Annotated in this window: 53 protein-coding genes and 2 tRNA genes (2 of these 55 running past the window's edge); 11 read left to right on the top strand and 44 right to left on the bottom strand. The window is 45.4% G+C overall.

Annotated features, from left to right (window positions below; all coding sequences use genetic code 11):
* The 13 genes from pheS to leuB form a co-directional block, all read right to left on the bottom strand.
* Nucleotides 1-181 carry the start of a phenylalanine--tRNA ligase subunit alpha gene (gene pheS / locus BLQ13_RS17095; protein WP_090922237.1) on the bottom strand. 854 nt of this gene lie to the left of the window's left edge, so the window shows 181 of its 1,035 coding nt (coding positions 1-181); the start codon lies at nt 179-181; its stop codon lies beyond the left edge, outside the window.
* Nucleotides 182-601: 420 nt separating this feature from the next.
* Complete coding sequence (abc-f, locus tag BLQ13_RS17090; RefSeq protein ID WP_090922235.1) at nt 602-2,503, bottom strand: ribosomal protection-like ABC-F family protein; 1,902 nt, start codon at nt 2,501-2,503, stop codon at nt 602-604.
* Nucleotides 2,504-3,142: 639 nt separating this feature from the next.
* A tRNA-Gly gene (locus BLQ13_RS17085) sits at nt 3,143-3,213 on the bottom strand.
* Nucleotides 3,214-3,224: 11 nt separating this feature from the next.
* Nucleotides 3,225-3,298 (bottom strand) — tRNA-Pro (locus BLQ13_RS17080).
* A 141-nt stretch (nt 3,299-3,439) separates the two neighbouring features.
* The gene (locus BLQ13_RS17075; protein WP_090922233.1) at nt 3,440-5,566 is read right to left on the bottom strand and encodes a bifunctional diguanylate cyclase/phosphodiesterase; all 2,127 of its coding nucleotides are present in this window, start codon (nt 5,564-5,566) and stop codon (nt 3,440-3,442) included.
* Nucleotides 5,567-5,875: 309 nt separating this feature from the next.
* Nucleotides 5,876-6,832, bottom strand: coding sequence for an aldolase catalytic domain-containing protein (locus BLQ13_RS17070; RefSeq protein WP_090922231.1), 957 nt, complete (start codon nt 6,830-6,832; stop codon nt 5,876-5,878).
* 84 nt (nt 6,833-6,916) lie between these two features.
* Nucleotides 6,917-8,236 carry a hypothetical protein gene (locus BLQ13_RS17065; RefSeq protein ID WP_090922229.1) on the bottom strand — a complete coding sequence of 440 codons (1,320 nt, stop codon included), beginning with the start codon at nt 8,234-8,236 and terminating at the stop codon, nt 6,917-6,919.
* Entirely contained in the window at nt 8,233-9,348 is a 1,116-nt protein-coding gene (locus BLQ13_RS17060; protein WP_090922227.1) for a DUF58 domain-containing protein, read from the bottom strand. Before BLQ13_RS17060 ends, BLQ13_RS17065 begins: the two co-directional genes overlap by 4 nt.
* 4 nt (nt 9,349-9,352) lie before the next feature.
* Nucleotides 9,353-10,318: an AAA family ATPase gene (locus BLQ13_RS17055; RefSeq protein ID WP_090922225.1), complete on the bottom strand. Its 966-nt coding sequence runs from the start codon at nt 10,316-10,318 to the stop codon at nt 9,353-9,355.
* Nucleotides 10,319-10,438: 120 nt separating this feature from the next.
* Nucleotides 10,439-11,545, bottom strand: coding sequence for an ATP-binding protein (locus BLQ13_RS17050; protein WP_090922223.1), 1,107 nt, complete (start codon nt 11,543-11,545; stop codon nt 10,439-10,441).
* A gap of 470 nt (nt 11,546-12,015) precedes the next feature.
* A complete protein-coding gene (locus tag BLQ13_RS17045; RefSeq protein ID WP_090922221.1) occupies nt 12,016-12,432 on the bottom strand; it encodes a hypothetical protein in 417 nt (138 codons plus the stop codon).
* Nucleotides 12,433-12,788: 356 nt separating this feature from the next.
* On the bottom strand, nt 12,789-13,328 hold the full coding sequence (locus BLQ13_RS17040) for a peroxiredoxin (protein WP_090922219.1): 540 nt from the start codon (nt 13,326-13,328) through the stop codon (nt 12,789-12,791).
* Between the two features lie 367 nt (nt 13,329-13,695).
* Complete coding sequence (leuB, locus tag BLQ13_RS17035; protein WP_090922217.1) at nt 13,696-14,781, bottom strand: 3-isopropylmalate dehydrogenase; 1,086 nt, start codon at nt 14,779-14,781, stop codon at nt 13,696-13,698.
* Nucleotides 14,782-15,034: 253 nt separating this feature from the next.
* Between leuB and BLQ13_RS17030 the strand changes: the two genes are divergently transcribed.
* On the top strand, nt 15,035-16,015 hold the full coding sequence (locus BLQ13_RS17030; protein ID WP_090922215.1) for an aldo/keto reductase: 981 nt from the start codon (nt 15,035-15,037) through the stop codon (nt 16,013-16,015).
* A gap of 208 nt (nt 16,016-16,223) precedes the next feature.
* On the opposite strand, the gene BLQ13_RS17025 is transcribed toward BLQ13_RS17030, so the two are convergent.
* From BLQ13_RS17025 to ilvB, 4 genes are all read right to left on the bottom strand, one after another.
* Nucleotides 16,224-17,765 carry a 2-isopropylmalate synthase gene (locus tag BLQ13_RS17025; RefSeq protein WP_090922213.1) on the bottom strand — a complete coding sequence of 514 codons (1,542 nt, stop codon included), beginning with the start codon at nt 17,763-17,765 and terminating at the stop codon, nt 16,224-16,226.
* Nucleotides 17,766-17,905: 140 nt separating this feature from the next.
* On the bottom strand, nt 17,906-18,898 hold the full coding sequence (gene ilvC / locus BLQ13_RS17020) for a ketol-acid reductoisomerase (RefSeq protein ID WP_090922211.1): 993 nt from the start codon (nt 18,896-18,898) through the stop codon (nt 17,906-17,908).
* Nucleotides 18,899-19,222: 324 nt separating this feature from the next.
* Nucleotides 19,223-19,705 (bottom strand): acetolactate synthase small subunit, encoded by a 483-nt coding sequence (ilvN, locus tag BLQ13_RS17015; RefSeq protein ID WP_090922209.1) that lies wholly within the window; start codon nt 19,703-19,705, stop codon nt 19,223-19,225.
* Nucleotides 19,702-21,453, bottom strand: a complete 1,752-nt coding sequence (gene ilvB / locus BLQ13_RS17010) for a biosynthetic-type acetolactate synthase large subunit (RefSeq protein ID WP_090922207.1) — start codon at nt 21,451-21,453, stop codon at nt 19,702-19,704. The genes ilvN and ilvB overlap by 4 nt, the downstream gene beginning before the upstream one ends.
* A gap of 598 nt (nt 21,454-22,051) precedes the next feature.
* On the opposite strand from ilvB, the gene BLQ13_RS17005 reads away from it, so the two are divergent.
* Nucleotides 22,052-22,495 (top strand): GNAT family N-acetyltransferase, encoded by a 444-nt coding sequence (locus BLQ13_RS17005; protein ID WP_373323213.1) that lies wholly within the window; start codon nt 22,052-22,054, stop codon nt 22,493-22,495.
* A 6-nt stretch (nt 22,496-22,501) separates the two neighbouring features.
* Here BLQ13_RS17005 and BLQ13_RS17000 read toward each other — a convergent pair whose 3' ends face one another.
* The 9 genes from BLQ13_RS17000 to BLQ13_RS16960 form a co-directional block, all read right to left on the bottom strand.
* Nucleotides 22,502-22,876: a hypothetical protein gene (locus BLQ13_RS17000; RefSeq protein WP_090922203.1), complete on the bottom strand. Its 375-nt coding sequence runs from the start codon at nt 22,874-22,876 to the stop codon at nt 22,502-22,504.
* Nucleotides 22,877-23,062: 186 nt separating this feature from the next.
* Nucleotides 23,063-24,025, bottom strand: a complete 963-nt coding sequence (locus tag BLQ13_RS16995; protein ID WP_090922200.1) for an ABC transporter permease — start codon at nt 24,023-24,025, stop codon at nt 23,063-23,065.
* Nucleotides 24,026-25,105 carry an ABC transporter permease gene (locus BLQ13_RS16990; protein WP_090922198.1) on the bottom strand — a complete coding sequence of 360 codons (1,080 nt, stop codon included), beginning with the start codon at nt 25,103-25,105 and terminating at the stop codon, nt 24,026-24,028.
* Complete coding sequence (locus BLQ13_RS16985) at nt 25,098-26,636, bottom strand: ABC transporter ATP-binding protein (protein WP_090922196.1); 1,539 nt, start codon at nt 26,634-26,636, stop codon at nt 25,098-25,100. Before BLQ13_RS16985 ends, BLQ13_RS16990 begins: the two co-directional genes overlap by 8 nt.
* 199 nt (nt 26,637-26,835) lie before the next feature.
* Entirely contained in the window at nt 26,836-27,876 is a 1,041-nt protein-coding gene (locus BLQ13_RS16980; protein WP_090922194.1) for a BMP family lipoprotein, read from the bottom strand.
* Nucleotides 27,877-28,451: 575 nt separating this feature from the next.
* On the bottom strand, nt 28,452-28,811 hold the full coding sequence (rplT, locus tag BLQ13_RS16975; protein ID WP_017689664.1) for a 50S ribosomal protein L20: 360 nt from the start codon (nt 28,809-28,811) through the stop codon (nt 28,452-28,454).
* 88 nt (nt 28,812-28,899) lie between these two features.
* Nucleotides 28,900-29,103 carry a 50S ribosomal protein L35 gene (gene rpmI / locus BLQ13_RS16970; protein ID WP_017689665.1) on the bottom strand — a complete coding sequence of 68 codons (204 nt, stop codon included), beginning with the start codon at nt 29,101-29,103 and terminating at the stop codon, nt 28,900-28,902.
* Nucleotides 29,104-29,127: 24 nt separating this feature from the next.
* A complete protein-coding gene (infC, locus tag BLQ13_RS16965; RefSeq protein WP_139168915.1) occupies nt 29,128-29,622 on the bottom strand; it encodes a translation initiation factor IF-3 in 495 nt (164 codons plus the stop codon).
* A 340-nt stretch (nt 29,623-29,962) separates the two neighbouring features.
* A complete protein-coding gene (locus BLQ13_RS16960) occupies nt 29,963-31,201 on the bottom strand; it encodes a glycosyltransferase family 2 protein (RefSeq protein ID WP_090922190.1) in 1,239 nt (412 codons plus the stop codon).
* Nucleotides 31,202-31,912: 711 nt separating this feature from the next.
* On the opposite strand from BLQ13_RS16960, the gene BLQ13_RS16955 reads away from it, so the two are divergent.
* Complete coding sequence (locus BLQ13_RS16955) at nt 31,913-32,440, top strand: phosphatase PAP2 family protein (protein WP_090922188.1); 528 nt, start codon at nt 31,913-31,915, stop codon at nt 32,438-32,440.
* A gap of 50 nt (nt 32,441-32,490) precedes the next feature.
* Nucleotides 32,491-33,642, top strand: coding sequence for an MGDG synthase family glycosyltransferase (locus BLQ13_RS16950; RefSeq protein ID WP_090922186.1), 1,152 nt, complete (start codon nt 32,491-32,493; stop codon nt 33,640-33,642).
* A gap of 111 nt (nt 33,643-33,753) precedes the next feature.
* Here the strand turns inward: BLQ13_RS16950 and BLQ13_RS16945 are convergent, their stop codons facing one another.
* The 3 genes from BLQ13_RS16945 to BLQ13_RS16935 all read right to left on the bottom strand — a co-directional run bounded on the left by BLQ13_RS16945 (nt 33,754) and on the right by BLQ13_RS16935 (nt 37,283).
* Nucleotides 33,754-35,307 (bottom strand): ABC transporter substrate-binding protein, encoded by a 1,554-nt coding sequence (locus BLQ13_RS16945; RefSeq protein WP_090922184.1) that lies wholly within the window; start codon nt 35,305-35,307, stop codon nt 33,754-33,756.
* 98 nt (nt 35,308-35,405) lie between these two features.
* The gene (locus BLQ13_RS16940) at nt 35,406-36,341 is read right to left on the bottom strand and encodes a carbohydrate ABC transporter permease (protein WP_244159348.1); all 936 of its coding nucleotides are present in this window, start codon (nt 36,339-36,341) and stop codon (nt 35,406-35,408) included.
* Between the two features lie 36 nt (nt 36,342-36,377).
* On the bottom strand, nt 36,378-37,283 hold the full coding sequence (locus BLQ13_RS16935; protein ID WP_090922181.1) for an ABC transporter permease: 906 nt from the start codon (nt 37,281-37,283) through the stop codon (nt 36,378-36,380).
* Between the two features lie 386 nt (nt 37,284-37,669).
* Here BLQ13_RS16935 and BLQ13_RS16930 point away from each other — a divergent pair, with 386 nt between their 5' ends.
* Nucleotides 37,670-39,934 (top strand): AraC family transcriptional regulator, encoded by a 2,265-nt coding sequence (locus BLQ13_RS16930; protein WP_090922179.1) that lies wholly within the window; start codon nt 37,670-37,672, stop codon nt 39,932-39,934.
* 67 nt (nt 39,935-40,001) lie between these two features.
* Here BLQ13_RS16930 and trmB read toward each other — a convergent pair whose 3' ends face one another.
* Entirely contained in the window at nt 40,002-40,757 is a 756-nt protein-coding gene (gene trmB / locus BLQ13_RS16925) for a tRNA (guanosine(46)-N7)-methyltransferase TrmB (RefSeq protein ID WP_090922177.1), read from the bottom strand.
* Between the two features lie 151 nt (nt 40,758-40,908).
* Nucleotides 40,909-41,109 (bottom strand): hypothetical protein, encoded by a 201-nt coding sequence (locus BLQ13_RS16920; protein ID WP_090922175.1) that lies wholly within the window; start codon nt 41,107-41,109, stop codon nt 40,909-40,911.
* A 314-nt stretch (nt 41,110-41,423) separates the two neighbouring features.
* Between BLQ13_RS16920 and mnmL the strand changes: the two genes are divergently transcribed.
* The 4 genes from mnmL to BLQ13_RS16900 all read left to right on the top strand — a co-directional run bounded on the left by mnmL (nt 41,424) and on the right by BLQ13_RS16900 (nt 45,210).
* Complete coding sequence (gene mnmL / locus BLQ13_RS16915; protein WP_090922173.1) at nt 41,424-42,377, top strand: tRNA modification radical SAM protein MnmL/YtqA; 954 nt, start codon at nt 41,424-41,426, stop codon at nt 42,375-42,377.
* Complete coding sequence (gene mnmM / locus BLQ13_RS16910) at nt 42,378-42,962, top strand: tRNA 5-(aminomethyl)-2-thiouridylate-methyltransferase MnmM (protein ID WP_090922171.1); 585 nt, start codon at nt 42,378-42,380, stop codon at nt 42,960-42,962. It begins immediately after the preceding gene.
* A 206-nt stretch (nt 42,963-43,168) separates the two neighbouring features.
* Nucleotides 43,169-44,149: a type I phosphomannose isomerase catalytic subunit gene (locus BLQ13_RS16905; RefSeq protein ID WP_090922169.1), complete on the top strand. Its 981-nt coding sequence runs from the start codon at nt 43,169-43,171 to the stop codon at nt 44,147-44,149.
* 41 nt (nt 44,150-44,190) lie between these two features.
* Complete coding sequence (locus BLQ13_RS16900; protein ID WP_090922167.1) at nt 44,191-45,210, top strand: alpha/beta fold hydrolase; 1,020 nt, start codon at nt 44,191-44,193, stop codon at nt 45,208-45,210.
* A 156-nt stretch (nt 45,211-45,366) separates the two neighbouring features.
* Here BLQ13_RS16900 and odhB read toward each other — a convergent pair whose 3' ends face one another.
* The 7 genes from odhB to BLQ13_RS16865 form a co-directional block, all read right to left on the bottom strand.
* Complete coding sequence (gene odhB, locus BLQ13_RS16895; RefSeq protein ID WP_090922165.1) at nt 45,367-46,641, bottom strand: 2-oxoglutarate dehydrogenase complex dihydrolipoyllysine-residue succinyltransferase; 1,275 nt, start codon at nt 46,639-46,641, stop codon at nt 45,367-45,369.
* Nucleotides 46,642-46,646: 5 nt separating this feature from the next.
* Nucleotides 46,647-49,520 carry a 2-oxoglutarate dehydrogenase E1 component gene (locus BLQ13_RS16890; protein WP_090922163.1) on the bottom strand — a complete coding sequence of 958 codons (2,874 nt, stop codon included), beginning with the start codon at nt 49,518-49,520 and terminating at the stop codon, nt 46,647-46,649.
* Between the two features lie 610 nt (nt 49,521-50,130).
* Entirely contained in the window at nt 50,131-50,574 is a 444-nt protein-coding gene (locus BLQ13_RS16885; protein ID WP_090922161.1) for an NUDIX domain-containing protein, read from the bottom strand.
* A 53-nt stretch (nt 50,575-50,627) separates the two neighbouring features.
* Nucleotides 50,628-51,113, bottom strand: a complete 486-nt coding sequence (locus tag BLQ13_RS16880) for a GNAT family N-acetyltransferase (protein WP_090922159.1) — start codon at nt 51,111-51,113, stop codon at nt 50,628-50,630.
* Nucleotides 51,114-51,264: 151 nt separating this feature from the next.
* Nucleotides 51,265-51,699, bottom strand: coding sequence for a GNAT family N-acetyltransferase (locus tag BLQ13_RS16875; protein ID WP_308722142.1), 435 nt, complete (start codon nt 51,697-51,699; stop codon nt 51,265-51,267).
* 210 nt (nt 51,700-51,909) lie between these two features.
* Entirely contained in the window at nt 51,910-52,392 is a 483-nt protein-coding gene (locus BLQ13_RS16870) for an 8-oxo-dGTP diphosphatase (RefSeq protein WP_090922157.1), read from the bottom strand.
* A gap of 172 nt (nt 52,393-52,564) precedes the next feature.
* On the bottom strand, nt 52,565-53,353 hold the full coding sequence (locus tag BLQ13_RS16865; protein ID WP_090922156.1) for a DUF3891 family protein: 789 nt from the start codon (nt 53,351-53,353) through the stop codon (nt 52,565-52,567).
* Between the two features lie 228 nt (nt 53,354-53,581).
* Between BLQ13_RS16865 and coaA the strand changes: the two genes are divergently transcribed.
* Together coaA and BLQ13_RS16855 are read left to right on the top strand one after the other, a co-directional pair.
* A complete protein-coding gene (gene coaA / locus BLQ13_RS16860; protein ID WP_090922153.1) occupies nt 53,582-54,511 on the top strand; it encodes a type I pantothenate kinase in 930 nt (309 codons plus the stop codon).
* Between the two features lie 25 nt (nt 54,512-54,536).
* Entirely contained in the window at nt 54,537-54,899 is a 363-nt protein-coding gene (locus BLQ13_RS16855) for a DUF423 domain-containing protein (protein WP_090922151.1), read from the top strand.
* A gap of 75 nt (nt 54,900-54,974) precedes the next feature.
* Here BLQ13_RS16855 and BLQ13_RS16850 read toward each other — a convergent pair whose 3' ends face one another.
* The 6 genes from BLQ13_RS16850 to BLQ13_RS16830 form a co-directional block, all read right to left on the bottom strand.
* Nucleotides 54,975-55,550, bottom strand: coding sequence for a histidine phosphatase family protein (locus BLQ13_RS16850; protein WP_090922149.1), 576 nt, complete (start codon nt 55,548-55,550; stop codon nt 54,975-54,977).
* A 24-nt stretch (nt 55,551-55,574) separates the two neighbouring features.
* Nucleotides 55,575-56,372 (bottom strand): glutamate racemase, encoded by a 798-nt coding sequence (murI, locus tag BLQ13_RS16845; RefSeq protein WP_090922147.1) that lies wholly within the window; start codon nt 56,370-56,372, stop codon nt 55,575-55,577.
* Nucleotides 56,373-56,457: 85 nt separating this feature from the next.
* Nucleotides 56,458-56,856, bottom strand: coding sequence for a hypothetical protein (locus BLQ13_RS16840; protein WP_090922145.1), 399 nt, complete (start codon nt 56,854-56,856; stop codon nt 56,458-56,460).
* Between the two features lie 12 nt (nt 56,857-56,868).
* Nucleotides 56,869-57,321, bottom strand: coding sequence for a hypothetical protein (locus tag BLQ13_RS16835; RefSeq protein WP_090922143.1), 453 nt, complete (start codon nt 57,319-57,321; stop codon nt 56,869-56,871).
* Nucleotides 57,318-57,473: a hypothetical protein gene (locus BLQ13_RS28575; protein ID WP_167375769.1), complete on the bottom strand. Its 156-nt coding sequence runs from the start codon at nt 57,471-57,473 to the stop codon at nt 57,318-57,320. The genes BLQ13_RS16835 and BLQ13_RS28575 overlap by 4 nt, the downstream gene beginning before the upstream one ends.
* A gap of 13 nt (nt 57,474-57,486) precedes the next feature.
* Nucleotides 57,487-57,671, bottom strand: the 3' portion of a protein-coding gene (locus tag BLQ13_RS16830; RefSeq protein WP_090922141.1) for a hypothetical protein. Its footprint extends 184 nt past the window's final position; 185 of the gene's 369 nt are visible here — the last part of the coding sequence; the start codon falls outside the window, past its right edge; it ends in the stop codon at nt 57,487-57,489.

Below are 57,671 nucleotides of genomic sequence, written 5' to 3'. Positions count from 1 at the left end.
CCACTTGCCCAATGACTGGGCGTTCTTCGGCACTTAGTGAACCCATGCCGCGCAGAATCTCAGTCAGTGCCCCTTTTTTGCCCAAATACTTTACACGCAGATCAGCCAGCGTCTGCGGATCGTTAACGCCCGATAGCTGTTCCAGCGCTTCGATCTTTAATGCTTCCAAACGTTCTTTCATGTGTAATTGCCTCCTTTAAATGCTGTTATTGCAACAAAAAAAGGCCTTTTCTCCCCAAAAGGGACGAAAAGACCGTGGTACCACCCTTGTTAGACTCCCGTTGTCACATTGCAAAAAAGCTCTGCAACACGTTCTGTCTCACTTTGTACGGAATAACGACCGTTAACCGTTTGCCCCTACTGTCGTCTCTGTGTCTGCACACATCATCAGGTTCAGGGAACCGCTCCGGAGTGAATTTCGGCAGCCTGGTTCTACAGAAACGCTCTCAATCTACGGCGCTTCCTCCCTGTCCAGAGGCACTGCTTACTTGTCTCCATCAATACGTTTATTCAAATGAACATAACCTATATCGATACCAATGATCGACGATCGTTCATTATTATATGCAAAATACGGTGAAATAGCAAGCATGCCCAATTGCTAATTTGCAGATGCACCTTGATTTCTCAGCTCTTTCAATCGTTGCTGAATGACACGAATCTCGGCTGATTCCGCCCCCATCTCTGCCGCAGACTCCGTGAGCGAAAAGCGTTCTCGTTCCGTTCCTGCAGGACTTGCGGGAGAAAGCAACTCAGACAGTCTCATCTCCAGCCGCAGACGCTCATCATCCGAATCACGTGTGTCCAGTGCAGACTCCCGTAGTTGCACCGTTTGTTCCCAATCGGCTACACCGCCTTCGAAGAGCGATGCTGTTCCATCCGGCTTTAAGTCGCACAGACGATTCGCCAAAGATCGGGTCAACATCCGGTCGTGGGATACGATAACCAGTGCGCCGGAGGCTTCTTTTAACACATTCTCCATCACTTCCTGGGTGTCGATGTCGAGATAATTCGTTGGCTCATCCAGTACAAGCAGATTAGCACCGCCGAAATACAACCGTAGAAAGGCTACACGGCATTTCTCCCCCATACTTAAATCTCCAATACGTTTAAACACATCTTCTCGTGAAAATAAAAAACATCCCAGGATGGTTCGCGCGGCACTTTGCGTCATGGAAGGAAGAACCAGCAAACTGTCCAGCAGCGTTGCATCCTCAGGCAATCCCTCCAGTTCTTGTGAAAAGTAACCGATGCTAAGCTGGGGATGACGGCTGATCTTTCCCTGTAAAGGCTGAAGCTCTCCAATTATTAATTTCAGCAACGTGCTCTTGCCCGATCCGTTTGCCCCACGCACGGCAAGCCGATCCCCACGCTCGACCGCAAGCCGCAATTCATGAAGAAATGACTGCTTTGGATCGTATGAAAAACTCACTTCTTCCAGCGCAAGAAGTTGACGTGCACCGAGTGAAGTCATTTGTAGCTCCATATTCAGTTTCGTAGCTTCCCGTGGTTTATCCACTCGCTCATTTTCGAGCCGCTCCAGTTGCTTCTGTTTGGCATGATAACGCGAAATATTTTTGTTGGCTCTGGCCTTGTAGAAGCTCTGGGTAATCTTCACCTCTTGGCCTCCTGCCGAGTCATGAGCTTTATGGAACCACTGCTGATAATTACGAATGGTCTCCTCCAGTGCTTTACGTTCCAGCTGTTGCTTGCGATAAATCGTCTCCTGTTCCTTCAGTTCCCGCTCTTTATGGCCTTTGTAATCGGTGTAACCGCCCTTATATTTGGTTAGTTTCTCTGCATTAAATTCAATTACACTGGTCGCTACCCGGTCAATAAATGTCCGGTCATGGGATACAAACAGCACCGTTCCCTCGTATGCGGATAACCAAGTCTCCAGCCAACGCATACTCTCTTCATCCAGATGGTTCGTTGGTTCATCCAAAATCAGAAATTTGGGATTGCTGACCAGCAGTCCTGCAAGTCGTGCTTTCGTTTTCTGACCACCGCTGAGTGAGTGATAAGGCCTGCTCCAGTGTTCTGTAGTAAGCCCGAGGCGGGTTAATACCTTCTCCACCTCTGTTTCCCACATGTAACCGTTCAATTGCTCATATTCCTCCAAAAATCGGGCATACTCGTTCAGCAAAGCGTTATCTTCGGTACCATCAGCATCGCTCAATCGGCGCTCGAGTTCTTCCAGCTTCCGCTTGATTTCATCAATACGTCCACTCTCCCGCCTTACTGCATCCAATACATTTATTCCACTCGGCACCTCTGAACGCTGACGCATGAAACCCCATTCTGACAATGGAAGTTGACGATCAATCCGTCCACCTCCATCCTCCTCGCCGAGTATAATCCGTAAAAGTGTCGTTTTACCGCATCCATTGCGGCCTAGTATGGCAAGTCGTTCGCCCTCGTTAATTTCAAGGTTCAATCCGGCAAACAATTCATTACCGTTCCATTCTTTTGATACTTCATGTAAGCGCACCAATGTCGTCATGAGTCCTCATCCTTCCTGAACAAAAAATCCAAAAAAAACCGCTGGCATCAGCCGGCGGTTTAGCAATTTTGAATGGATTAACGCGTTCAAAATACAGATATGAGGCTACCATAGCATGAACAAAGAAACCCTGACGAGGGCCTACGCAAGCCGAAAAACTTGCTTCTTCCATACTATTCCCTATAGCTGAATTTGGACACACGAATCCCCTCATTGCTCAGCCGCTCGGCTGACTGCGTCATATAACAATCTGCAGTTAACTGGGGTTCACTTCATGTGTCTTACTTCATGGGACGTATGGTTACCTCTCATTCATGTGTAGTATCAATTCTCCGTTATTGTACCAGATCATTGAAAAAAAGCAAAGGTCAAGATGTCATTGTCTATATCTATATAAGTTGAACTAAAGAATTTACACGGCCCACTCCGATGACAGAATAACCTTCCAATCGCTGTTATCCCCAGAATTTTTGGATTCCCTTTTCCAAAGGGGAAAATCCGGTGATAAAGGCGAACGCTCCGCTTTTTCAGGTTTTTTCTGTCCTCTCCGTTATTGTGTAAAAGAATAGTTAAACTTATCTAAATTCAAAAAAAAAGAAAAACCCTTGAACTTCAAGGGTTTTCCAGGTAATGCTGTTAAGCGGGTGATGGGAATCGAACCCACGCTATTAGCTTGGAAGGCTAAAGTTCTACCATTGAACTACACCCGCATAATGAACAATCGGGATGACACGATTTGAACATGCGACCCCCTGGTCCCAAACCAGGTGCTCTACCAAGCTGAGCTACGTCCCGTTAAATTCCAAATGGAAGTTAACAGTGATTTTACAAAACCTAATATACCACGATCCGCACTAACGTGCAAGGCATATCAACAGTTTTTTCCTAGAATTGGATACCAGAAAGGCAGGAACGCTCTCGCGACCCTGCTACTCCTTATCCCGCAGGCTTGTCAATATCTCTAAGGAACCTTTGCTCAAAGTCCGCCGCTTCAATCGGTTTACCGAAAAAATAACCTTGTGCCTCATGACAATGCTGATTGCGAAGAAACATCATCTGTTCCTCGTTCTCAACACCTTCTGCTGTAACCTTGAGTTGTAAATGGTGTGCCATCGAAGTAATCGTGGATACAATAGCAGCGTTATTGCTGTCTTCCATTATTTCATTCACAAATGATCGGTCAATCTTGAGCCGGTCAATCGGCAGATCCTTGAGATAATGTAGTGAGCTGTATCCCGTGCCAAAGTCATCAATACTGATATGTACACCTATCTCTTTAATTTTATGAAGCTGTTCAAAGGCCCGGTCTTTGTCAAACGTCATGCTCTCCGTGATCTCCAGTTCAAGCCATGCCGGTTCAAGTCCCGTTTCTCTGAGAATACTGTTGATGCTGTCGAGCAGGTGGGAATGTCTGAACTGTCTCATCGACAGGTTAACGGACACACATAACTTGCGATATCCCGCTTCCTGCCATAGCTTGTTCTGTGCACATGCCTCTCGCAGCACCCATTCTCCGAGCGGAACAATCAGTCCACTCTCCTCAGCCAGCGGAATAAACTCTGCCGGTGACACTGAACCGCGTTGCGGATGATGCCATCGCACAAGTGCTTCCATGCCTACGATCAGTCCGCTTTGCAGATTCACCTGAGGCTGGTATACCAGATAAAACTGCCCCCGAGCCAGTGCTTTGCGCAGATCATTTTCAAGTTGCAATCGTTCCTGAGCTTTCATCTGCATGGCATGTGCGTAGCGGTTGAGTTCAATTCCCTGCTCCTTCGCACTATGCAGAGCCGTATCGGCATTCTGAATAATCTCTTGGGGAGATTCTCCATCATAAGGAAAGATCGCCATGCCTATGCCCAGCGTAAGATGATATTCGCTCCCATCCACCATAACGGGTTTCTCAAAAAGTTGCAGAATGGACCGTGTCCGGCGTAATGCCGTATCTGTACTATAAAAGTCCGTCATGGTCAGCGCAAATTCATCTCTACCTAGACCAAACACCTCTTCTCCCGGAAGAGATGAATGATTCAATCGCTGTCCAACCTGACGCAGAACCCGATTAGCCGCTTGTTGTCCCAGGGAGTCATTTATGGTTTTGAAACGATTAATGTTGAGTACAAGTACACCGACGAGCTTTTCCTCCACAACAGCATCATCCAGCATGAGTTGCAGGCGTTGACTTAGGCGACGGCGATTTGGAAGGCCGGTGACGTCATCATGGTGTGCGATATAATTCATTTTGGCCTCAGCGGCCTGTTGTTGCAGGAAGGGGGTATCAACTACAGATGCATAGAGTCCTTTTTGAATGAAAAAGTAGCCCAAACAATTGCTTAGCATACCAAGCAGCAGATTGAGATCGTCCACTACACTTGCAGTCACGAAATACCCCTGACCTAGCAGAAAACAGAGTATACCGCTCAGGATAGGTGGTAGATCGGCGTTTTTTGTCTTTTTCCACTGCACATACAGAACGACAGCCCCAGTAACATACAGCAGACCTGCAACCCAATGCAGGCGAGTGAATACTTTACCAAGCAGATGACCATCAAGCATCTCAGGTAGAAAACTCCACTCTTGGATAGAACAGATGTACAAAATCAGAAAGGTACCAAGGGTAGCGCTGAACAGAAGAAATTTGCGCGGTAATGCAACTTGCTTCTCGTGTACGCTATATATAAATAACAGTCCCGCAGAACAAACGAGTGATCCCATTGTTGACATCATTAATGAAAAATCGGATTCCATCATCGCTCTGTTAGGAACTTCTTCTGCAAACGAAACGATGTGCACCAGTTCAAATAGACCTAACATTAAAAAGAGTGTTGTCATTAACACTCTGCGTAGCGTCAATTTTTGAGTTTGAAATAGCCAACTTTGATTATAAATACCGATACAGGCGGCCGTTGCAGCAAATCCACCTAAAAGTGTTATCACCGGGTAACCCGAATAATTCAGATCATAGCCTGAAGAAGAACGAAACCATTGACTTACGAGGAAAAACAATAAGCCGCCGATGGCGACCCAACCTATTTGACTCTGACCTTGCGTTTTAAACTTCATGCCATGTTTTCCTTCCCGGGATCACTATCCTGTAATACGTGTACAACTGAATTCTATTGATCTGATTCACCAAGTATATTACACATTTCGACAAAAACATATATTGACCACTGTTTAATTTAATTATCCATATATTCTATCTGGTACATAATAACATTTAAATCCCTATTCGTGAACTAAAAAATAGTTATAAGTAGGAATATCTATTCATGGAAATGAGTAAAAACAAGGCACAAAGAACTAAAAAAACATGGACCTCGAGTAAGAGGCCATGTTTTTTTAAATTTACAACTGTATTTAAGACTATTTTTATTTATCGAAGTTTACTTCAGGCGTTGTCAACTTGTCATAGAAGTCAACGACTTTGTCTTTGTTCTCCGATGAACGAAGTGCCATAGCCGACCGTGGATGCTCATCCAGCGTCCCTGTAATCATGTAAGGCAGGATATAACCCCATTCTTCTTTTTCTCTCAGTGGAACCATAAGCTGTTCCAATACTTCAAGCACTGGGCGTAAATTATACTTGGTTCCTTTCAAATGTGCTACCAGCAGTTCTGTTGGGCAGTTTCCTGCCGCGCGTCCCATACCGTATACAGAAGCATCCAACAATTCAACTCCAAGTTCAGCGGCTACGAGCGTGTTAGAGAACGCAAGTTGCATGTTGTTATGCGTGTGAACGCCAAGACGTTTGTTCGGAAGATGCGTTTTGAACTTCTCCACCAGATATTTCACATCGTTATGATCCAGACTACCGTATGAGTCTACGATATAGACAACATCAACGGAGCTCTCCTTGATCATTTCGAAAGCTTCCAGCAATTCATTCTCCATCACATTCGAAAGTGCCATAATATTCAGTGTTGTTTCATAACCGCGATCATGGAACGTTTGCACCAGTTCAAGCGCCTTGTCCACATCTTTACTGTAACAAGCGACACGAATCAGATCCAGCATACTCTCACTGCGCGGCAAAATATCGTTCTCATCTACACGTCCTACATCCACAAGTGCAGACAGTTTGGTGTTGCCTTTTTGCGGAATGACTTTACGAAGAAAATCATCATTCAGGAAGCGCCAAGGTCCGGCATCTTCGGAGCCTTTAAGCAACTTCGGCGAATTTTTGTAGCCAATTTCCATATAATCAACGCCAGCTTCATTCAGCCCTGCATACAGCTTTTGAACAAAGTCGACGCTAAAGTCCCAATTATTCACCAATCCACCATCACGAATGGTACAATCTACAATTTTACTATGATTTGTCTTCATTAAATGTCTGCTCCTTTTCTGACCAACTTGTGTATTCCTCTCATGATACTTGAACGTGACAAGAAAAGTAAAGGGATTCCGGGCTTATTTACTGTAAGATTTCCAGATTCGGTCCATCTCAATCATATCCGGGTTATGTTCATCTTTCTTCCCGTAGCGCACAGCATTATAGACTTCAGGAAGCCTCGTTGCCAACTCTTGCTCTGTGCCCTCTTTACTCTTAAGATAACTCTCTTTAATGCTTTCCGCTGTCTCTAGTGGCGTATAAGACTTCTCAACCTTTACTCCCCGATCCATCGCATTGCTTACCCATACCCGATAATAGTATCGAATACGCTCTCCAGCCTGAGTGGGGACAGGTTCCTTTTTGCGGAACCATCGTTTACGAACCTTTGTGGGCACCTCCAGCGTTTCGCTGATATCGACATACTCCGTTCTCGGTTCTTGTCTTTTTTGCCCAGGCTGTAACAATCCTTTGAAACGCTCCGCCAGTTTGTCCATGATGGTTCTGCCCAGTTTGACCAAAAGCCATAAAATCACAGCTGCCGCTGCCCCAAAAACGATCCAGCCGAGGATTTCCCAGAATAAAGAAGGATCTGAAGGTGGCTCTCTGAACTCATCCGGCAGGTTCATCGGCTCATTCGGCATCTCAGGTGTAAGTGGCGGTTCCTGAGGTGAAGAAGCTCCGAACAGACCTCTGATCCACGCAAGCAGACGATCCCGCAACGGTGCGAGCCATGCAGCAAGACTCGGAAAAGCACCGATACCTGCAATAATAATTAACATCCATAGGATCCGAAGGTGGTTTGCTCGTGTGAATTCCCGCAGTACCAATCTGCGCTTGCCATCATTAAGTACCGCACGATCCAGTTGTGCCCTGTATTGTCCCACAATCCAACATCCAAAACTGATGACTCCAGCAGCATAGATGTATCCCGTGTACATCTGCATCGGTAGCATGAACTCAATTTGCATTGCCGCGATCGTGGATACAATGGCACTGATTACACCCACGAGTTGCAGGCGCCACAGCCTGCTCGAATAAAAAGCAGAATCAAAATTCAAACCTGTGAGTGCAGCAATAAATAAACCTGCTCCAAGTGTAATGATTGCTGGGAGTGAAAGCGTCAGTAACATGCCAGAAACCCATACGAACAAAATACAGATAGCAAATGCCATTACACCTCGAACGAATGAGCTTTTCTCAATAACGCTCGTAAAACGATGCTGAATCCATAGACCGAACAGGCCTGCCATAACATATAAGCCGAACAACAGATATGGAAAATAAGCACGGGTATACAATGATGTGATCGTAAAGATTGGAAACAAATATATGCCTATTGAAAGAACAGCCAAGATGGATATGATATGCACTCGCTTTATTGCATCCTTTTCACTCATGCGCCCACCGCCCCTGTATCACGCTTTAACTGCTCTACAGGCAAAACCGTTACCCGATGCCCCTGCTCATGCAAACGTTCGATTTCATGTTCCATGGCAACCGAGACATATGATGTAATCAACAAATAACTGCGAATCTGCTTCTCTTCTTCATTCAATCGTACTTCATCTTGCAAAAACTGCTCCATCGGTACCAGACACTTTAATTCAGTTTCAGCCATAGCTTCCAGTAACATCTCCAGATGAGGTGTGCCGTAATCCGGTTCAATACGAAGTACATCGCGTCCCCCGCCTACATGGTAGCCGTTATGTGCAAATCCAGCAGGCAAGCCTCTTCCAATAGCCTCTACCGCTGCAGTGGCTGCGTAGCGGAGTGCCTGCTCAATCAGTTCAGGCCGAGTAACCACACTCCACATCTCAGCAGAGTCCTGTATATTTACAATAATCCATGACTGGGGATCTGCCGTCCAGCCTTGCTTGTACACCTGAAGTTCTCCTGTCCGCGCACTTGCTTTCCAGTGAATACGATTCATTGGATCACCAGCCCCATAAGGCCGCACCCCCAGGATTAGAAACGGGTCTTCCACAATCCAGCGAGAAACTTCCACCTCTCCTTGCCACACTTGATAGATGGCTGGCATATCTTCCGTGTTAACCAATGAAGGATATACAATCATCGTCATCTGCACAGGAATCGGCTTTGAGGAACGCCATACTCCAAATAGATCTCCACCGGTCATGGTAGTTGTATCCATCGTGTACACACCCCGCTTGGAGCAGACAAACGGATGAGTGCGTGTAATCCGATTATACGGTTTTAATGTGAAAACACTTTTATGGTTCTGATAAATATTACCTTGACTAATATCCATACCTGAACCTGAACGAAACACAAATGAAGCAGGCATCATTGCTTCAAGTCTAAGCCAAGGTACAGAAATTCGTTTTTCATTGGATATCGTTTCGATCATCTCCAGTTCATCACCAGCGTAACACCTTGTTTTGCTGAACTGTCTACTATACTTGAGATTTCGCAACACAGGCCGTCCAAACCATATGCCATGCAACACAATCACTAAACTCCCGACAACGACAAGCCATAGAAGTGCCATAAGCTTAACGTCCGCCTGTAGTAAGTGTCTCGGTTGGCACCTCGGTTTCGGTCAGAATCTGTTGAATGATGAGTTCCGCAAGTCCTTCTTGCTGTCTGATTCGATTACGAAACACCAGGCGGTGAGCCAGAACAGGCTCTGCCAGTAATTTAATGTCATCAGGTACAACATAATCTCTACCGTGAAGTGCCGCCCATGCCTGACTTGCTTTTAGAAGCGCCTGAGCCCCCCGTGGACTCACCCCAAGTGACAGTTCAGAATGTTTTCTCGTTGCTTCAGTGAGTTGTACAATATAAAGCAGGAGGTCCTCGTTTATGTTAACCGTCTTATACGTTTCCTGTGCTCTCAGAAGTTGCTCGCGCGAGATAATAGAAGACAGATCATTTACTGAGCGGCTAGCCACCGTCCTTCTTAGGATCTCTACACTTTCTTCATCAGTTGGGTACCCCATACGAATCTTCATCATAAACCGGTCCATCTGAGCTTCGGGTAACGGAAATGTTCCTTGATTATCAATAGGATTCTGAGTCGCGATAACGATAAACGGCCGCTCAAGCTGTCTTGTTGAACCATCAATGCTGATCTGGCGTTCTTCCATACATTCGAGCAAGCTGGACTGTGTACGTGGTGTTGCCCGATTGATCTCATCTGCCAGTACAAGATTCGCAAACAGCGGTCCGGGCCTGAATTCGAAATCCCCTGATTTTTGATTATAGAAATGAATACCCGTCAGATCGGATGGTAACAAGTCGGGTGTAAACTGTATCCGCTGAAATGTGCAGTCCAGTGAAGACGCCATCGATTTGGCTAGCATTGTTTTCCCTGTACCAGGCACATCTTCCAGAAGTACATGACCTGATGCAATGATCGCTGTCAACATCAGTTCCATCGTATGCTCTTTACCCACAATCACTTTGCCTACATGTTCCATGAATTGTCCGTTCATTTGCTCCATATCTTGAATATTCAAACAAATCCCTTCCTTCCGCGATGCTTATGTATTCGCATTCATTTCTAACTATAACCCTTATCCTGCCAACAAAAAACAAAGGAATCGGCAAAATACCGATCCCTTCAGAAAACGTTTGTGTCAATTCACCAGTGGAAGCTTGATCATAAAGCTGGTGCCTTCACCCTTTTTACTATCCACAGAGATGGTACCCCCATGATTTTTAATAATACGGTAACTCACGGAAAGTCCCAAACCCGTGCCGCTTTCTTTTGTGGTGAAGAAAGGATCGAATAAGCGTACCAGCGTGTTATGATCCATACCTCTTCCATTATCCGCAATCGTAATTTGCACAAAATTATTTTCCGTAGCTGTTGTGATTCGGATCAAGCCTGTATATTCTTCACCGACTTCTTCAATGGCGTCCATTGCATTTTTGACCATATTCAGAATGACCTGTTTGATCTGTTTCACATCAATGGATACATTAAGCGGGGTGTCATCCACCTCAAGCAGAATTTCGCATCCTTTCATCAACCCTTCACTCTCGGTCAATAGAACGACCTCTTTAAGCAAAGATTCTACGGTCATGACCGTTTTCTGCGGAGCCGAAGGTTTCGAGGAGTTCAGAAATTCATAGATAATGTCATTTGCCCTGTCGATCTCGGTGAGTATGATTCTGGCATACTCGTCTTTACCCAGCTGTAGCAGGTGGGGCCGAAGCAACTGGATGAATCCGCGAATGGCAGTTAACGGGTTACGGATCTCATGAGCAATTGATGCGGAGATGCGGCCAAGCATAGCCAGTTTATCGTTTTGATAGGCCGTCTGCTCGATCTGCTTATAATCCGAAACGTCCTTGACACTAAAAAGAAAATCGCCATCCATCTGATCACCATACGTCACGGTCACAAGCCAGTGCCTTCCATACTCATCCGTCAGTTCATGATAACGCTTACGATGAAAGATCGTTTCCCGATAAATCCGTAAAATTTTCTTTTTCTTAAATCGGCTCATCTGGGGCAGACGCAACATCTGCATTAACGTGCAACCGCTTAACAGATCTCTCGGCAGCTCCAGCAGCTTAGCCATCTGAACGTTAATAAACGTCAAGACCCCATGATTATCAAATAACATAATACCGCTATCCATGTGTTCTAGTACATTTTCATACTTATTGTTATCCAGATGTACTTGAGGAATCACATCCGTTGGTTGAGGCGCTATATCCTGAAATTCACGAATCACTTCAGGTTCCTCCTTTTCACGTAAATGATAAACTTTGCCGTTCGGACATCATATCATCACAGAAACAGGAAGGGCCGATTTTTTATTGATTACCGGGTCCCTTTCATTAGGGGGCTGAGCCGAAAATAGGATGGCATGTCCGGAACTTAAGCTGGTCTAATCCGGCTCATTCAAGAATGTCCGGAAAAATCATTTACGTTTTGTTCCTTACTAACCTTTTCCAATTCCCAAACGAAAACCCTTTATTTTGCTCCGCCTCTTTTGCAAGTCTGCTTTTATCATAGACAAGTTTAGGGAATAGAGTCAATCGGAGAAAGTGTCGAATGGAAATTATTTTGCAAAAAAAAAGAAAAGATCACTCTAAAACACAAAAAACGAAGCCTCCTCTCCATAAAGGGAGATCAGCTTCGTTTCATATTGCTTATTACAGATATAGACATTGGTCTATCCATGTCACATCTCACTGCAATCTATAGCCCAGTCTTGTTATGCTGAATTTTAAGTTTTCGTTGACTCATGACGGCAAGGCGGCGTTTCAATTCGCTCTCCCATTTCTCATCCTTCATTTCCTTGGCGAGCCGTAGCAGATCAAGTGACATATCAATCTGACGCTGAACAATCACCATTGCATCTTCACTTTCACGGTTTACGCAATTTTCGAAGATGGCATCCTCGTCTTCTGTCACATAGTCTTGAAAATCAATCTCAGAAGCCCCATCGCCATGCGCATATTCAGCAAGAATTTCATATTCATTCTCAACCTTGTAATGCACCTCAACCCGGTGACACACCGGACAAAACAGCAGGGGAACATTATGAACCTGGGTGCGGTAATGCTTCAGCGTGCCCTTCGTTCCCACCATACTTGCCCCACAACAGTAACTCATTTTTGTTCACCCTCCTTATTAGGTGCCGGGAATTTAGTCAATATACACCCGTGCACTTGAAAGACCTCCGAAAGGGAATCGTTCAAACAGTGTATCACATTCATATGCAAATTATAAATGCGGATTACCGGAATGACTTAAATTACCGGGTTTCCATACCCTATTCGCCTTACAAGCCTTCAATTCCTCTTTCTTTTATAAAAAAGAAGATCTTCTTCTATTACATTATTAACACGTCTGACAGCTTGTTCAAACACCTTTATTAAGTTAACGGTATATCTTTGAAAAAGGTTGCAAAAAGCCCTCAATCCCGAGGGGGATGAGGGCTTGAACATCAATCGTTCAAGTAAACCGGCTTACAGATTGCTGTCGCCTGGTTTCCAGTTCATTGCACACAATCCACCGGATTGAAGTGCTTGCAGTACGCGAAGTGTTTCTTCAACACTGCGGCCTACATCGTTGTGGTTAACGACTTGATATTTCAGTTCGCCTTCTGGATCGATGATGAACAGACCGCGCAATGCTACTCCTTCTTCTTCGATCAGAACGCCGTAATCTTTAGCTACTTGCTTCGTAATATCGGAAGCAAGCGGGAAGCTCAACTGACCAAGACCGTTGCTGTCTTTAGGGGTGTTGATCCATGCTTTGTGACTGTGTACGGAGTCTACGCTCACGCCAAGGATTTCTGTATCCAAAGCTTTGAATTGCTCGGAAGCATCGCTCAAAGCTGTAATTTCAGTTGGGCACACAAATGTGAAGTCCAAAGGATAAAAGAAGAATACGAGCCATTTGCCACGGTAATCGGACAGTTTAACGGAACCAAAATCTTGTCCGTCTCCTGATACTGTTTCCATTGCGAAATCTGGTGCTGGTCTACCAACCAAACGTTCTGCCATAACTAAAAATTCCTCCTTTGGGATTATGTAAGCATCCATATGGATTGCTCATCATCAGGATGCACACAGGGCGCTTGTCCTGTCATTAAATTGTTGATACTTGTTCTCAAGTACAAATAAAATGTTATCATCCGTACTTCTCAAAGTCAAGATTATAAACGTTATTTTTTTATAATAATTATAAATAAGAAATTTTCGTGCCGAATTCGAGTTGTAAATGAGAAAGGAACAGCCCTTTGCATTCTCCACTATTAGAAACCAAAAGACGGTCTACTAGGGCATCAAAGGGCTGTTTCTTATACGAACCACAGGACTGTAACCTGAGATCTGTTAATGTCTCAATAAGTGGACAAGGCTAAAACGAAACTTAAGCTTTTTTCTGAATAGCTGCAACAATCAGATCGCCCATCTCGGTCGTGCTGATCGCTTTGCTCTTATCAACAGCGATATCACTTGTACGGTGGCCCGCATTCAGCACGTTCGCTACCGCTTCTTCAATCGCATCTGCACCTTCTGCATAGCCAAACGTTGTACGGAACATCAACGCGAGTGACAAGATGGTAGCAATCGGGTTAGCCAAGCCTTGACCGGCAATATCCGGCGCTGAGCCGTGTACCGGTTCATACAGACCGAAACTTCCTTCACCTAGCGATGCCGAAGCGAGCATACCGATGGAGCCTGTCAGCATAGCCGCTTCATCACTCAATATGTCACCAAACATATTCTCTGTTACGATGACGTCAAAGCTTGCCGGACGACGCAGCAACTGCATCGCGCAATTGTCTACAAGCACATGCTCGAGTTCAACATCCGGGTAATCTGGAGCTACACGGTTAACGACTTCACGCCAGAGGCGGGAAGTTTCCAGTACGTTAGCTTTGTCGACAGAAGCCAGTTTTTTACGGCGACCTTGAGCGATCTCAAATGCTTGACGAACGATGCGCTCTACTTCCGCAACATTGTAAGCACAAGTGTCCACTGCCTCTTCACCTTGGGCACTTTCACGTCTGAACTTCTCACCGAAATAAATTCCGCCCGTCAGTTCACGAACAACCATCAGGTCTGTACCTTCAAGTACTTCCGGTTTCAGCGTGGATGCGTCTTTCAAACAGTCAAACACAACGGCAGGACGCAGGTTGGAGAACAATCCAAGCGCTTTACGAATACCCAGCAGTCCTGTTTCAGGACGCAACTCTTTACTGTTATTATCCCATTTCGGTCCACCTACTGCTCCAAGCAACACTGCATCTGCATTTTTACATACAGTCAATGTTTCTTCCGGAAGCGGCGTGCCCTTCTCGTCAATGGCAATACCACCAAACAGTGCGTGCCCTGTTTCAAAACGATAACCGAACACTTCCTCCGTACGTTTCAGAACTTTTTCCGCCTCGGCCACAACTTCAGGACCAATTCCGTCACCTGCGATTACTGCAATTTTTTTCACGTCTGCCATAGGTTGTCCACTCCTTCATTTTCATTCATCACTGATCCGCCCATGTTAGCGTTTCTGTGTAAACATCGTCTCATTAATAACTCTCTTCTTTGTATCATATTCTACGGTCATTTGACCAAGATATACAATCTATGACTTTAATAGTTTTTGCCTATAAGAAGGATCATTACAAGCACTTCGAAGTTGTTCGCCAGTTCAGGGTAAGGTAAAATATAGCTGAAATCAAATCAGGTATGCTGGAGGGATGTTTAACATGCAATATTCGTATTTGGGTAAATCAGGCCTTAAGGTCAGCCGTATCTGTCTCGGTACGATGAATTTTGGACCAGCCACGGACGAGAAAGAAGCTTTCCGCATTATGGACGCAGCGCTGGATGCCGGCGTTAACTTTTTTGATACCGCTAACATTTATGGCTGGGGTGAAAATTCCGGTCTCACCGAAGAAATCATCGGACGTTGGTTCAAACAAGGCGGAGGCAGACGTGAAAAGGTCGTGCTTGCCACCAAAGTCTACGGTTCCATGCATGATGAAACAGATGGCCCTAACAATGAAGCCGGTCTCTCCGCCTATAAAATCAGACGTCACCTTGAAGGCTCTCTTCAGCGTCTGCAAACCGATCATATTGAATTATACCAGATGCACCATGTCGACCCTGTTATCACATGGGACGAGTTGTGGGGTGCATTTGAACATGCAGTATACCAGGGCAAAATCGGATATGTCGGTTCAAGTAATTTTGCCGCGTGGCAGATCGCCCTTGCTCAGAGCGAAGCGAAAAACCGCCACTTCCTCGGCCTTGTATCTGAGCAACATAAATACAGCCTGAACTGCCGCCTGCCTGAACTGGAGGTATTACCGGCGGCTAAAGCCCTCGGGCTTGGCGTTATTCCATGGAGCCCGCTGGATGGCGGTTTGCTCGGACGCAATGCCTTACAGAAACTTGAAGGGACTCGCAGTGGAGGCATTGCAGAACGAATTGAGAAACATCAGACGCAGCTTGAGGATTTCGCCGCACTTTGCCGTGATCTTGGTGAGCCACAGGATACAGTTGCACTTGCCTGGGTAGCTGCCAATCCAGCTGTTACTGCGCCAATCATTGGTCCGCGCACACTGGAGCAATTCGAGACCGCCTTGAAATGTCTTGACATGACGCTCGATGAATCCACTCTTAACCGTTTGGATGAAATCTTCCCTGGTCCTGGCGGACACGCCCCTAACGCATACGCTTGGTAAATTTACAATAAAAAAAGTCTGACCCTTGTTGGACTGTACTCATAGATAGACTTCATCACGTCTACACTAAAGGTACATTTGACTCCAGAAGGGTCAGACTTTTTCACATGTTCGGCTTTAGCTTTACTATACCGACTATGGCTCTACTATACCGACCTAGTTAGCAGGTTTGTAAATTTGTACTTCAAGCACACCGTGCAGTACTTCTCTACAAATTGACGTTCACACGGTTGGTGTACGTTTTACGTTTCTCAATGAGTTGGTTCAAGCCGTCAACATACGCACGAGCGCTAGCACCGAGAATATCTGTGCTCACACCGCGCCCTTGAACAGAAACTTGATTTTGGGTAAGGACAACATGTACTTCACCAAGTGCGTCTTTACCGTGTGTTACGGATTTGATGGAATAGTCCGATAGCGTTACTTCTTCTCCGCTCACCTGATCAATAGCGTTATAGATCGCATCCACCGAACCATTACCTTCTGCCTGTTTTTCCACCGTCTCCCCATCCAGCGTAGCAATACGAACTTTCGCTGTAGGCACGGATTCATCACCGTACGTAACAAAGATCGATTCCAGTTTGTACACCTCAGGTGCATCCTGTAACTTTTCTTCGATTACGGCAAGCAGGTCTTCATCGGTAACTTCTTTTTTCTTGTCTGCCAGATCTTTAAATTGTGCAAAAGCACGGTTCAATGCTTCATCATCCAGCTCATACCCAAGTTCAATCAAGCGTTCACGGAACGCGTGACGTCCGGAGTGTTTACCAAGCACTAGCTTGCTCTCTTTGAGACCGATCGTTTCTGGCGTCATGATCTCGTAGGTTGTTTTTTCCTTCAACATACCATCCTGGTGAATACCGGATTCATGAGCAAAGGCATTAGCTCCAACGATTGCTTTGTTGCCAGGAACAACCATACCGGTCAAACGGCTAACCAAGCGGCTGGTACGTGCGATCTCGGACAACTGCAGTGTCGTTTTCGCCTGGAAAAACTCCTGACGTGTTTCGAGTGCCATCGCAATTTCTTCAATCGCGGTGTTGCCTGCACGCTCTCCGATGCCGTTAATCGTACCTTCAATCTGATCAGCGCCGTTCAAAATGGCGGCAAGCGTATTCGCTGTTGCCATCCCCAGATCGTTGTGACAGTGTGCACTCAGCTGAACTTTATCGATGTTATGAACATTTTCTTTCAGATGTTTAAAAATATTCCCGTATTCATATGGGCTCAGGTAACCGACCGTATCTGGAATGTTAACGACAGAAGCACCCTCTTCAACTGCCATATTTACCATTTCCACGAGGAAATCATACTCGGTACGTCCTGCATCCTCCAGGGAAAACTCAATCTTGGAAAATGTCTTCTTCGCATAACGAATCGCAGAGCGAGCCGTGTCCAGAACCTGCCCTTTATCCATGCGCAACTTGTGCTGGCGATGGATTGGCGAAGTGGCCAGAAATACGTGAATGCACGGGTCTTCTGCACCTTTAAGCGCTTCTTTCACCGCATCAATATCCTGCTCTCTGGAGCGGGACAAACCGATCACCGTAATATTTTTAACCGCTTTCGCTACGGCGTTAACTGCGGCCAAGTCACCCGGAGATGCTGCTGGGAAACCTGCTTCCATCCGGTCAATGCCAAGACGCTCCAGTTGATGGGCAATCTCCACCTTCTCGCGAGTGTTCAGATTGACTCCTGGAGATTGTTCTCCATCACGCAGCGTTGTGTCAAATACATAGATTTTACGCACCTTCGCACCCCCTGCATATTATTCATTTCTGTAAACCAGAATAGCGGCTCACGCATAAGCACGGCCGCTATTTCCAGTTCACGCTGTAAGTTGCTCGAATTCCTTAAGATGCTTGTTCAAAAAGTGAACGGAATCGTTGCTTACTTTTTGATCCAGTGCATCATTTCACGCAATTGTCCGCCAACCACTTCGATTGGGTGTTCAGCTTCGTTACGACGTGTTGCTGTCAAGAATGCACGGCCGGATTGGTTTTCCAAGATGAAGTCACGTGCGAATTTACCTTGTTGGATATCGGAAAGCACTTCTTTCATTGCTTTCTTCGTATCTTCAGTAACGACGCGAGGTCCAGTTACATAGTCACCATATTCCGCAGTGTTACTGATGGAATCACGCATGCTTGCAAGACCACCTTCGTACATCATGTCAACGATCAGTTTCAATTCGTGCAGACACTCGAAGTACGCCATTTCTGGAGCATATCCAGCTTCTGTCAACGTTTCGAATCCAGCTTTAACGAGGGCACTTACACCGCCACACAGAACCGCTTGTTCACCGAACAAGTCTGTTTCTGTTTCTTCACGGAAGGAAGTTTCGATAACACCTGCACGTGTACAGCCGATTCCTTTAGCATAAGCGAGACCGATGTCTTTCGCTTTACCAGTCGCATCTTTTTCGATCGCGATCAGACCAGGAACACCGAATCCTTCTACATAGGTACGACGTACCATGTGACCAGGGGACTTAGGAGCTACCAGCAATACATCGCTGTCTTTTGGAGCAACGATTTGGCCGAAGTGAACGTTGAAACCGTGAGAGAAGAGCAATGCTGCGCCTTTTTTCAGGTTTGGTTCGATTTCGTTTTTGTATACAGAAGCTTGTGTTTCATCCGGCAGCAAGATTTGAACCACATCTGCACGGCTAGTTGCTTCAGCCGGAGACAACACTTCAAACCCATCATTTTTAGCAGCGTCAAAAGATTTACCTTCACGAAGTCCGATGACTACGTTCAATCCGCTGTCACGCAGGTTTTGTGCCTGAGCATGACCTTGGCTACCATATCCGATCACCGCGATCGTTTTTCCTTTCAATACGCTAAGCTCTGCATCCTGTTCATAATAAGTAGTTACTGGCATGTTATAAGTCCTCCTTTGTATTGTAAAGAACCCTTCATTAATGAGCGGGTGTCTCAATGGACCGGTCAACCTCACATTTTTTAAAAAATTACCTGATCAATGCTGATTATCGCCGCTTCTGATCCGATCCGTTCAGACACCCGCTCGTTAATGCGGGGGTGTGGCTCTCTTTTCAAGCGTTACATCACTAAAATGTTACTTTACAGCAGTTACTGGACTGACACATTTGGATCAGATAGCATTTATTTTACGCTAACTGAGCATTTTCACAAGTAAATCATTGTGTTCATGTATGGATCAGCCCATCTTGATTTCATTATACCTCTATACGTTGCCTCGTACCAATGCTGTTACGCCTGTACGGGACAATTCACGAATGCCATATGGCTTGAGCAGTTCGATCATCGCATCAATTTTGTCTGTATCACCAACGGCCTGTACCATCAGACTTGCTGGGCCTACATCGACAACCGATGCACGGAAGGTTTCCACCACACCCAAAATTTCCGGACGCTCCGAGGGCTCTGCCTTCACCTTGATCAGCGCGAGTTCACGAGCAACCATCGGTTTCAAGCTAAAGTCAACCACTTTGATAACATCAATAATTTTATACAGCTGTTTTTCAATCTGTTCGAGTGTTTTGTCGTCACCAATCGTAACAATGACCATTCGGGAAAGTCCTGGCTCTTCAGATTGACCTACTGTAATGCTTTCGATGTTATACCCGCGTCGACCAAACAATCCGGATACACGCTGAAGGACACCTGGCTGGTCATTAACCAATATCGAAATCGTATGTCTTATCATTCTTCAGCATCTCCCATCAGCATTTGATCGATTGTTGCTCCTTGCGGAACCATTGGATATACATTCTCATCCTTACGTACAACGAATTCTACAACTACTGGCCCTGGCGTATCCAAAGCTTCCTGCCATGCACGCTCGGCTTCTTCCTTGTTCGTTGCCCGCAGTCCCTTCACTCCATAAGCTTCAGCCAACTTCACAAAATCAGGGCTTCCTGCCAGATCAATGTGACTGTAGCGATTTTCGTAAATCAGTTCCTGCCACTGACGAACCATACCAAGTACTTCGTTGTTAATAATTACAATTTTAACTGGAATGTTATTGATCGCACAGATTGCCAGTTCCTGAGAACACATCTGCATCCCGCCGTCCCCATTAATGGAGATTACCAGTCGATCCGGATTAGCCATTTGTGCACCGATCGCAGATGGGAATCCAAAGCCCATTGTTCCAAGTCCACCTGAAGTAACCCATGAACGCGGTTGATTAAATTTGTAGTATTGTGCTGCCCACATTTGATGTTGTCCAACGTCCGTTGTTACGATTGCTTCACCTTTTGTGGTGTCGTTCAACAATTCAACAACCCATTGCGGCTTTAACACTTCATCCGAATCCGTGTAGCTATACGGCTTTTCCTGTTTCCACTGTTTGATCTGATCTCTCCAGGCATCTGCACGTTCAGCACGTCCAACTTCCTTGTTTGCAATCTCCAGTACTGTTTTCACATCGCCTACAATTGGAATATCAGTCGCAATGTTTTTGCCGATCTCTGCAGGATCAATGTCGATATGGACAATTTTCGCGTGTGGTGCGAATCCGTCCAGCTTACCCGTTACCCGGTCATCAAATCGTGCACCGATGTTGATGAGCAAGTCCGATTGCTGAATGGCCATGTTCGACGTGTAGGTTCCGTGCATTCCCGGCATTCCAGTCCAAAGCTCATGTCCACTTGGAAAAGCTCCAAGTCCGAGAAGTGTTGTTGTGATCGGGATGCCCGTCTTCTCCACAAACTCGAAAAGCGCTTCGTGTCCGCCAGAGTAAACTACACCGCCACCTGCAATAATCATTGGTCGCTCTGCTTCCTGAATGGCCTGTGCCAAGCGATCCACCTGCAGTTTATTCGGTACCGTGCGTGGATTGTACCCTCTCAATATAACAGGTTCAGTGCTCGGTTCAAACAACGTTTTGTTTGCCGATACATCTTTTGGAATATCGATCAGTACAGGTCCTTTACGTCCGGTATTAGCAATATGGAATGCCTCATGAATGATGCCCGCCAGGTCTTTTACATCTTTCACCAGATAACTGTGTTTGGTGATCGGCATTGTAATACCAGTGATATCCGCTTCCTGGAAAGCATCCGAGCCGATTAAGCTGGAATTGACATTACCCGTAATGACAACCAGTGGTACGGAATCCATATATGCCGTTGCAATTCCTGTAACGAGGTTCGTTGCACCTGGACCGGAGGTCGCGATACATACGCCGACTTTTCCACTTGCTCGTGCATAACCGTCAGCCGCATGAATGGCACCTTGCTCGTGACGAGTTAGAACGTGTTTGAAATCTTCAAAGCCATACATCGCATCGTAAATGTACAATACCGCACCGCCCGGATAACCGAAGACACAGTCCACACCTTCAAGCAGCAAACTTCTTAGCAAAATCTCGGAACCGCTAATGACCTCCGGCTTCATCCATCTTTCACGTAATTCATCTGTCGATCGTACTTCTGGAATTTGAGCTCCCATTAGTCATCCTCCTCTCGAAATTTACACCATTCTGACATAAAAAGGTACAAAAAAACCTTCCATCCCTGCAAACAAGTTCATGCTTGCGAGGGACGAAAGGTTATCGCTTCCGTGGTACCACCCAACTTTGTCCGAAATTTCGCAATAACGGACCTTACCAGGTATAACAAAACGATGTACAAACGACGTAGTCGTCTCCCATACCTGTTGTCTGTAACGCAGACTTACGATTCCCCCTAATACGCATGGATTTGACGTTCCAATGCTTTTCAGGAAAACAGCTCCGAGGTGAGCTCGTATATAAGGGGTAATGGTGGTGGTTTCAGCAAATCCATCCACTCTCTGAGCAAAAGAGCCCTTAAAACTTCGTCCTCTTCATAGCCGATGAAATATTCTCGTTAAATGTTAGGAACATTATATGATTCCTCTAACCGATAAGTCAATACCTGTTTTTGATAAAAATATGCTAACCACATTTACACACGCTCTCCACTCTATGATTGCCTCAATGTCCGGCCTTCATGCAGTCACCTTTTATCACGCCCCAGGCATAAGATATACAGGCCGCACGACTGGCCTTGAAAGGAGGCCCCGCATGATCATTCGTCAGCGTTCATCCAAGCTGGATGACGGAGCAATTATGAAGCTGATTGACACACAGCTTGTTCCTTTATCACATATGAGCGAGAAGGAAATCCATAAAATACGCAAAGAAATACCCCTGCGAATGAACAGGGGCATGACCTTTGTAATCTCGCCGGAGCCAAATAAACCTGCTGTGGCATTCATTCATTTTCTCATGCATGGAGAACTGCTTTACGTAGATATGATGGCCGTTAGTTCGAAAGAGCAACGAAAGCGTTACGGACAGACGTTACTGCATGAAGCAGAGAACTTTGCAGCATCCCGTGGTTGCAAAAAATCCAAAGTCATGGTGGATGAAGGCAATATCAAGGGGAATCAATTCTATCAAAAAAATGGATATCAAAACCTGAGATATATCCTGATCAGTCGCTGTTACGAAATGGAAAAAAGACTCTAGTCGTTTTTAGAAAAATCCAGGCGGTCTCGATCCGGGACCATAAGGACCATATCCTGGGCCTGGGCCGTAACCCGGTCCAGGTCCATAACCAGGGCCGTACCCTGGGCAACAATCAGGTTTCGGACCTGGACCGTAACCAGGGCCAAATCCAGGGCCTTGGCCATAAGCGTAAGGTAAGGTCGCAATGGCCAGCAGATCAAATAATACCAAAGGCAAGATGGCTTTGGTACGTACTTTTTTTCCACCTAAACGCTTGAGAACGAGTTTGTTACCTGATACTTTTAACAGTTTCCCCGTAACCCGAGTACCGTCTTTTTTGACCGCAACTATGTTTTTGCCTATAAGTTTCATCGCTTCAGTACGCGTAACCTGTTTTCTCATACTATCCCTCCTCCTCGGATCATTCAAAACAGTGTATTCGTCCATGACCGAATTCGCCTGTTTCTTTGTCCCTACCGAAAAAGTTGGGTACTACAATGGAGCGCACAAAAAAAAGACCCGCTCAAAATCGCAGGTCTTTTCTCGAAATTATGTTTTGGAAACCAGATGATATCCGGTTTGCTAAAGTTACCTTTTACCAGGATCATACGGTTCGCCCAGCGCAGATGGAGCCGAAGAACGTCCAACCGCAGCCACCAGAACGATGATCGTAAGCAAATAAGGCAACATGAAAATAATTTCCTGGGGAATACTCTGTGACCATTCAAACAATTGCACATAGTTACGGATCGCTTGAGAGAATCCAAAAAATACAGCCGCGCCGAAAGCACCGATTGGATTCCATTTACCAAAGATCATCGCTGCAATCGCAATGTAACCTTGACCGGAAACGGTATTATGCGAAAACGTACCTGTTGTTGTCAATGTAATGGCTGCTCCGCCAATCGCCGCAAGCGCACCACTGATCATAACAGCAACGTAACGGTAACGACGAACTTTAACCCCGACAGTATCCGCCGCGCTTGGATGTTCACCTACAGAACGCAGACGAAGTCCAAACGGTGTTTTAAACATAATGTAATATGTCAGGAATACAAACAAAATCGCTAGGTAAGTCGTTGGATATACATTTTTGAAAAATGCTTCTCCAAGCAAAGGAATGTTTTCGAGAAACGGCACATTAAATTTGCTGAAGCCTTGTACCAAAGGTGAATCACCTGAACCTTCAAACAGCAGTTTTACCAGATACAGTGTACTTCCTGCCGCTAAAAAGTTAATGACGATACCACTGATGATCTGATCAGCTTTAAACGTAATGGATGCTACCGCGTGAATAAGTGAAACGAGTACACCAAGCACGATGGCAAGCAGTACCCCCATCCACGCCGATGTTGTCCCGCCCATACCCGCTTCTTGGGCATAGTGAGCACCAATACCGGCCGCGAACGCACCAAACACCATGAAACCTTCAAGTCCAAGGTTTGTTACCCCAGATTTTTCCGAGAATATCCCGCCAAGGGAAGCAAAAATCAATGCCGTAGCAAAGACAAGCGTCGTATTGATAATTTGCCCGATTGTCAACAAGTCCATCTACAACACCTTCTCTTTCTTGCGCTTGGAATAGAACGGTTTAAGTACCCAGCGCACGATGCCTTGTGCGGCAATGAAGAAGATAATCGAACCGATGACAATCCGAATAATCTCAGGTGGTACATCCGCAGCAAAGCTCATTCCTGCAGAACCGTAAGTAAGCGTACCGAAGAGCAACGCACCAAGTAACACTCCAAACGGATGATTTAGACCAATCAAAGCAACTGCGATCCCGTCAAACCCGGTGCCTGGAGAACCTGACATTACGGTCTGATACTGGAATACCCCGAGAACCTGGAATGCTCCGCCAAGCCCTGCGAGCATGCCACTGATAAACATCGCTTTGACGATATTCCGATTAACATGCATACCTGCATATTCCGCTGCATTCGGGTTATAACCGACGGCACGGATTTCATATCCCTGCTTTGTTTTCCACATGTAGATATAAAAGAGCACTGCCATTACAAGAGCAATCAACGTTCCCATATGAACACGTGAATTGCCCATCAACTCAGAAAGCCAAGTCAGACTGATAGAGGCCGACTCGCTGATATCAACGGAGCGGTTCTCCCCTTGCAAAAGCAAAAATTGACGCACGATCAGATTGGCTAAATATAAACCAATCCAGTTCAGCATAATACTACTGATAACTTCATTGACCCCGCGTGCAGCTTTCAGGTAACCAGCAATTGCTGCCCAGAGCCCACCAAATACCGCACCCGCAATTAGCGCCAGTGGTGCATGAATATAAATAGGCAGACCAGTAAACTTCACACCTACAAACGTAGCTGCTGTCATCCCTACGAGAAACTGTCCTTCGCCCCCGATATTAAACAACCCGGCACGAGCCGCAAAAGCAAAAGCAAGGCCCGTCATAATGAGCGGAGTCATTTCCCGCACAGCTTCCCCGAAGTTGTACATGTCACCAAATACTTTTTTGAATAAAGCACCGTATGCTTCAAACGGGTTATATCCACCAATTAACATAACAATTCCGCCGAGAATAAGTCCCATTAGAATTGCTACAACAGGCAAAATAAACGAATCTCGGGTAAACCATTTTAACACTTTATTCATGCACAGTACCTCTCTTTTGGGTGCTGCCCGCCATCATCAAGCCAAGCTCCCTGTCATTGGTTTCTTCCGGCAGCACCTCGCCAACGATCTGTCCTTCATAGATAACCGCGATGCGGTCTGAAACGTTCATAATCTCATCGAGTTCGAACGAAATCAATAAAACAGCCTTCCCCTGATCGCGCTGAGCAATCAATTGCTTTTGCACGAACTCGATAGCCCCTACGTCCAATCCACGTGTTGGCTGGGCAGCAATCAGCAATTCAGGATTTTTATCCACTTCACGGGCTATAATGGCTTTCTGCTGGTTTCCTCCCGACAAGGAACGTGCTTTCGTCTCGATACTCGGTGTTCGCACATCGAATGCTTCTACCAGCCGCTTGGCCTGCTTTTTAATCGCATCAAAATTCAGGAAACCTTTGCGCGTATACGGCTCCTTGTAATATGATTCCAGAACGATATTTTCACTCACCGAAAAATCCAGAACAAGCCCATGCTTATGTCGATCCTCCGGAATATGAGCAACGCCCGCTTCTGAGATGTGACGAGGAGAGTGATTGGAAAGCTCTTTTCCTTGCAAACGGATCGATCCGCTATCCACTTTGCGCAAACCTGTCAAGGCTTCAATCAATTCACTTTGACCGTTACCGTCTACCCCGGCAATACCAACAATCTCTCCAGCACGCACATTTAAGTTCAGATCGTTCAGAACCGCGATACCTTCTTTATTTTTGGCCATCAGCTTGCTGACCTCAAGTACATTGGCTCCAGGTGTGGCAGGCTTCTTATCCACTTTAAACGTAACGTTTCGGCCAACCATTTTTTCTGCAAGTTCATTCGGATTGGTTTCCGAAGTTTTGACCGAATCAATGACTTTACCACGACGAATAATCGTAACCGTATCCGAAATTTCCATAATTTCTTTCAGCTTGTGCGTAATCAGAATGATCGACTTACCTTCAGCGACAAGCTTTTTCATGATGACCATCAGCTCTTTGATTTCTTGTGGTGTCAGTACTGCTGTTGGTTCATCAAAGATCAAAATGTCCGCACCGCGATATAGCGTTTTAACAATCTCAACACGCTGCTGCATGCCGACAGAAATATCGTGAATTTTGGCGTGAGGATTTACTTTGAGTCCATATTGCTCGGACAAGCGCTGTACTTCTGCAGCGGCCTTTTTATAGTTAATATTGAGACCCTTAGTAGGCTCGGATCCCAAAATAATGTTCTCTGTTACCGTGAACGGCTGCACAAGCTTAAAGTGCTGATGCACCATACCGATGCCAAGATCGATCGCCCGGTTTGGACTGTCAATGATGACAGGTTTGCCATTCACTTCAATGGAACCTTCATCTGGCTGATAGAGACCAAAAACAATGTTCATCAATGTTGACTTACCAGCGCCGTTTTCGCCCAGTAGAGCATGAATTTCGCCTTTCTGAAGCTGAAGGCTGATGGCGTCGTTGGCAACAATGCCTGGGAAACGCTTCGTTATCTGTTTCAACTCAACGACGGGGGTTGCTGCACCCATGTAATCACCCTTATAACTGATATAGTTTGGTTCCGCAAACGAAAGAAAAGCTCCTACTCGGAGCACTATTGCAATGGTTAGATTGTACAAATGTTATAATGCCTTGATCAAATGTTCCTGGCTTTACAATCACAAGGCCGGTCAAGACCGGCCCGGATGATTATAATACAGCAGATATCAAAATGACTACGAATTCGTATTACTCAGTAGGTACTTTGATTTCGCCGCTGATGATTTTTTCTTTGTATTCGTCAACTTTAGCCAGAACTTCTGGTGATACATTTTTACTGGAAGTATCCGCAATGCCAACGCCGTTTTCTTTCAGCGTCAGATTCTCAGATCCACCCGCGAATGTACCGTCAACAACTTCTTTATTCACGCGTTTAACCGCTTCGTCTACTTTTTTGATCATGGAAGTCAGTGTCACTTCATCGCCAAATTCAAGGGATTGGTCTTTATCCACACCGATAACCCATACATCTTGACCTTGTTTTTTACGAGCAATCGCTTCATTGAACACGCCGTTACCTGTTGCACCGGAAGCGTGGAAAATGATGTCAACGCCTTTGTTGTACAATGTAGCTGCAGCTGCTTTACCCAAGTCAGGCTTGTCAAAAGCACCTGTGTAGTTAGAGATGAATTCAGCTTTAGGGTTTACTGCTTTAACCCCTTCTCTGAAACCAACTTCAAACTTTTTGATCAGTGGACTATCCATACCACCTACGAAACCAACTTTGTTTGTTTTGGTGCTAAGACCAGCAACAACACCAACAAGATAAGAACCTTCTTCTTCAGCGAACGTTACGGATTTCACGTTAGCTGCATCCACTACGCTGTCGATGATCGCCAGTTTAGAGTCAGGGTTTTGCTCTGCTACCGTTTTGATCGCATCAGCCAGTTGGAAACCAATACCCCAAGTGAGATCATATCCACCTTTAACAAATTCGTTCAAGTTTGGAATATATTCTTCATCGGATTTACTTTGCAGATATTTAACTTTAGCACCTGTTTCAGTTTCGGTTGCTTGCAGTGCTTCCCAAGCCGATTGGTTAAAGGATTTGTCGTTCACGCCGCCTACGTCAGTAACCATACCGATTTGAACATCGGATTTGGCTTCAGTGGAAGTTCCACCATTGTCTCCTCCGGCATTTGTTTCTTCTTTTGGTTTGCTTCCGCATCCTGCGAGCATAACCGATACTGCCAGCAACATTACCAGAGACAGGCTAAGCATTTTTTTCATTTCTCTTTTTCCCCCTTAATAATATGTCCCTTTCAAATCTCGTCTGCATTGCACGGATCAACAGATATAAAGAACAGGTTAGAAAGCGAAATGTTTCGCCAATGGCTCACTAAAAGCGCATTCTTTTGCTCGATGCATCTGTTCATCTGTCGAAAAGCCGAACATTATGACCCGAAAAGAAAAATTTAGGACTGGCCTACTAGAGGTGATTATACAATCAACCAGTGTTAAAATCCAGATGTATAATCACCAAAAAGCACTTATTTTTGTACTTTTTTTATTGAAAGCGCTTAATAATTTAACGTTTTAATACACTAACGTTACAACGATGTGATGTTATATAACAAAAATATCACACCTACTTCTAAATTTTCGTAAAACCACTCTAATTCATTTGTATTATTGCACCGTTCGTGTTTTATGTAATGCCATGCTGTGTTATTCACCAACGGCGCTCGCACTCTGCTATCACTTCCAGCTTTTGCGATAAGTTTAGGTTGTTCTTCCTAAGCCGTTTTTATTCTCCAGTCCGTAAAAAAAGCCGCCATAGGTACGGCGGCTTACTTCATACAGATTTAAGCGTTGATTTTACCTTTAGCTACAGTAGCCAAAGAGTTGAACGCATTGATGTCATTAACGGCCAGATCAGCCAGCATTTTGCGGTTCATGTCTACACCAGCAAGTTTCAATCCGTGGATCAATTTGTTGTAAGACAAACCGTTCATACGTGCTGCAGCATTGATACGAACGATCCACAGTCTGCGGAAGTTACGTTTTGTGTTGCGACGGTCACGGTATGCGTATACCAGGGATTTCATTACTTGCTCATTAGCTGTTTTAAAGATACGGTGTTTGGAACCGAAATAACCTCTTGCCAGTTTCAAAACCTTTTTATGACGACGACGTACTACAAAACCGCCTTTTACTCTTGCCATATTAAAGAACCTCCCAAATAAATATAAATGTATCCGTGGTATGTGTATGGCCGAAGCCAATCCCCCGTACGGAATCTACTATTTTGAATTAACCTTTCAGGTTAGCCAAACCTTGTTTCAAACGTCTCACGTCACCAGCAGCCATTACAGGGTTGCCGTTCAGAACGCGCTTAGCACGTTTGGATTTGTGAGAAAGCAAGTGGTTTTTGTGAGCTTTGTAACGAAGGACTTTACCGGAACCGGTAATTTTGAAGCGTCCTTTCAAACTGCTGTGTGTTTTCATTTTAGGCATGTTGTGTTTCCTCCTCCAATGTTATCAGGCTTTAGGAGCCAAGATCATAATCATACTGCGGCCTTCCAGTTTCGGTTGACGTTCAACGGTACAAAGTTCTGCAACTTCTACCTTAACGCGTTCCAAAATCCGTTGACCAATAGACGCATGTGCAATCTCACGTCCGCGATAACGAACGGAGCATTTCACTTTGTCGCCTTCTTTCAAAAACTTAACTACATTACGAAGCTTCGTTTGATAATCGTGCTCCTCAATATTGGAACGGAACCATACTTCTTTAATGTCAACAATTTTCTGGTTCTTACGGGCTTCTTTTTCTTTCTTTTGTTGCTCATAGCGGAATTTGCCATAGTCCATGATGCGGCACACCGGCGGTTTAGCCTGTGGGGCCACATTAACCAGGTCCAAGTTCAGGTCAATTGCCATTTGAAGTGCTTCACGAATGGGAGTGATCCCGATTTGTTCTCCTTCAGCTCCGACAAGGCGTACTTCCTTCGCCCGAATCTCGTCATTAATCATGTGATCTTTACTAATAACCGTCCACCTCCAGGTCATTTTGAATATCCTGTTACACAAAAATAAAAGGGATGCCGGTCAAGCTACCGACATCCCTGTAATCAACACAATTCTTCATGAGTATACACTTCATAAATTATTGGGATCGTTGACCAGCCAACGTATGTTGGTCAGGTGAGAAGTCGGACTTCTGCTTGTGATTCCATTTTGCTATTTGTTTAACGCACTTGAATACTATAACATCTCCCAACAAACATTGTCAACATACAAAACACTTTTTTTTCAAAACAGTGTGACAACATTCATAGCTAGGCAGAGGTTCACCAATTAATCTATCCAAAAGTTAGCCTTGTTTGCTCTGTACTTCGTCCAGGCGTACAACCCGTGTATGTTGCGTGTGGCTCCATTGTTTGTTGTTTTGCGTAAAGAACGCATAAAACGTAATTGGATACCATGACAACAAATAAATCGGGAAAAGAATCAGATACAGATACACTTTAGCAAACTTAACTTTTTCGAGCGCCATGGACAACAGAAACGTTAACACGTTCATGCCGATCGCTATGAATCCAACCCACAATGGGAAATATCCATAAATGTTAGCGATATGTGGGCCGTCCAATACGTAAATATCAATTGACATGACAGCCGTCAACAGGAAAGTGAGCAACACCACATACACATTGGCACCATACACAGCAAGGTCAAACTTCACGAGACTTCTTTCTTTAATGGACTGCCATAACAATGGGAAGAAGTATCTTCTTGCTACCGTAAAGTGCCCTTGCATCCAGCGCAAACGTTGTCTAGCTGAAGCTTTAAATGTCAATGGTTTCTCATCGAAAACTTTGGCATCATAGTTAAACACCGGATACACATTACGCTGTACACTTCGCATCGTAAACTCCAGGTCTTCTACAAGGCTTGTAGCGCCCCAGCCAATTTCTTTCAGCAGATTGGTCTCGAAGCACATCCCTGTACCGCCGAGGAAATTCGCCATGTTCAGGTTGTGACGAGACAACTGCCATAGACGGTTGATATACCAGTACGATACACCATAAGCCGCAGTGATCCATGAATCTTCAGGATTTTTCGTATCGATGTATCCCTGAATAACGCGTGCTCCATTGCACAAGTCATTGTTCATTTCGAGCAAGAAGTTTTGCTCAACCAGATTATCAGCATCAAGCATTACAACCGCATCGTACTGACGCGGCAAATCCCACAGGTATTTAAGCATCCACTCGATGGCGTGCCCTTTACCTCTCAAGTCTGGATTCGTACGTACACATGCATTCCAACCATGCTGACGAACGATTTCTGCCGTGCTGTCTGTACAGTTGTCACAGATGACAAATACATCGTACAGATCTCTCGGATAATCCAGTTCCTTCAGGTTTTCCATCAACGCACCAATAACTTGTTCCTCATTGTGTGCAGCAACCAGCACAGCAAATGATTTTGTTGCAGGATAATTTTTCTTTTTCTTTTTCTTATACAGACCGAACAGCGAAAACGTGAATTGGTACACGGCAAGCAGTGCCAAAATGACCTGCAGCGTGACGAATATAGCGTCCAACATCGTTCTCTGTTACCCCCTTTTAGATAAAACCCAGATTACTTTAGCATTTTCTCTTCCTGATTCTGCATTTTATTTTTTTTGTAATTGCAGAATATGACCCTGTGCTTTTGTGTACTACGTCAGTTATTCAGACAATGTTTCAAATCATGGCTGCGGCCAGTTGGCTGCTTTATCGATTCTGTATTCTTTTCAGCAATTTGTCAAAACCCCAATTCCACTTTCTGAAGCAGAAATGTGAACTTTAAACGCTGAATAGCCACTCCGTGATGCCACAACCTCGCATTCATGCCTGATATATCTTATTTTCAGCCGTTTTCTTGATTTTTATTTCTAAAGTCCCTTCTTTTTGATGTGGCTTACTGCAACTGAACCGTCTCTCTACATCAAATAACGTAAATGGCCACCAAAAAGTTTAATCTAAAACTCACATTTTTTTACCTCATTTCAGCCATGTTGAATCATTGTATCTTTTTTAGCGGAATGAAGTCAAAAAAGACCATTGGTTTTTCATCCACTCTTTTACATGAATTTTACGTTCTTTACATGTCTTCTTCTTGAAAAGGACAACATTTAAAAATATGATAAACATATGCCTGAAATAACCTCAAGACCTTCAAAATCGGTTATATACTTAACAGGTGGCACACCGACACGGGTAACTTCCCGGAAATACTGCCGTCCTCGGGACGGCCTAACTGGCAGGAGGCCAATATGAGCCGTTTTTTCTTAAAGTTTCAAAAGTACGATCGTAATGTGTTTATGTGGATTAACGGCCGGCTTCATAATCGTTTTATGAATTTCTGGCTGTACTATTTCACCCATCTTGGTGGAGCAACTTCTTCCATTGCAGTATCTTTGTTAATCTGGCTACTGGCCCCGGCTCCATGGAGTACGACTGGACTTCAAGCCTGTATCGCATTAGCGGTAAGTCATATTCCTGTAGCCATTGCCAAAAAATTGTATCCTCGCATTCGACCTTATCTGGCCTTGCCTGATACAATAACGTTTCGCAACCCGCTGACAGATCATTCGTTTCCGTCGGGGCATACAACCGCTATTTTTTCGGTCACAGTACCCTTTATGACTACTGAGCCTTTTCTATTGCTGACTTTGCTTCCTGTGGCCCTTATTGTCGGATTCTCTCGAATCTATCTGGGGCTACACTATCCGTCCGATGTTTTGGCAGGAGCCACAATCGGTACTTTAGTCGCACTTGCTACAGTTGCATTCTGGACTTAAAGCCGATATGTTAGACTCAGGAAAACCTAGCAGGAACAGGTGAAGCAAGCGTGGAGAAAAAAAGAATCTTACTATTATCTGAGGGCTTTGGCGCAGGGCATACCCAAGCTGCTTATGCATTGTCCAGCCACTTACGAAAACTGTCGCCGAATATCCAGACCAAAGTGCTTGAACTCGGAAGCTTTCTTAACCCGAAAGTAGCACCACTTATCCTTAATGCATACAAAAGAACGGTGACCAATCAACCCAAACTTGTTGGATACATGTACAGACAGCAATATAAAAAGCCATTGAATCGGTTAACAACTCTTGCACTGCACAAAGTGTTTTACACCCATACCCGCAGTGTGGTGCGTCAGTTGCATCCGGATGCTATTGTCTGCACGCATCCCATTCCAAGTGCGGTTATATCCAGGTTAAAGCGGTTAGGTACGAAGGTGCCTTTATGTAACGTTTTAACGGATTATGATGCACATGGTACATGGATTAGTCCTGAAGTGAATCTGTATCTCGTCTCCTCAGACGAAGTTAAATCCAAGTTGATGCAACGAGGCGTATCCGTAGAGAAAATCAAAGTAACCGGTATCCCGGTGCACCCAAACTTCTGGGAGCATCCCGTGCACGACGAGATCCGATCCAGATTTAACCTAAAAAAAATGCCTACCGTGCTTGTGATGGGCGGTGGTTGGGGAATGCTCAGTGACAAAGTTGTTCACCAATTGTTAGCACGCTGGCATGAAGATATCCAGATTATTTTCTGTCTCGGACGTAATGACAAAATTCGGATTAGCATGGAACAGGACCCACTGTTCCAACAAGAAAATATCCACATTATCGGGTATACAACGGAAATTGATAAATTAATGGAAGTCTCTGATCTACTAATTACAAAACCAGGCGGAATGACTTGCAGTGAAGGTTTGGCAAAAGGTATTCCGATGCTGTTTCATAATCCGATCCCGGGTCAGGAGGAAGAGAATGTACATTATTTTACGGCCAGAGGATTGGGTGAACGAATTACCTCCCTTGATGTGGTTGTAAAATGGATGAACAAACTGCTTCATCACTATCCTGAGGTGCTTCAGAAGCGAAAACGCCATCTGGCCGAGATAGCCAAAGTACATCCGATGGAAAGCGCGCAGTCTATTATGAATTTGTTACAGGATATGCGGCCTGTATCATCAGAGTCGACCCGTTTATAACCTTGTATAGTTAGAAAATTCCGTCCTTCTTGTCTCTTATAACGAAGAGAAAAGGTGCCTTCGAAACTGAAGGCACCTTTTTTTCTTAAGTCTGCAGAATAACCACACTGCTTATTGTATACCAGCAGATTTTAGATACTCCTGCCATTGCTTTGTATACTCGGACTGAATTTTGTCCAGACCGGCTTGTTTTGCTTTTTCCATAAACGTATTCAAACCGCCCTCTACATCCGCAACAAGGCCTACGTTAAGTGGATACAGATATTGCTTCTCGACTTGCTCCAAAGCCGCCTTCTCAGCTTGATAAGGTGTCCAATCCTCGGCAAAACCAGTGAAGATATCCGGTTTTTTGATCTTATCAAGGTCTTTAAACATAGCGAGAACATCATCAAAGCTCTTGTCATACAGCATAAACTCCGGATTACGCCATGCCCAGCCATTCATACCTTCACGCGGGAAACCATTGCTTTGTGCATCGCCAATCATATGATAGTATCCATCTTTTACTTCAAAGTTTTTGCCTTCCACACCATACTCGGTCAGCCAGTTGTAACGTTTGTCGGTTACAAGCTTCTCGTAAAATTCCAGGGCTCTTTCCGGATTTTTACTACTACGCGGAATAGCAAAACCGTTGTGAATCGGATGTACCGGCTGTGCAAAACCTTTCGCATTCGGATATGGGAAATATCCGAGTTTCCAGTCCGGGTGAGTGGACTGAACCTTGATCACATCAGAATTGAATTTGTTCGGATTCTCCCCAGCGAGAATGACAGCTGCTTTACCATTTTGCAACAGGGAATTGGATGTATCCTTCACATTCAGTACGTTTTTCGGGAAAAAGCCTTTATCCATCCAGCGTTTGTATGTTTTCAGATCTTGTAAATGCTGTGGTGAGCCCCAATAGGACGTCACTGTTGATGGTGTGTCATACATAATATCCAGGCCATATGGAAGCTGACCCGCCGTATTTACCAGCTTGGAAGTCAATTGACGAACACCATGGGTATGGTTTGCATTGCTGTCTGCAATCGGAATCATGTTGGGCTCATTCGCCTTGATGCCTTCCAGGTACGCTTCAAGCGTTTCCATCGATTCCGGCTTCGGCAGATTATACTTCTCACGCAGGTCTTCACGGTATGCAATACCTTCCGTTACGTATTCGATCCACGTGGATGGAACCGTGTAGATTTTATCGTTAATCTTAACCGCATTCCACATATCATCCGGGACATGAGATTTGAGCTTTGGTGTTTTTGCCAACAGTTCATCCAGCGGCAGGAAAGCACCTTTCTTCGCATAAGACTGGTAGTTCGTCCAGTCTGCTGTAAAGATTAAGTCAATCGGCTGTCCGGAAGACAGCAGCAATTTATATTTTTGATCCCAGTCCGTCCAAGACGTAAAGTTGAATTTTACATTTACATTCAGATCGGCTTCAGCCAGCTTGTTAATCTCCGACTCAATCACAGGCAGGTCTTTCGGAGCATCTCCAAGCATGTAAAATTGCAGGGTTACTTTTTCGCCTTTATTATCCGTTGAGCCCCCCTGAGCATTACCTTGCGCATTCCCTCCAGAACCACCACCGTTACAAGCGGCCAGCACGCCAGCAAATAACATCAGAACAAGTACCATAGACAGGTGCCGAATCATTTTTTTACGCATATGCATCCTCCCTTTTTGTGTTAAACCTATATGTTAGCGCAGACCCGCTATACATCAGACCATTCATATCCTCAGTAGCCTGACGTCCCCAGCGTGTGTACGTTCTAACCTTTTACAGCTCCAATGGTGAGTCCTTTGACAAAATAACGTTGAACAAACGGATACAGGAACAAAATCGGGCCTGTTACGATAATCGCCATCGCCATCTTGGTCGACTCTGTTGGAACGTCTTGACTGAGCGTTACCCCCGTACCAATCGCCATCTGGTCAATGAAGGTAATCGTATTCATCGTGTTGTACAAATAAAATTGGAGCTGGTACATATCCGGGTTGTTGATAAACAGGGAAGATGTAAACCAGTCATTCCAATAGCCCAAGGCAAGAAACAGTCCAACGGTTGCAATGCCCGGCATCGCCAGTTTTAACACAATGCTGAAATAGATCCGGAAATCGTTGGCACCGTCAATCTTCGCCGATTCGATCAGTTCATCCGGCACCGCGGAGCGAATAAAGTTTTTCATCAGAATGATCAGAAATGGTGTCATTAACCCTGGGAAAATGAGTACCGTATACGTATCCGTCAGATTGAAGTAGTTCGCCAGCATAATGTACCAGGGCACAAGACCTCCGCCAAACAACGTTGTGAAGTAAATGAAAAAGGAGAACGTGTTCCGGTATTTGAAATCTTTACGCTGGAGCACAAATCCCGCCATCGTGATAAAAAACAGGCCCAGTGTTGTTCCCACAACCGTTGTGAACACCGTAACGCCATACGCTTTGAGTACCTGTGTGGGGAATTTGAATACCATTTTGTAACCTTCCAGAGAGAAGTGTGTTGGAAAAAGATGATACCCATCCCGCACGATCGATTCGTTGCTGCTGAATGAACCTGACAAAATGAGCAGGAATGGCAGCAGACACATCAATGACAAAACAATGATGATACCATAGGCAATGAGCTGAAAAGCCAAGTTGAATTCCGAATCTTTGGCACGGGTCCGGGTCCGTATCCGTCTTTGGGTATGCGTTTGTGTGCTCATAGTTGTTCTCCCTTCTGCCCTATAGGCGTGCTTATTCTAGAACAAGGCGTAATCTTCGTTAATTTTGCGGATAATGTAGTTGACCGTCATAATGAGAATGAACCCGAATAATGATTGGTACAAGCCAGCTGCTGTTGCCATACCGATATCAAAGGTTACTTTCAGTGAACGATAGACATACGTATCAATGATATCTGTAGCGTTGTAGAGCACGCCGTTATTCCCGATCAATTGATAGAACAGGTCAAACTGTCCTTTCATGATGCTGCCAAGCGAGAATAACAGGAGAATGACAAACGTTGGTTTGAGCATTGGCACGGTGATGTACCAGATCCGCTGAAAGATGTTCGCCCCGTCAATGCGCGCCGCTTCATAATACTCGTCACTTATTCCCGTTATAGCGGCCAGATAGATGACCATGCTGTACCCGAGGTTTTTCCATAAGTAAAAGATAATGATCAGAAACACCCATATCCATGGTGTGTTGTAGATATCCACCGGCCCTGCCTCAAAACGTTTGAGCACGGTATTCACAAACCCAGATTCATAGTTAAACATATTGTAAGCGATTACACTTAATAGAACAAAAGAGATAAAGTACGGCAGGAACATGACGGACTGGGTTATTTTTTTGAACAACTTGCCCCGAATTTCACTGAGCATGATCGCACAAAAGATCGCCAGACCGTTCCCCAGTATAATGAAAGCCAGGTTATACCCTACGGTATTGGTCGTAAGTTTTAACAGCATTCCCGATTGCCAGAGAAATTTAAAGTTGTCTAACCCGACAAACGGGCTTCCGAATAATCCTCCTGCAAAATCATAACTGGTAAATGCGTAGTAAATACCGACCATCGGAAAATACGAGTTAATGAGAAAAAAGATCAGCGTGGGTAGCAGCATCAGAAACATGATTTTGTTTTTGTTCAATTCTTTGAGCATGGCTCGATCCCTCCCAAAATGTAACGGTGAAGCTCTGAATTCATTGTAGACTGACTTCTTCGTTAATGAATACTGAAGCTTCCTCCCATTGGTGAACGATACTGCGAATTAAGAAGTGAACAAAATGTACTAATTATGAAATGAACGCATGTACGTTCACAAAAGTTGATATCGTGCATAACTCCAACCGAATGAACAATCCCGCGAAAGTTGAACTTTATCTAGGGAAAAGGAACCAAAACGCTTGTCCACCATTGATGTAAACGCATACATATTATATAATTCAAGTTACCTTGTACTTCTGTTTTGCTACATATGAAATTCAGTACTTCTTATGAAAAATACATAAGTTCACTCATATCAGAAGGTTCGAGGGGGAAAAAAGAATGCGCAAACGTTCAGAGGACAGCCAGAAAGTGTTCACGCGGATTCTGATCGGTATTATTATCAGCACCGCCGCAACGCTACTTGTGGCATCAGCCATTTTATACGTTAACTACAATCGAATTGCTCTCCGTCAAGTCTATCGTACCGATGTGAATAGCCTCACCCAGACCAGCCGTGAAGTGGCCAAAATGACGGAAAGTGCCAAGTCTCTCTCCTACCAGATTTATCAGGACTACACGATCTCTTCCTTAATGCTCTACTCTAAGCCCAGTATCTATCAGATCACTTCGGCCATGGAGCAACTCGATAATTACCGTATGTCTCTTCCTTTTATTGAATCCATCTATGTATATAACTCTAAAAGCAGTGAATTTTTTATCAGTTCCGACGGGGTTCGCAATGGGCAGCAGTCTATATCCGAGATCGATGACCAGGGGATTAAACATATTCTGGATCGTTTCCATGACTATAAACCGTTTGTACCTATTCCGAGAACGTATAAGGTCGGCTCAACCGAAGCCAGTGAGGTGAACAGCTACACTTACCTGTGCTACGACACCATTAACGACAACGCCAAGCTCAATTACGCCGTTATCGTCAACATTAAGGATGACTGGCTTAGCCCCAATATGAATGCGGCAGACCAGCCTGGCAAAACCTTCATCGTGAATGAACAAGGCGACTTGTTGTCCGATTTTGGTGATCGCCCACTGCTTAACAATCTCGCAAACGAAACCTTCATGCGTCCAATCATGCAAGATACGGAGCATTCTGCTTATTTTACTGAGCAAGTGGATGGGGAAAACTCACTTATCACCTACACCGCCCCAGACAGTCTAGGATGGCGTTATGTGCGAATCACCCCCTATGACGTGATTACAGCCGATATTCGCGGTATGCGCACGCACACCCTGTTATTCTGCCTGGGGTTACTGGCCGCGGGTCTGATTCTCTCTTATCTTGTATCGCGCAAGCTATATCACCCGATTAACAACGTACTTGTCCGCATGCGTGTGATGGAAGCCGAACGCCGGGGTAGTCTGCACTTGCTCAGACAGGATTTTTTACGAGGTGCGCTGCAAGGACGGGAAACCGTAACCTGCAATATGCTGGAAGAGCGGATGAGGTTCTACGGTTCCCCCATTGATGTACATCAACCCTCAAGAATGGTGCTTTTGCGTATCGACCATTATACCGAATTTTGCGAGACTTATCGGGATGATACCAAGCTAGTCAAATACGCAATGATGAACATTTGCACCGAAACCGCAGATATTTACTATTATGTTGAAGCTGTGGATATGGGCGGTGACCTGATTACGCTTCTGTTTAATGAAAAATCGGAAAATGATTCTTTGTCAGAGAATGAGGCTTCGGCTTCGCATCAAATTGAGGAATTGCTACGTATGATGCAGGCTGCAGTCATGACCCATCTCAAATGCTCCATCTCCTGTACGCTGGGTCCAGAGGAAAATTCACTGGAGGAATGTATTGAAGGTTACGCTCGTTCCGCTGAAGCATCGCTGCATCGCCTGTTCATGGGGCCAGGTTGCTTGATTCATACCGCAAGCATTATGGCGTATCAGAGCAAAGAGTATACTTTTCCCGCAGGCAAAGAAAGACAGCTTGTGGAATGCTTAATGACCGGCAAAACTGAGGAAGCCAAGCTAATATATGCAGATATCGTGAGTGAGACGGCCGCCTATCCGTTCACCGTCTTTCAACTCGCTCTGTCCCATCTGACGATGACCCTTAATCATGTTCGCAATACCCTTAAGAAGAATAATCAACTTACACTGGATTCCGTTTCAGGCAGTTTGATGCTTCCAGTGAAAAATGCTGAGGATCTCAGCGAGGTGCATGAACATTTTTATCGGATGTTTGACGAACTCGGCTCCAAGGTGGAGGAAAAACGCACACTTAAGCATGAGGAACTCATTCGGAGAATCAACGATATTGTTGAACGGGATTACGCTGACCCGAATCTGTGCTTGACCTCAATCGCAGAGGAATTAAGCATGTCGCCAATCTACGTCAGCAGGTTATATAAACAGCTCACATTGAAAGGACTTACAGATGTCATTAATGAGACACGCATTGCTAAAGCACAACATATGCTCGTGCAGACCGAAAATTCCGTTGCGGATATCGCCGAGCGAACCGGTTTTACCAACAGTTCTTATTTTTATCGGATGTTTAAAAAGTTGAACGGCGTAACCCCTAACGATTATCGCCGTAAAGAACTTCATTCTGAGCATCTGTAACCTTTGTTTATAAAAGAAAAAGAGCGGTACCTTGGAGCAATGCATTTGCCCTTGGATACCGCCCTTTTTATGCTTCGTCCTGATCTTCACCAGACTCGTCTGTCGCTTCACGCACTTTGTACTTATCCAGACGCACTTCATTGTACTCTCGTAAAGCCTCTTCCCCTACAATCACTTCGACCCGATGAATGTTCATGCCTTTACCCATGAATTTTTGTTCATACTCGGTCATGACATGCTCTTCATTTAAACCCTCACGGTGCAGATTCAGAGACAAATTCGTCATCTGCAAGCCAAAATCAGCGATTGAGTTCAGGGAGAACTCAAACAACGTTTCTGAATCCGTTTTAAAATGAATCTGTCCTTTGGGATTCAGCAACTCAATGTATTTTTTCAAGAAGCGTGGGTGTGTCAACCGGCGGCGTGCATGTTTCGCTTTTGGCCAAGGATCACTAAAATTCAAATAAATGCGTTCCAGTTCCTTCGGATCAAACACCTCTTCGATCTGTTCGATGTTCGCAAGCGCCAGCTTCAAGTTCGGGGGTGTCTCTACCTCAGCTTGACTCCAGGCGTTACGCGCCTTCTCACTGGCACGACGAACGAGCTCATCATACATATCGATACCGATAAAATTATATTGTGGATATTTATAACTCATTTGGCTGATAAATTGACCTTTACCCATGCCAAACTCGACAAAGATCGGATGATCATTGCCGAACAGCTCCGCCCACTTGCCTTTGTGTTGCTTTGGCTCCAGTACAACAAGATCCTCTTGCTGCTCCAGATTTTCTCTAATGCCTTTTCTACCACGTAAACGCATGTTATTCCTCCGTTTGTCCATACTTGTCCTAGACTCATTTTGCCCAAGAACCGGCAAATTGTAAAGAGCAATGAAAAAGGAATCTCCGGACCTGCCACGTTGGGCAAATCTCAAAGATTCCCTTCTCGATTTATTTGGAATTGGGGTCCAACTACTTTAGTAGTTCATAGTCTACCTTATCTTGGTGTGAAAAATCAAATGTCTTTTCGAAAGCATCGCGAACTTTTTGTCTTGCAGCCGCTTTCACTTTCGGATTTCCATTAAAACGAACGCCTGTCAGGGCCAGCGCCTCTTCTGCCGTCAGTTCAACAGATACATGCTGGAATTCGTTATTTTTAACTTGGGAATTCATTCATATCACCTCACGGTATAGTATGATCCATGACGTCAACATTCATTCAAATGCCACGATGAAAACTACTCACTGGATGGTGTCTGACGCTGATTTAAATATAACACAAGGTGTAAACTATATCAAGTAAAAAACCTTGATTTGGCGGCCTTTTTTTTCGTTTGCATTCCCCTTTTTTTCGGATTTTTGGTACAATAAATGACGAAAACCGCACAGCATCTGCATACCCTGCTCAGGTATGATATTACAGAATAAGAAATGAACCAAAAAAGGATTACATTTTAAGCCATAGACCTCAAAGGAGTACCTTGAAAATGAATGCACCAGCTACACAAGCGCCACTAATGTGGGGGGATAAACGGTTCCATACCTGGAATTATGAAATGCGAGATCAATTTAACAACAAAGTATTTAAAGTGATGCTGGATGCCGGGTTCACCTGCCCGAATCGGGATGGCTCCATTGCCAAAGGGGGCTGTACCTTCTGCAGTGCACGGGGTTCAGGTGATTTTGCAGGAAGCAGACGTGAAGACCTCGTCAGCCAATTCAATACGATTCGCGACAGGCAGCATCTGAAATGGCCTTCGGCTCACTATATCGGTTATTTTCAGGCGTACACCAACACCTATGCACCAGTCGAAGAACTGCGTGAATACTTTGAAGAGATTTTACAACAGCCCGGCGTTGTCGGTTTATCCATTGCTACTCGCCCGGACTGTTTACCGGATGACGTTGTGGAGTATTTGGCAGAGCTTAATCAGCGAACCTATTTATGGGTAGAGATGGGACTGCAGACGATTCATGATTCCACTTCGACTTTGATCAACCGTGCACATGATACGTCGTGTTATGAAGAAGCGGTAGAAAAGCTACGTAAACACAATATTCGAGTCTGCACGCACATTATCTATGGCTTGCCGCAAGAAACCCACGAAATGATGCTGGATACCGGTCGCGCGGTGGCAAATATGGACGTGCAGGGCATTAAGATTCATCTGCTTCATCTCATGCGCAAAACGCCGATGGTTAAGCAATATGAAGCGGGTCTGCTTCGTTTCCTTGGACAGGATGAGTATATCAAGCTAATTGTAGATACCCTCGAGATGCTCCCACCGGAAATGATTGTACATCGTCTTACAGGAGATGCCCCGCGCGACCTGCTTATTGGCCCCATGTGGTCATTGAACAAATGGGAAGTTCTTAATTCAATCGACCGAGAACTGCGTGAACGCGATACATGGCAGGGTAAGTATTGGAGGGAGGCATAAATGGGCTTTCTATCGGTTCTCAGCTGTGCACATCAATGGATTGGTTCCCGTCTCCAGCCAGGAGATTTCGCCATTGATGCCACGGTGGGCACAGGTGCTGATACCTTGTTTCTCGCAAAGCAAGTAGGCCAGCGTGGTCAGGTCATCGGATTTGATATTCAAAACGAAGCGCTAACACTGGCTCAGGCCAGGATTCGAAAGCAAGCTGAAAGCAGCAAACTCGGCTCTATTTCCATGATGGAATTAAGCCATGCACGCATGGCCGAAGCCGTACCGGGCGCCTGGATTGGTAAAGTAGGAGCTATTATGTTTAATCTGGGTTACTTACCTGCTGAAGGGGCAGATGCTTCTATAATCACAGAAACAACCAGCACAATCTCAGCACTTGAAGCTGCTATAAAGTTATTGCGTCCACGCGGTATAATTACTGTCGTGTTATATCCGGGTCACGAAGGTGGCGATCAGGAAGCTGATGCTGTATCTACATGGGCAACCGCTTTACCTGTCGAACAGGCTCAGGTTGTGATGTACCGCCAGTTGCAACGTCAAACTTCACCTTATTTAATCGGCATTGAAAAAAAATAAAAAATAATTCTCTTTGTTCACCAAATGAAATACACTGAACACATTGACTGGACAAGCCTTTGCTGGTTCACTCAACATCGCAGTTGCCACCTACATGGTGCAACTGTATTCTGTACATGTTCATCTACATCTGCATATGCCGATCGTTAGAGGGCCTGAACTGGTTAAAGCGAATCACCATTTCATATACTAGAGGAGAGATATCCATGTCTACGCCATACCCGCTTCAATTCCAACCCGAATTCAAAGAACGTGTGTGGGGAGGCCGAGCGCTCGAGCAATTTGGCCTTACACCCCCTGAAGGACATATTGGTGAAGGCTGGATGATTGCAGATCACGCCAATGGTACGACCAAGGTAATAAATGGACCACTCGCTGGCAAAGGACTTGATGAGGTTCGTGAACAACTCGGGACATCCTGGCTGGGAACCAAAGGCGTTTCTGAAAAAGGCGGACGCTTTCCTCTGCTAATCAAACTGCTTGATTGTAACGATGACCTATCCGTTCAGGTTCATCCTACAGATGATTACAAGGCTCTTCCTCCAGGTGAACTGGGTAAAACCGAAATGTGGTACGTACTCGACGCCAAACCCGGCGCTCATATTATTTACGGTCTTAATGAAGGTGTAGATCGTGAAGGGCTGAGAAAGGCCCTGGAGAATGGCACCGTTATGGACACTCTTCGTCAAATACCTGTGGAAGCCGGAGATACATTCTTTATCCCTGCAGGAACGGTGCACGCTCTCTGCGCAGGTGTTGTTGTAGCAGAAATACAACAAAATTCAGATACAACGTACCGGATCTATGATTACAACCGACCTGGACTGGACGGCAAGCCACGTGAACTACATGTAGAAGATTCCTTAAATGTCACGGCCTATGAAGGCGCCGGAGCCACAACAATGAAAACCAGCAATACAGTACCTGGTGAATGGCTCCAGCTTGCTTCTTGTCCTTACTTTGTAGTAGAGAAAGGCGTGGTGACTGAACGTTGGGATTTATCTACGACACTGGATAGCTTCACCATTCTTGTTGTATGTGAAGGTGAGGGTGCGCTTGAATGGAGTGGTTCTGAAGAAGGCGAGCAGCTGACATTGAAAGCAGGTCAATGTTATCTTTTGCCGGCTAATCTGGGTAACTATACACTAAGTGGCAATACAACCGTTCTTCGATCCTATCTTCCTTAAGTTTTAGTCAACGATAACCTGTGAAGGAGGAATTACACGAGATGCAGGAATCTACCTTTACGCTGATGGGCAATGAAGGTACCCGTGTTCATGTATACTGCTGGCTTCCCGATCCGGACGAACACATCCAAGGCGTTGTACAGATCGCGCACGGAATGGGCGAAACCGCAGCGCGTTATGCCGAATTTGCGGGTTATCTTACGAAACACGGCTTTGCTGTGTATGCTAATGACCATCGGGGTCATGGCAGAACGGTGGAGAGCACCGAAGCACTGGGTGATGCAGGTGTGGACGCATTTCGCTGGATGGCTAAAGATATGGTCAATCTGGGCGAGCTAGTTGCCAAAGAACATCCAGATGTCCCTCTATTCCTTATGGGGCACAGTATGGGTTCTTTTTTGGTACAGCACCTCATGTATGCGGGACATGAGAGATACCACGCGTTTGTGCTGTCCGGTACAAATGGCAAACGAGGCTTGCTTCGTTTTGGAGAAAAACTGGCTCTACTCCAGTGCGGCATTCAAGGTGACAATCATCGAAGCCTGTTACTGAATGCCATTGTATTTGGCGGATTTAACCGTGCTTTCCGGCCAGCCACAACCCCCTTTGACTGGTTATCTCGTGACCGGCAGGAAGTACAGCGATTCATTGATGACCCAATGTGTGGAGCGATATGTACCGCTGGTTTTTTTCGAGATTTCTTTAAGCTGTTACTCGAAATCCATCTTCCTCAGCATATGGAACGTATCCCGAAACACAAGCCGGTTCTTCTGTTCTCTGGTGAACTAGATCCTGTCGGACTTCGGGGCAAAGGTGTGCTTAACCTATACTCTCAGTATCAGAAGCTTGGACTTCAAGATGTAGAATATCATCTTTATCCAGGCGGACGGCATGAGATGCTCCATGAGACCAATCGTAACGAAGTGGCTCATGATGTCCTGAGTTGGTTAAAACGTCATATGCCGACAATCGAGCAGCAACATACACAAAATAGTAGTCAACAAGATGCCGATACCGTTCCGTCTTTTGAAATTCAATCGAATCAGACGGCTTTGATGTAAGAAATCTATTTCTGATTCTATTCCGATTCAAATGTGAGCAAAAACCCCCTGAACGAGCACAGTATGTAATGTGCTCATTCAGGGGGTTTTATTCTAGTGAAGTATCTCAGATTTCATAGGATGAGAAATAAAGTCCAATGCTAATCTCAGAAGTCATTAACCTTCAATCAACAATGATTCTGGATCTTCAAGCAATTCTTTGACAGTCACCAGGAATCGTACGGCTTCGCTTCCATCAATAATCCGGTGATCGTAGGACAAGGCGATGTACATCATTGGACGGTTTTCCATCCGTTCAGCATCAATCGCTACCGGACGAAGCTGAATTTTGTGCATCCCGAGAATACCTACCTGAGGAGTATTCAAGATTGGTGTAGACAATAGGGAGCCAAAGGTTCCGCCATTCGTAATCGTAAAGGTTCCGCCTTGCAGATCAGACAATGCCAGTGTATTCGAACGCGCTTTGGACGCCAGATCTGCAATGCTTCTTTCGATTTCGGCAAAGCCCAGACGGTCAGCATCACGTACAACCGGAACAACCAGACCTTCTTTGGCAGATACCGCAATACCGATATCGTAGAATTTCTTCAGTACAACGTCTTCGCCATCAATCTCTGCATTAATCGTTGGGAATTTTTTAAGTGCACCGACAACCGCTTTGGTAAAGAAAGACATGAAGCCCAGGTTAATATCATGCTTCTCTTTGAACTTGTCCTTCCGACGTTTACGAACGTCCATGATCGCTGTCATGTCAACCTCATTGAACGTGGTCAACATCGCTGCGGTCTGCTGTGCTTCAACCAAACGCTTCGCAATGGTTGCCCGGCGACGGGACATACGCTGACGCTCTACAGGCTTGGCAAAAGTTGCGCCGCTGGCTGCTGGAGCACTAGGTGCGGAAGCAGGAGCTTTAGCTGCTGGTGGTGCCACTGGAGTGGACGGCTGACTTCCATGGCTTTTCACATCATCCTGATACACGCGACCAATCGGATCTTTGCTCTGTACTTGATCCAACTCAATCCCACGCTCACGAGCAAGCTTGCGTGCAGAAGGAGACGCTGTTTTGTTGCTATCGGATGACTCTGGTGGTGCCGCAACAGCAGCCGGTGCTACTGGAGCTTCCGGAGCTGGTGCAGAAGCGGGTTTGGATTCAGCCGCTGCCGGTTCGGAAGCAGCCGGAGCGTTTCCGCCCCCTGCTCCAGCCGAAAGTGTACCGATCGTTTCACCGATAACTACGGTCTCGCCTTCTTGACGAATGATTTTCTCGAGCACACCGCTCTCCTCAGCACTGATCTCGATGTTGACTTTATCGGTCTCCAGTTCAAGCAGAACATCACCCTGATTAACGGTGTCTCCTTCTTTAACCATCCATCTGGATACCGTTCCCTCAGTTATTGACTCACCCATTGCAGGTACTTTAATTTCACTCACAGCTGTTACCTCCCCAGTGGAATATTATTCTTCGCCGTTTGTTTCAACGCTGCTGTAATAATCAATTGTTGCTCCATGCTATGCACAAGTTGGTAACCGCTGGAAGGACTTGCATGTTCCGGACGGCCTTCATATCTCACGGTAGTGCCTTCAGGCGCGATCTCGCGAAGACGAGGCTCCATATATGTCCATGCACCCATGTTTTTGTTCTCTTCCTGTACCCATACCAGCTCTTTTAATTGACTGAAACGTGCGAGTACACGTTTGATCTCTTCTGCTGGGAACGGATAGAGTTGCTCGACACGAATGATGTGAAGCCAGGAATAATCGCCCTTCTCCTTTTCAATCGCATCTTCCAGATCAATAGCAACTTTACCGCTGCACAAAATAATGCGTTCTACCCGATCCGGTTTTGTGCCCAGACCTGGTTGCTCCAGAACAAGTTCGAATTTACCTTCACTAAATTCCACAGCTGGTGATGCAACACGCGGATTACGAATCAAGCTTTTGGGTGACATCATCACAAGTGGGCGTGCATCTTCTGTCTCGGTTAAAGAAGCTTGACGACGCAACAGGTGGAAGTACTGTGAAGCACTCGACAGATTAACCACAGTCATATTGTCTTCCGCACACAATTGCAGGAAACGTTCCAGACGTGCGCTCGTATGTTCTGGCCCTTGGCCTTCGTTAGCGTGTGGCAACAACATAACCAGACTCGATTTTTGAGACCATTTTGCACGCCCTGCTGAGATGAACTGGTCGAAAATGACCTGTGCACAGTTTGCAAAATCACCAAATTGTGCTTCCCAGATTACGAGTGTATCCGGTGAGTACACGTTGTATCCATATTCAAAACCAACGACAGACTCTTCTGACAATGGGCTATTATAGATCGCAAACGATGCTTTTGCTTGTGGCAGATGATGCAACGGACAGAATTTATCACCATTCGTAGCATCATGCAACACAAGGTTACGATGAGCGAAGGTTGCACGCTCGGCATCTTGACCACTGATTCGGATCGGTTTGCCATCTGCCAATATCGTCGCAAATGCAAGCGTTTCTGCAAGGCTCCAGTCTACTTTTTCCCCTTCATTAAGAGCCGTACTCCGGCGTTGCAAAATCCGTTGCAATTTTGGATAAACATTAAAAGTCTCTGGCCATTTCAGAAGATCGGCATTAATGCTGCGCAATTGCTCCAAAGGCACCGCTGTTGGCGTAATTGTGACTGCCTCGGACTCACTGATGTTGCGCTGATAGTATTCATGCACTTCATTTTTCTTCATCTGATCATAGGCTTCTTTTAAGCGATCTGCTACGCCATCACGTACACTCGCGATGAATGCATCATCAATGACCGATTCCTTCTTAAGCATATCCTGATACAGATGACTGACTGTTGGGTGATTCTTCACTTTGTCATACACGAGCGGCTGCGTCGTTTCGGGATCATCTGTTTCGTTATGACCATAACGACGATATCCGATAAGGTCAATCAGGAAATCTTTCTTGAAACGGTTGCGATATTCCGCTGCCATGCGAATTGCCGCAATACAAGCATCAGGATTATCTGCATTGACATGCACAATCGGAATCTCATAACCTTTGGCAAGGTCACTCGCATAATAAGTTGAACGTGAGTCACTGCTGTCCGTAGTGAACCCAAGACGGTTGTTCACAATGATGTGAATCGTTCCGCCATTCTGGTATCCTGGCAATGCCTTGAAGTTCAGCGTTTCGGCCACGATACCTTCTCCCGGGAATGCCGCATCCCCGTGCATCAGAATGGTCGCTGCTTTGGTTACATCCTGCTTCGGATAACCTGGTTCACGGCGATCATCCTGAGCTGCACGTGCAAAACCTTGCACAACCGGATTGACGTATTCCAGATGGCTAGGGTTGTTGGCGAGTGTCAGGCGAGCCTGCACAGTCTCCCCGTCTTTTACAAAACGGTTCGCGCCCATATGGTATTTGACATCCCCCGTCCAACCGTAATTGATTCCGGTTGAACCTTCTGATGGAACCAAGTCTTTGTTCGGGGCATGATGGAATTCAGAGAAAATTTTGCTGTACGGCTTGCCCAGGACATGAGCGAGCACGTTCAGACGTCCGCGGTGAGCCATCCCCATCAAAATATGACTGGAGCCTGCTTCTGCCATAAGGCGGACTGCTTCATCCAGCATAGGAACAAGTACATCGTTCCCTTCAATGGAGAAACGTTTCTGTCCAACAAACGTTTTGTGCAGGAAATCTTCAAATTGCTCAGCTTCAACCAAACGTTCCAACAACGCTGTACGTTCTTGTTGCGTAAGCGGGGCCGGGGATGTTCGGGATTCCGCACGACGGTTCAACCACTCGCGTTCTTGTACTTCATGCACATGGCTGAATTCGTAAGCGATCGGACCTGTATAGATTTGACGAAGACGTTGAATTGCATCCCAGCCAGTCGTTGTCTGACCGTCTGCACCTTCCCAGATCAGGGACGCAGGCAATGCTTTCAAATCTTCCTCATTTAATTGAAAATGCTTAGGCTCCAGCAAAGACGTATCTGTTGCTTCACTGATTCCAAGTGGATCAATATCTGCAGCCAGATGGCCATACGTACGGATGTTCCATACAAGCTTGCCTGCTGTAACCGCTTTCTGCAATAGTTGAATATCTACATTTCCAGAAGCAACTTGACCATTCCCGCTATTCGAAAGAGTCTCTGCACCCTTGCCAGACATTGGCGGTGCTCCCCATTGCTCGAACAATTCACGATAGGCCGGTGTCACTGCACCTGGATCTTGGGTGAATAATTCATACTGTTCTTGTACGTATCCCATATTGGGACCATAGTAACTCTCCCAGGGTTTCATGTTGCCTTTCTCGATCGTCATCGACGTTCCCTCCGTCTTGATTTTGTCATAGGGTTTGACGGAAATCATTGAATAAGCTGTAATTCGCGTTCGTTCAACATTTTAAGCGAAATTTTTCATGAAGTCCAATCATCGTGCTGTTCGTGGTAATAACGTTGTTCCGACGCTCCCGTCAAAGGTTTGTCTGCGTTTTCAAAATCAAAGTAATACAATGATTAGTTCTACCGTCGCACAGATGTCGAATAATGTCCTGATCCGTTCGAAGGTTATACGTTCTTCCCCGTTTCCAAAGAAGTTCGTGTTCTAATCTCTATTCTATAAACTTTTACGCTCAGGAGCATTTCCTATTTTTAGCTCAATTGATGCATAAATTAGATGAATCGAATAATTGGTGCAATTCAAGGCAAGCCAGAAACGCTGGATTCGGTCAAATCCAGATCTGATGTCCGTATATACCTCCTTAATAAGAATTGTGGTCCATTCTGTCCAAAAACAAACCGTCCATTTAAACATTAACCAATTCAAATGTCATTCAACAAGAAATTGGATTTTCCAGAATGAATCCTGACAATATACAACATAGAATAAAGCCGCTCGAATGCAAATCCCGGCGGCTTCCTAACTGATGGTCCTATCTTTCCTTCTGGGAAAGATTCATCATATATTGTGCAAAGGGCGTTAATTGCAGATCCTTCACTTGCTCTAATGTAAACCACGCTGCTCCCAGCGAGTCTTCACCATCAGGATTTCTTTTGATCTGTTCCAGCGGATTGTTGTTCTGTCCGATGATAACATCGTATAAAATACCGATATGGTGTACTTCCTCAGGTTCACCCCGGTACTCCCAATTCACAACAACGGATTGTGAAGAACGAATGGACCATTGCAGAGGAATGATCCCTGTTTCCTCATCAAACTCTCGTTTCAATGCAGTTTCCGGTGACTCCCCGAATTCCATTCTTCCACCGGGCAAATCCCATTTTCCGTAGTATGGCCCACGAGCCTTCTGGATCAGCAGATAGAATTGTTCCCACACAGCCAGTCCATATACACCAACATGCGTATGCGTGTTCACATTTGCGCCCTACCCTTCCCTTACTTCGAAATTTCAGTTTCTTCACTTCTGCTCTACTTCTTCTCCTCGTCTGTGATGTCATTCAGGTCAACGGACAGGCGAATCATATCTACACAGCGGATGCCGTCCTCGATTATCTCTTCCTCATAATGTCTCACAAAAAAGTCCCGGTCCACGCCGGTTATCCGAAATCCACAGCGCTGGTACAGCTTCAATTGATGAAAGCTTGAATTGCCCGTTCCGATCTCCAATATACGACAACCTAGCCTTCTTGCCGCCTCCATCGCTTCCTTAATCATGTGTTTGCCAACACCCTGTCCTTGCAATTCCTCCTGTACCGCGATGTTCACAATCTCTGCTGTCTCCGGACGAGTCTTAAGTAATACAAACTCTCCTACCATCTCTCCTTCATACTCTGCTATAAAACAAACACCTCTGCTGAGATATTCGTCTACAATCGTTTTTGAAGGATCTGCCATCAATAAAAGTTCATACGGTTTTTCTTCATCCCAGTCCAATATTCGGAACGACAAGTTCATGCCAATCCCCACCTTTTCACATCCATATTATTCTTTTCCATGCCGTTTGCAGAAGCCTATGTATGGCAAATCTACAAATTACTCATTCTGAAGCTCCCAGTCCCTCGATGATCCTGTTATTCCTGATGTTTCTGCTGTCTCGAAATCTATGTTAGTCGTTCTGTTTGTTGTCTATGTGTCCTGCTTGATTGGAGTAATGGCGAATGGACATCCCCGTCGATCTCTGCATTCCTTGTTTTTCATAAAACGTCTGGACATCTGGATCACACAAGAGATCGATCATATATAGCCCCTGTAGACGCTGAAGCATGCGCTGTGTGAGTTCACTTCCGATCCCTTGACCTTTATACTCCGGCAGTACTTCCAGCAAAGGAACATACGCACTAAGTACTCCATCCGAGATCGCTTGAATAAAACCGACGACATTCCCGGTTTGCTCATCGATCGCAAGTTCAATCGCATACGACTGCTCTAGCAATTTCAGAAATGTTGAAGGTGATGGCGGGTTCGGCCAACCGTCAAAGAACCCGCCAGTTAATTGCTCACTACCAATTCCATCCAGCTTATCTCGAAATACGATCCCCATTGCTTGCACCTCCAAAACAAAGTAAATTCCATTATATCATAATATCTGGAACTAAATATATAGATATGGATATGATGTGATCGTTGCTATTCAGTCAGGTTCAAATGCTCATGAACTAATTGCAATTCAATGCATATTTCCTACACGATAGACCTCTTCTTTCACCTTATCCCAGACATTTTCGAAGTAAGTCAGAAACATGGTCACGGTCTAATCACTATATGTCTTGAACGTCTCTTGCAATGTTCGTCCGCTCGACTTCTCCCAAACTACACTTCGTTCAAATGTACCTGAGTTAAAAAATCGCGGGAACCGCTCTGCAAACCAGTCTTGCATCGGCAATTCCAATGCCTGTTTCAAGGGTACCCATACTAACTCCCCCTCCGGCGGGTCGGTAAGAAGTTCGCCTTCATATGAAGTTACCAGATAGTTAAATACCATATATCTTAACCCTTGCTCAGGATCACAGAACTCATCCAGCCCTTTATATGTAATTTGCTTGGCCCAAAGTCCTGTCTCTTCACGAACCTCACGGATGGCCCCGTCCACGATACTTTCAGGGAACTCCACTTTACCGCCAGGAGCAATGTACCCCGGGAACCCTTTATGGCTCGGCCGGTTCATCAGCAAAACCTGATCGCTAACCGGGTTCCACACCATACTCATCGTGTAAATCTCAACCTGATAATTCATGTTCAACCTCCCAAGATGCGCTTTTCTTACGTTTTACTAAACATTTCTGGAGATCATACGTTTATTCCTGCTAGACTTTTTTCCATATCAAAGACGGACGCCCGTAATATCAGATGCCCGCCTTTTGATCACGTATATTTGTAGTTTTTCGTTAAACTAGGTGTATGCATGCTTAGGATACAGCTGTAATCCATATCTGGCGTTTCTTCCAGTCCGCCCGGCGATATGCTTGTAACATCCCAAACTTGCGAATGCTGGCCTTGGGTATCACTTTATAAGACATCGTCACTTCGAACTCCTCATCAAATGGGAAAAAGGATAAAGCCACCTTTTCACCTGACACCCACTCGACTTGGACATTGGAACTTGGACAGGTGTCAAAACCACAGCCGAGCCCTTCTGCAAAAAAATCATAACGCGCCGTAGGTGTGCCTGGCTCTTCCATACATAAAAAGAGACTAAGCTGGTCACAGAACAGCATGATCTCTACATCGTTTTTCAGCTGCTCTTCCAGTTCTGAAGCATTAACGCCCAGTTCTTTCTTCCAACTCTCCTGCTGTAGTTGCTCTTCTTGCAAATACTGCCTGATGTCATCATCATCCTCAGAATTTGCCCCCAGCGTTTTTTGAAACAACTCTGTATACATCAGGCTACATAGTAAACCCGCATAAGGATTCTGCTGCCTTACTTCTTCGATTCCCTTGCGGTAAAACACAAAACGCGGTCTCAGCGGGAAATCACGAAAGGAGTACGGAATTTGACTATAATCGTTCCATAAAGGAGCGGCATCCAAGTCAATCCAACCCCGGTCATGCTCCTTCGCCGCGAGAATCAGGTCATCCCGATGCGATTCATGAGGAAGCCACTTCTTTTTCCAATGTGAAGCCATATCTCCAGCGACAATTCCATGCTCATGTTGTGCGGTCAAAACAAAATCATGCTCTCTCTCATATACGATCATTTGCTGTCACCCTTCCGCATGGTTTACGTTTACATTTACGTTGACTTTAACATAATTTGGGTTACACTTTCTTATAAGCTGCCTTCCACCCTACAGTTAAGCTACCTTATAAAGGTATTTATAACATTTCGGATTAAGCAGAGCATGTAAAGGTGTTGTCAGTTCGCTGAAATTTGGTACACTAATGATTGTGTCTTCGATTACATTACATACAGAAAGCGGGATCTCATGAATTTATACTCACCTTACATCGAGTTTAACCGCAAAGAATGGGCCGGACTCAAAGAACATCAGGTCACTCTTCCGCTGACGGAAGCTGAACTGGAACAATTAAAGGGCTTGAACGAAGAAGTATCCATTCAGGAAGTTGAGGATGTTTATTTGCCCCTAACCCACTTCATTGACCTATATGCAAGAGCATCAAGAGAGCTTGATCGCCTAACGGCCTCTTTTATGAAAAAAGAAACGCTTCATACCCCCTATATTATCGGGATCGGGGGCAGTGTTGCCGTGGGAAAAAGCACAGCAGCCCGCTTGCTCCAGGCGTTGCTTGCCAGAGGCAAAAACAAACCCAAGGTTGATCTGGTCACCACGGACGGCTTTTTATATCCCAATGCGGTGTTGCAAGAAAAAGGCATCATGAACCGCAAAGGTTTTCCTGAAAGTTATGATATTAAATCACTCATTAAGTTTATGGGCGATGTAAAATCAGGCAAGCCTGAGGTACAAGCACCGGTTTATTCACATCTGGCCTACGACGTAATCCAGGGGGAAGAGAAAACGATCTGCCAGCCGGATATTCTAATTATTGAAGGCATCAACGTATTACAAGTGAAGCGGGAGACTCCATTACTTGTAAGTGATTTCTTTGACTTCTCCATCTACATTGATGCAGAGGAAGAACACATTCGTCACTGGTACGTCGAACGTTTCAAGTTGCTCCGTCAAACCGCTTTTCAGAACAAGGATTCCTTCTTCCATCAGCGGTTCGCCAATATTAACGAAGAGGAAACCATTGAGACAGCCAATCAGATCTGGCAGGACATTAACGCGAAAAATCTGCATGAAAACATTTTACCAACCAAAGGACGTGCACGGTTAATTCTGAAAAAAGAAGCCGATCACTCCATTCAGCAGATTCAATTGCGCAAGTTGTAACCTGATTAAAAGGAGAGAAAATAACATGCAAACCCTCGTGGTTCTCGGCAGCATTATGATGTTTCTGGCCGTTGCACTCGGTGCCTTCGGGGCACATGCGCTCAAACGCAAGTTATCCGCTGACATGATCAAAATCTATGAGACCGGTGTCCAGTATCATATTGCTCACGGACTCGGCATCATCCTGCTTGGACTGTTCGCAGACAGATTAACCTCTACATCCCTTGTTGTGACCTCGGGATGGCTCTTGTTTGCCGGAATCATCCTGTTCTCAGGAAGTCTCTATACATTGAGTGTTACAGGTGTTCGCAAGTGGGGAGCCGTCACACCCATAGGTGGTGTAGCCTTCCTTGCCGGCTGGATAACATTGCTGTTCGCAGCTCTTTAAGAAAAACAAACGCGTAACCAATATATGGAGTGTCCTGGCTGAATGAACATGCGATGCCGGGATGCTCTTTTTTGTTCAATCCAGCCACAGTCTGGAAATGGCAGGTTGTTTCCCCTCCTCATATTCCTCTTCACTCGTAGACTCCTGCTCCCGTTTTAGAACATATACATCAGGATTCGAAAGCTTGGCCCACTCCGCATAACCAAAGGATGGATCATAATAACGAATGATTAGGGACAACAGGTTGCCATGCGTAACAACAGCTCCATGCCGCTCCGGTCTGCGCCAACATTCCTTCAGCAGCGCCAAAGCTCTGGCAGCTGCGACTCTGGAAGATTCTCCGCCCTCTGCTGCCCAATCTTCATCCTCATATGTACGTTTAAGCACATCCAGCCAGTCTGGCAGATCCCTTGTACTCAGCACTCTTTCCTGCAAGCGCTCATCCGTATGAATGTGCTGCTCTATCGCTGCACCCAAAGGCATTGCAGTCTGTACGGCTCTTTTCCATGGACTGGATACGATATAAGAGATTCCATGACCAGACAATACATCTGCCAATTTTTCAGCCTGACTGCATCCCTCATCCGTCAGACTTGCGTATGGCTCCTGTCCTTCGGCTTTTGCGTGACGTATCAGGTAAATCGACTCCATTACTGACACCTCCCATAGTCTAGTCTACAGTACGTTGTCGCTTAGATATTGAAGTGCTGCACGCATCTTATTATGACCTTCCGTTCGACCCGATGAACTGAAAAAGGACACATTCCCTGCCTGCACCCGCCCCGTGTTTCCAGCTTGCTTCTGTGCACCAAGTTCAAGTCTTTGACTCAAATGACTTACCGTACCCACGCTACCATCAACAATCCGAATATGATCTGGTAACACCTTGCGCAGAATAGCTGTATAGAACGGGTAATGCGTACAGCCCATCACCACGGTACCGTATTGTTCCAGGTCCAGGCCTGCTAGCTTGGAGCGGAAGTATGCTGTTATTTTGACCGGATCAAACTCCAGCTGCTCACACCACTCCACCAGTTCAGGCAGCGCAAGGGAATCGACCCGATGCTCATCATCCACACGAGAGACCAATTCGTTATACTTCGTTTGACTCAGTGTCAAAGCCGTAGCAAACACTAGCACGCGCTTGCCGTTGTCCCTATTCATCTCGACGGCCGGTTTGACCGCCGGTTCCATACCAATAATAGGAATGTCATACATGGAACGCAGATCATTCACCGCTAAGCTGGTTGCCGTATTACACGCAATCACGATTGCATCTACTTGTTCCCGTACAATCGCCTCCACGCAAGCAAAAATATAACGACGAACCTCGTCCGCCGGCTTGGTTCCATAAGGGACATGTAATGTATCTGCATAATATAAATAGGATTCTTCCGGAAACTGCTGCAAAGCGGTATGCAGTACCGTTAATCCACCAATGCCTGAATCAAAAAAAGCAATCTTTTTCGTCAAAGATGTCACCTCTATAACGTACGTATTCTTTCGGTTCTGAGGACCGTAAATGTACTGCTCATGCTGACTGGAGGTGAAGGTTATCTTAGTCGGATTGATCTGCTGCGATCATGTTATATTGCCTCAACCAGTCTTTACCACTGTTCCAGTCTTGCACTGGATTGTCTTCTCCCAATAATTCAGCACTGGCCCGAGCCATGATCCACTCTTTCAAACCATTATCCGGGCTGGAACCAAGTTGATTTAACAAGAAATTCAGACCTTCTGATCCCGTTTGTAGAATAGCTTCATATACGTCCCGGTGGCCTGCAATATAATCATTCGGGTTACTGCTGGCAGCCAGAACAGGCTCGTTGACCATCGTATTCAAACTTTGTTTAATCGTTTCTTCTGCGGAAGGGTTATCCGCTGTAACAGTACATGCAGATAAGGCTAGCGCTGTACATAAGGAGAATAAGCTCGTCATGAACCATTTACGTTTCACTACAGCACCTCGCTAAGAAAGGTTTTCTTCGAATAAAGACTTTCCTTGCACCATCCAGTATCGTTCCTTCTCTGGTACCCTCTCCAAAAACTCCTTGTAACTCCCGATCCAGCCATCCGGCATGTAATGCTCAAAGGAAGCAGGCTCCGGGAACATCGAGAAGAATAGTCGCTTATCGAAATCGACAAGAAAGGACGGCACATACTTCAGCCATTCATCACCGACAAGATGGGCTTCACGAAAATGATGAAGCGCACTCCTCAGTTCAGCCGCGCTTACCTGCTCCTCCTGAATGGCTTGTAAGAACACAGCCGCCGTCTCCTCATTCAATACATCGATACCAAACCGTTCTTCCATCTCTATATTTAAAAACCAATACTCCCGTTCGGTGACGTACCAGCGCCACACGCCCTGAAACCAAACGCCAACAATGGTATTTTCGGCATAGACAGGTTCTGTTTTCATTGCTCTATCTCCTGAAGCAAATTCTGCCCTTGCTTCACTGCAAAGGTAATACATGCCGCAAAGCTGTCATCATAATTATACTCGTCCCGATAAATACGGATATGCGCTTCAATGACATATTCTAGGTCTTTTTGTATGAAAGTACGAATCATACGATTTGCTCTCCTATTCCATCCAACGATGAAGTAACTTTTCCCCTTCACTTCTCCGGCCAGCAGCCTGCTGCTCCAAAAATTCGGGAACTTCTCGCAGTTCAGTTGGACGATATCCGGCTCCGCATCCACAGTTATGATAAGTAACACCATTCTGATATAACGTCATGACTTTGGTCCACTGTTTGATATCCGTTT

This window comes from Paenibacillus polysaccharolyticus (genome assembly GCF_900102085.1).
Taxonomy (GTDB): domain Bacteria; phylum Bacillota; class Bacilli; order Paenibacillales; family Paenibacillaceae; genus Paenibacillus; species Paenibacillus polysaccharolyticus.
Note: the sequence above shows the minus strand (reverse complement) of the source record. Positions and strands in the feature narration are given on the sequence as shown.

What these genes read in the sequence shown, in the direction of transcription:
- abc-f (WP_090922235.1), bottom strand. Translation starts at nt 2,503, where the DNA reads ATGACGACATTGGTGCGCTTACATGAAGTATCAAAAGAATGGAACGGT.
- BLQ13_RS17075 (WP_090922233.1), bottom strand. Translation starts at nt 5,566, where the DNA reads ATGAAGTTTAAAACGCAAGGTCAGAGTCAAATAGGTTGGGTCGCCATC.
- BLQ13_RS17070 (WP_090922231.1), bottom strand. Translation starts at nt 6,832, where the DNA reads ATGAAGACAAATCATAGTAAAATTGTAGATTGTACCATTCGTGATGGT.
- BLQ13_RS17065 (WP_090922229.1), bottom strand. Translation starts at nt 8,236, where the DNA reads ATGAGTGAAAAGGATGCAATAAAGCGAGTGCATATCATATCCATCTTG.
- BLQ13_RS17060 (WP_090922227.1), bottom strand. Translation starts at nt 9,348, where the DNA reads ATGGCACTTCTATGGCTTGTCGTTGTCGGGAGTTTAGTGATTGTGTTG.
- BLQ13_RS17045 (WP_090922221.1), bottom strand. Translation starts at nt 12,432, where the DNA reads ATGAGTTACTGTTGTGGGGCAAGTATGGTGGGAACGAAGGGCACGCTG.
- BLQ13_RS17040 (WP_090922219.1), bottom strand. Translation starts at nt 13,328, where the DNA reads ATGGCAGAACGTTTGGTTGGTAGACCAGCACCAGATTTCGCAATGGAA.
- leuB (WP_090922217.1), bottom strand. Translation starts at nt 14,781, where the DNA reads ATGGCAGACGTGAAAAAAATTGCAGTAATCGCAGGTGACGGAATTGGT.
- BLQ13_RS17030 (WP_090922215.1), top strand. Translation starts at nt 15,035, where the DNA reads ATGCAATATTCGTATTTGGGTAAATCAGGCCTTAAGGTCAGCCGTATC.
- ilvC (WP_090922211.1), bottom strand. Translation starts at nt 18,898, where the DNA reads ATGCCAGTAACTACTTATTATGAACAGGATGCAGAGCTTAGCGTATTG.
- ilvN (WP_090922209.1), bottom strand. Translation starts at nt 19,705, where the DNA reads ATGATAAGACATACGATTTCGATATTGGTTAATGACCAGCCAGGTGTC.
- ilvB (WP_090922207.1), bottom strand. Translation starts at nt 21,453, where the DNA reads ATGGGAGCTCAAATTCCAGAAGTACGATCGACAGATGAATTACGTGAA.
- BLQ13_RS17000 (WP_090922203.1), bottom strand. Translation starts at nt 22,876, where the DNA reads ATGAGAAAACAGGTTACGCGTACTGAAGCGATGAAACTTATAGGCAAA.
- BLQ13_RS16995 (WP_090922200.1), bottom strand. Translation starts at nt 24,025, where the DNA reads ATGGACTTGTTGACAATCGGGCAAATTATCAATACGACGCTTGTCTTT.
- BLQ13_RS16990 (WP_090922198.1), bottom strand. Translation starts at nt 25,105, where the DNA reads ATGAATAAAGTGTTAAAATGGTTTACCCGAGATTCGTTTATTTTGCCT.
- BLQ13_RS16985 (WP_090922196.1), bottom strand. Translation starts at nt 26,636, where the DNA reads ATGGGTGCAGCAACCCCCGTCGTTGAGTTGAAACAGATAACGAAGCGT.
- BLQ13_RS16980 (WP_090922194.1), bottom strand. Translation starts at nt 27,876, where the DNA reads ATGAAAAAAATGCTTAGCCTGTCTCTGGTAATGTTGCTGGCAGTATCG.
- rplT (WP_017689664.1), bottom strand. Translation starts at nt 28,811, where the DNA reads ATGGCAAGAGTAAAAGGCGGTTTTGTAGTACGTCGTCGTCATAAAAAG.
- rpmI (WP_017689665.1), bottom strand. Translation starts at nt 29,103, where the DNA reads ATGCCTAAAATGAAAACACACAGCAGTTTGAAAGGACGCTTCAAAATT.
- infC (WP_139168915.1), bottom strand. Translation starts at nt 29,622, where the DNA reads ATGATTAATGACGAGATTCGGGCGAAGGAAGTACGCCTTGTCGGAGCT.
- BLQ13_RS16960 (WP_090922190.1), bottom strand. Translation starts at nt 31,201, where the DNA reads ATGTTGGACGCTATATTCGTCACGCTGCAGGTCATTTTGGCACTGCTT.
- BLQ13_RS16955 (WP_090922188.1), top strand. Translation starts at nt 31,913, where the DNA reads ATGAGCCGTTTTTTCTTAAAGTTTCAAAAGTACGATCGTAATGTGTTT.
- BLQ13_RS16945 (WP_090922184.1), bottom strand. Translation starts at nt 35,307, where the DNA reads ATGCATATGCGTAAAAAAATGATTCGGCACCTGTCTATGGTACTTGTT.
- BLQ13_RS16940 (WP_244159348.1), bottom strand. Translation starts at nt 36,341, where the DNA reads ATGAGCACACAAACGCATACCCAAAGACGGATACGGACCCGGACCCGT.
- BLQ13_RS16935 (WP_090922181.1), bottom strand. Translation starts at nt 37,283, where the DNA reads ATGCTCAAAGAATTGAACAAAAACAAAATCATGTTTCTGATGCTGCTA.
- BLQ13_RS16930 (WP_090922179.1), top strand. Translation starts at nt 37,670, where the DNA reads ATGCGCAAACGTTCAGAGGACAGCCAGAAAGTGTTCACGCGGATTCTG.
- trmB (WP_090922177.1), bottom strand. Translation starts at nt 40,757, where the DNA reads ATGCGTTTACGTGGTAGAAAAGGCATTAGAGAAAATCTGGAGCAGCAA.
- BLQ13_RS16920 (WP_090922175.1), bottom strand. Translation starts at nt 41,109, where the DNA reads ATGAATTCCCAAGTTAAAAATAACGAATTCCAGCATGTATCTGTTGAA.
- mnmL (WP_090922173.1), top strand. Translation starts at nt 41,424, where the DNA reads ATGAATGCACCAGCTACACAAGCGCCACTAATGTGGGGGGATAAACGG.
- mnmM (WP_090922171.1), top strand. Translation starts at nt 42,378, where the DNA reads ATGGGCTTTCTATCGGTTCTCAGCTGTGCACATCAATGGATTGGTTCC.
- BLQ13_RS16905 (WP_090922169.1), top strand. Translation starts at nt 43,169, where the DNA reads ATGTCTACGCCATACCCGCTTCAATTCCAACCCGAATTCAAAGAACGT.
- BLQ13_RS16900 (WP_090922167.1), top strand. Translation starts at nt 44,191, where the DNA reads ATGCAGGAATCTACCTTTACGCTGATGGGCAATGAAGGTACCCGTGTT.
- BLQ13_RS16890 (WP_090922163.1), bottom strand. Translation starts at nt 49,520, where the DNA reads ATGACGATCGAGAAAGGCAACATGAAACCCTGGGAGAGTTACTATGGT.
- BLQ13_RS16880 (WP_090922159.1), bottom strand. Translation starts at nt 51,113, where the DNA reads ATGAACTTGTCGTTCCGAATATTGGACTGGGATGAAGAAAAACCGTAT.
- BLQ13_RS16875 (WP_308722142.1), bottom strand. Translation starts at nt 51,699, where the DNA reads ATGGGGATCGTATTTCGAGATAAGCTGGATGGAATTGGTAGTGAGCAA.
- BLQ13_RS16870 (WP_090922157.1), bottom strand. Translation starts at nt 52,392, where the DNA reads ATGAATTATCAGGTTGAGATTTACACGATGAGTATGGTGTGGAACCCG.
- BLQ13_RS16865 (WP_090922156.1), bottom strand. Translation starts at nt 53,353, where the DNA reads ATGATCGTATATGAGAGAGAGCATGATTTTGTTTTGACCGCACAACAT.
- coaA (WP_090922153.1), top strand. Translation starts at nt 53,582, where the DNA reads ATGAATTTATACTCACCTTACATCGAGTTTAACCGCAAAGAATGGGCC.
- BLQ13_RS16855 (WP_090922151.1), top strand. Translation starts at nt 54,537, where the DNA reads ATGCAAACCCTCGTGGTTCTCGGCAGCATTATGATGTTTCTGGCCGTT.
- BLQ13_RS16850 (WP_090922149.1), bottom strand. Translation starts at nt 55,550, where the DNA reads ATGGAGTCGATTTACCTGATACGTCACGCAAAAGCCGAAGGACAGGAG.
- BLQ13_RS16835 (WP_090922143.1), bottom strand. Translation starts at nt 57,321, where the DNA reads ATGAAAACAGAACCTGTCTATGCCGAAAATACCATTGTTGGCGTTTGG.
- BLQ13_RS28575 (WP_167375769.1), bottom strand. Translation starts at nt 57,473, where the DNA reads ATGATTCGTACTTTCATACAAAAAGACCTAGAATATGTCATTGAAGCG.